The following is a 55,585-nucleotide window of genomic DNA, read 5'->3' on the forward strand; positions in this document are numbered from 1 at the left end:
GCTTGCTGACATCTATCGTATTGCAAAGTCCACCGGCCTGATCACTGCTGTCGTCTTTATTCTTGTAGCCGTGGGCACCGGCTTCTCCTGGATCATTTCCTTTGCCCAGATTCCCCAGGCCATTCTGGACGCAGTCGGAATTAGCGATATGGGCCCCGTTGGCGTGCTGATTACCATCTGTATCGCTTTCTTTATTGCCTGCATGTTCGTTGACCCGATCGTGGTGATTCTGGTGCTGACGCCGATCTTTGCACCGGCTATCGAAGCTTCTGGCATCGACCCGGTTCTGGTGGGCGTGCTGATTACCCTTCAGGTAGCCATCGGCTCGGCAACGCCACCGTTCGGCTGTGATATTTTCACCGCCATAGCGATATTCAAGCGCCCTTATCTCGAGGTTATTCGCGGCACGCCGCCATTCGTAATCATGCTGATATCCGCTGCCGGGTTACTGATTGCGTTCCCGCAAATTGCGTTGTTCCTGCGCGACCTGGCCTTCAGGTGATCTGATCATCCTGAAGAGTGAATACAAAGGAGTACGACATGTTCAAACGGATTCTGGTGGCGGTAGACGGCTCGATGACCTCGTTCGAGGCCTTGAGCAAGGCTATTGAGCTACAAGAACTGACTGATGCGGAGATCTACCTGCTGTGTGTGTACAAGCATCACAGCCTGTTTGAGGCATCTCTGTCGATCGGACGACCGGCTGAAATGGACATCCCGGATAAAGTGCTTTCGGAATATGCCAAGGATGTGGTCAATCACGCGAAACAACTGGCGGCGGAACGCGGCGGCAAAAATGTCCGCGGCTTCGTCAAAGCCGGTAAACCCTCAAAAGTCATTGTAGAGTTTGCCAAAGAAAAAGGTGCGGACCTGATCGTCATCGGCACCAAGGGTACGCACAGTGACAAAGATGGCCTGTTTCTGGGCAGTGTTTCACACCGGGTTGCATCTCACGCCAAATGCCCGGTTCTGGTGGTGTGACCGTTCAACCAGAGACTTCGACCCGATTACGACCGGCTGACTTGGCGCGATAGAGCGCCTTGTCTGCCAGGGTCAGAAGCTGCAACGGCTTCGCACAGCTGGTTTGCCTTGTCCCTGGCGGCTTCCGATGTTGCCCCCGGCATGACCACCACAAACTCCTCACCGCCATACCGGCAAACAATATCACTCTCCCGGAACTGGTTCTGGAGGATGCCTGCAACTATCTTCAGGGCGTTGTCCCCGGCTTCGTGGCCGTGGGTATCATTAAATCTCTTGAAGTGGTCAATATCGACAATCAGCAGGGATAACGGCAAGTCGTTGCGCTGGGCGACGGCGCTTTCGTGCTCGAAAAGCTGATCGAAGTAGCGGCGGTTCTTGAGCCCGGTGAGCGCATCCTCGTAGGAAAACTTCTGCAGCTCCTCCAGCAGGAGTACACCCTCTGTCAGGTTGCCCGCGCTGGCCCACTCCACGTTCACCCAGAAGCACAGAGTGGCGCTTTCGATGTTTCTATCGCCCCTTTCAGCACCAGCACCCAAATAACCACCACGGCCAAAGAGAACAGAAGCATGTCCCAACTGACCGGGACCCGGCGGCCAGGTAATCCCACATCAAAGGCTTGTACGCAATCAGCAGACTGGCCTGGCTTTCCGAGACCAGCATCGGGGCGGAAGCCAGGGTAAACAGCGAGATACCTGCAAAGGTTTTCTTTTCTGTTTGCGGCAGCGCAAAAATGATGGCCAGCAATGCGATCAACGTGGCAAAGCCTGCGATCACCAGAGCTTCGAGGGAATTCTTGAGGATGTATAACACCAGATCCGGGTGGTCCATGATGGAGACTTCACCCCACAGACCGATATCCGTCTAGTTGGAGAAGATCCGGAAGTACACCGGTTTGCCTTCGTAATTCTCGGGCAGCACGATTTCATGCCAGGGCCTGCCTTCGAAGCGGCCACGCCCGTCAGCGTTGAACTCTCCGTACTGGTAGATTTTTTCACCCTCGAGCCAGACCTGAACAATGAGATCGACACTGAAGATGTAGAGGACGGGCTCCTGCCACTCGCCGGTTGGCAGGGTGACCCGGAACCAGACGTTTTCACGTCCTTCACGGCCGGGTGGATTGGAGGGGAAACCAATGCTGTTCCATTTTTCGGGTGCATCCTGCAACACCCACTTCGGGATACCATCGTTGGTGAAAGGTGAGTCACCCCAGCGGTATTCCCAACCCTGAGTTTTGTAACGATTAGCCCAGATTATAGCCCAGTCCCTGCGAAATCCGGAGCCCTCTGTCAGGGCATCCGACCGGTGCGCTCAAGACGGTTCGTCACCATACGATGATAAAGCCGGCTGAGCAGGGGCCGGATCACCGGCAGGCTGATAATCCATGCCAGAGGTTTGAGCAACGGCACGCGCGACATCAGCAGGATGTAGGCATCCAGCTCACTGTGGATATGGCCGTTCTGGTCCTCCACGTGCAGCTCCTTGAGCGCCATATCCGGGTCGATACCCCGGGCTTTCAGTTCTTCATCCCGACCCGTAATATCCACCCACTCAACCTGATCGGCAGCCCGGCCCGCCAGGCGTTCGTACTGGCGCCGGTCCCGCCGACAGCTGGGGCAGGCTCCATCGTAGAAAACACGAAGGGTATTGCCGCTCTCTGTCATTGCGGCCTCACCACCCATTCCGGGTCCTCAAACTCACCAATGGGTTTGATATCCACAAACGGCGCAGCACTGCGAATGATAGCGGCCACCTCAGGGTTATGCTGCCCTTCCATGGCATCCCGCTGTTCCTTGCTCTCCCAGGAGGCGATGGCAATCAGGGTGTTGGGGTCGCCAATCTTGCGGTGCAGCTCTGTACCCCGGGCTCCGGGCGCCTGCTGGATAATTTCGCTCGCTCTTACCCAGGCATCCGCGTATTCCTCCGCCGTGTGGCCTTCCCGGATATGCACTTCGAAAATAAACTTCATGAGACCTCCCGGCGACTGCCAGTCCAATCCGGTCGCGTTATCCCGTGATTGCGGCGAACACCGTTAACGTGAGGAGCGGCCCATCACCAGCAGCGCCAATAGCGCAGAGCCCACCATCAGCAACAGTGCCACCGCATTGAGCACGGGCGTCGACCCTTCCCGAAGGCGATTGAACAGGGCCACCGTCAACGGTGTATCACTACCTGTCAGCATAACGGTGGTATTGAAGTTTTCAAATGACATCAGGAAGGCCATGGCGGCGGCTCCGAAAATAGACGGCAAAAGCCAGGGCAGAGTCACGGTAAACCAGGCCACCAAAGGCGTGGCGCCCAGATTCAGGGCGGCTTCTTCCAGCTGGGGGTCGAACTTGCGCAGGCGGGCGGGAATCACCAGCGGCAGCAGCATCAGCAGGTACAGGAATTCCTTGCCCCGGAACTGTACCCGTTCAAACAACACGGCATTAACACACCCCAGGGCACAACGATTTCGCGCAGCACCGTGCCGTGGCCGCCACCCAGGTCGTAGCCGGCTTCGACCAGGTTCTCATCCATGCCATCGAGGGTTGTCACCAGTGGCACCGCCATGAACAGAAGGCCGTTGTACACCAGGCCGATGATGACCGCAACGTCGTTGTGGAGCATTTCCACCGGACCATCGACCCAGCCCAGTGCCTGTAGCCAGGAACTGAACAGGCCGCTTTCACGCAGCAGAATCATCCAACCGTAAGTACGCACCAACTCACTGGCCCAGAACGGAATCAGGCAGGCCAGAAACAGAATGCCTTTCGAACAGCCTCTGGCAAGACGGGCAATGTACCAGGCAATGGTGTCCCAGCTTTCCCGGACCTGGAACGATACCCGGAGCATCTGGAGATGGGGCAAGATCACCAGCAATACGATCCAGAGCAGGAACGGAGTGAGCAGCAACCAGAGGGATAATCGACTGACCGACGACCTCACAGACTCTCGGCTCCAAAAACCCTGGCCAGGGCCGGATTCCAGGCCAGCCGGATTGAACTGTCGGCAGACAGCCTGGGTGCCGAGCCATCCTGAGGCAGGCGGGCGTATACCGGTTGCCCACAGTTCTCTGCCTCGACCCGGCTGTTGGCCCCATCGAACAGGGTGGTGCGCACTTTCGCCTGCATCGATGAGAAGCCGGCACTGAGCGCATCCCCAGACAGCACCAGGGATTCGGGCCGGATATACAGTTCGGCCCGATGGCCGGTTCGAAGATTGTCCGATGCCACCCTGCCCTGAACCAGCACACCATCATCCAGACGGATTTCGGCCAGATCAAACCCCGCCCCGACTGTGGCGGAGCTTGGAAATCATGTCTTCATTGTTGGAGAGGGTCACCTGTACATCGATGCCGGTCTCCTCCTCAAACTGGGCGACCACATCATCCGGGGCGTAGCCACCCGAGGTGATCAGGCGCAGATCTTCGGCCAGCGTGGTGCCGGAAAAACTGGCGGTGGCAAGGGCTGCAGACAGCAAAAAAAAGCACGGTTCCGTGTCGAACGAGAGGGCATGATCATAACGTGTCCTTACTGGTGGCAATTCCAGAAGTTTGCTAACCATTTGTTATCAGGAAGTTATAGACCATGTATTGCAGTTTTGTGAAACCCGGCGCAAAAAAACGGAGGCCGCAGCCTCCGTTTTCAGCGGTGCCATGAAGTATCGACGCGCTCAACGCCCGGACTTCAACATCTCCCAGTACTTGGCATAGACCTGCAGGGCGTCGTCACCGATGTCGGTCTGGAACTCGGCATTGATCATGTCGGTGGCGTTCGGATAGCTTGCCCGGTTATTCGCAACTTCGTCCGGCAACAGGTCCCTCGCCGCCAGATTTGGTGTCGCATAACCAATCTCCTCGCTGATCAGGGCGGAGATTTCAGGCTGCAGTACGAAACTGATGAACTGGTGGGCCGCTTCCGGATTCTTGGCGTTCTTCGGAATCACGAAGCTGTCCAGCCAGGCAATGATGCCTTCTTCCGGATACACGTATTCCAGCGACTCCATGGTGTCCTTGCCCATCACGGCTTCGCCGTTCCAGATCATGCCAACATCGGTCTCGCCCTCCAGATACGGCATGCGGGGCGCATCGGAATTGAAAGTACGAACCGAGGGCATCAGCTCGGAAAGCTTTTCATAGGCCGCCTCGATCTCCTCCGGGTCGGTACTGTTACCGGAGTAACCCAGTACCCGCAGACCAACATGGAAAACCTCCCGCATGTCGTTGGTGAGCATCACGCGCCCCTCGAAACGGTCTTCCCACAGGTCTTCCCAGGCGGTGACAGGCTCCCCTTCGATGTCTGCGGTGTCCACGGCCAGCCCTGTGGTACCCCAGAGGTAGGGCACGGAGAATTTGTTCGCCGGATCGATATCCAGGTTCACCAGCTCGGGATCCAGATTATCAAACCCTTCGATCTTGCTGCGATCGATCGGCATCAGCAGGTCTTCCTGGCGCATCTTGCTGACGTAGTAGGTAGACGGCACCGCAAGGTCATAGGCTGCGCTGTCATCCAGCAGCTTCAGACGGGCATACATGGCCTCGTTACTGTCGTAGGTCGTGTAGACCACCTGAATGCCCGTTTCCTCGGTAAAACGGTCGAGGACTTCCTGAGGCATGTATTCGGACCAGTTATAGAGGTTGAGAACCTGGGGCTCCTCGGAACTGCACCCCGTCAATCCCACTGCCAGCAAGCCGGCCAGTGCCAGTTTCTTCATCGTTTGCTCCTTATCAGAATCCATTGAGACAACATCAGCATAACCAGTGAAAACGCCAGCAACAGTGTGCCCAGGGCATTCACCTCGGGTTTCAGGCCCACACGCACCATGGAGTAGATGCGCAGAGGAAGAATTTCATAGCTCGGGCCACTCACAAAGGTGCTGACCACCACATCATCGAGAGACAGTGTAAACCCTAGCAGCCAGCCTGCCAGTAACGCCGGCATGATCACCGGGATCAGCACGGTGCGGGTCATCGTAAAATCAGAAGCGCCCAAATCCCGGGCGGCCTCGGGCAGGCTCTCGTCGAAACCACTCAACCGGGCCATGACCGTGATCACCACAAACGGGAGGCAGAAGGTGACGTGGGCCAGCAGCAGCGATACATAGCCGAGCTGCAATCCCACCAACAGGAACAGGGCCAGCAACGAAATAGCCAGGACAATCTCCGGCGACATCATCACCACAAACAGCATGCCGTTGAGCAGCTTCTTGCCCCGGAATCGGTACCGGTGCAGGGCCAGGGCCGTCAGGGCACCGATAACCGTGGACACCGTGGCGGCAGACAGCGCCAGCCAGAGGGAATTCCACATGGCATTGACCATGGCCCGGTTATTGAAAAGCGCCTCGTACCAGCGCAGGCTGAGCCCGCCCCAGGCATAGCCGGTTCGGGATTCATTGAACGAGAACACCACCAGCACCACGATGGGCACATAGAGAAGGATGTAGACCAGTGTGAGATAGGTTCGGGGCAGCCACCGTGTCATCAGGCACCCTCCTCGCCAATTCGCCGCTTACTCAGGCGATGGGCGAACATGAGGAACGCCATGGTCACGGTAAGCACGATGCTGGCGGCAGCCCCGAAGGGCCAGTTACGGGCATCGAGAAACTGGTTCTTGATTACGTTACCCACCAGCAGGTTTCTCGATCCACCCAGGATATCCGGAACAAAGAAAAGCCCCATGGCCGGCAGCAAGACCAGCATCACGCCGGCCAGAACACCCGGCAGGGTAAGCGGGACAATCACATGGATAAAGGTGGACAGCCGACCCGCGCCGAGATCGTGGGAAGCCAGCAGCAGTTCCTGCTTCAGATCCTCGAATACCGAATACAACGGCAGGATCATGAACGGCAGCAGCAGATACACCAGACCAATGATCACGGCGCCCTCGGTATAGAGCAACTGCAGGGGCTCATCGATCAGCCCGATCGACATCAGGGCGCTGTTCAGCAGACCGTTGGTGGCCAGAATCAGCTTCAGGGCGTAGGTGCGCACCAGGGAGTTGGTCCAGAAAGGCACGATCAGCAGGAAGATCAGTATCAGCTGACGCTGTTTGCCAACCTTGGAGAGCGCCCAGGCAAACGGATAGCCAATCAGCAGGCACACCAGTGTGGTCATGGCCGCCATGTACAGGGAGTGCAGGAAAACCTCCAGATACAGCGGGTCAAACAGCTGGCGATAGGCATCCAGATTCAGGGGCAGAGACAGGAACGAGACCGGGTCCCGGGTCATGACACTGGCACCGACCACCAACAGGTTCGGTGCCAGTACCAGGAACAGGAGCCAGCCCCAGACCAGAATCAGAACGGCAGTCTTGAACGGCTGCTGCATAACGCTATGCATCGGCCGACAGTTCCTCTTCGGATACCGCTTCGTCGGCTTCCCCGGGCAACAACCACTCCCAGCCGTCTACCCAACTGACCTTGACCGGTTCGCCCAGGCGGTAATCGAAGGCCGGATCGTCCTCATCAAAAAACTCGCTGGCCAGCACTTCGGTGCCATCATCCAGGTGAATCACCGAGTCCAGGGTACTGCCCTTGTAGTTACGCTCGACAATCTTGCCGGCGACACCGTGTTCGTCGTCAGGCTCCAGAACCCGGATATCTTCCGGCCGAAGCAAAACGTGCAGGCGCTGGCTTTCGCGAACCGGGAAATCCGGACGCCGCAGGGTTCGTTTGAGGCCGAAGACATCCACGGTAATGGAACCGTCCTGAGCCGAATCAACCATACCTGGGAAAAAGTTGGTCTCCCCGACAAACCGGGCGGTAAACAGGTTGGCCGGTCGCTCGTAGACTTCCCGGGGCGTGCCAAGCTGCTGCACCACGCCATCCTTGAGCACCACAACGCGATCCGACATCGACAGCGCCTCTTCCTGATCGTGGGTCACGAACACAAAGGTGATGCCGAGCTCCCGTTGCAGGCGCTTCAGCTCAACCTGCATGGTGCGGCGCAGCTTGTAGTCCAGGGCCGAGAGCGGTTCATCGAGCAGTAGCAGCCGAGGCCGCTTGACCACCGCCCGGGCGATGGCAACCCGCTGCTGCTGGCCGCCGGATAGCTGATGGGGCTTACGACGGGCGAAATCCTGCAACTGGACCATGGCCAGCGCTTCATCGACACGCTGGCGAATCTCGTCCTTCGGGCGCTTCTCCATTTTCAGGCCATAGGCCACGTTGTCGAACACCGACATATGGGGGAACAGCGCGTAATGCTGGAATACGGTATTGAGCGGACGGTTTTCCGGGGCAGTGTGGGTGAGATCGTCTCCCGCCAGGGTGATGGTGCCCCCGTCAGGATGCTCGAAACCGGCCATCAGCCGCAGCAAGGTGGTCTTACCGCAACCGGAGGGGCCCAACAGGGTAATGAACTCGCCATCGTAGATCTCAAGATCCAGACCGTCGAGCACCGTTTTGCCACCGAATTGCTTGGAAAGATTGCTCAGGGATAGCAGTGTCTGTTTCATCGGCGCTGCCCAAGGAATGAGCGGCCTATTTTTCCAGAAACCAACACAAACAAAAAGGGGGCGTCGGGGTAATTCAGCCCCGATGCCCCTTTGCCTGGCAGCGCTTTCCAGCCTTCTACAGGCTGGAACGCATCGTCAGGATTCAGTCTTCGGCCACACTGTTCAGGTAGGCCTTGTCTGAAATGTTGGTCCACTGACGAACCTGCTTAAGGTAGTCACGCTGGGACTCGATGATTTCTTTCGCCAGCGGATCGTCCTCGGCGGCCTCAGCCAGCAGCCGGTTGGTGGTGCTGCGCAGGGCATCAATGACTTCCGGCGGGAACACCTTGTGAGTCACGTCCGGGTAGTCTTCCTTCATGCGATCCCAGGCCACGCCACTTTGATGGGTGCTCTGGATGTACATGTCATAGGCGGCGGTGCGCATGGCGACCCGCAGGATCTCCTGAAGATCCTTTGGCAGCTCTTCCCAGGTCTCCTTGTTGATCAGGAACTGGACTTCCGCGCCCGGCTCCTGCCAGCCCGAATAGTAGTACTTGGCGATCTGGTGGAAACCCATCTGGAAATCCAGGGCAGGACCGACCCACTCAACGGCATCCACGGTGCCACGCTCGAGTGCGGTATACAGCTCACCCGGCGGCAGGTTGGTCACGGCAACCCCCAGCTCGGACATAACTTCGCCGGCAAAGCCCGGAGTACGCATCTTCAGGCCCTTCAGGTCTTCCAGCGAGTTGATTTCCTCGCGGAACCAGCCACCCATCTGGTTGCCGGTATTACCACCCGGGAAGGACAGCATGCCGTAGGGCTCATACACCTTCTGCATCAGCTCCATGCCTTCGCCGTGGTAGAACCAGGCGTACATTTCTGGCGCGATCAGCCCGAACGGGATGGTGGTGAAGTACATGGCGTTGGGGATGGTGCCCTTGTAGTAGTAGGACGCGGTATGCCCCATGTCGTACTGGCCGTTGCGCACCAGATCAAAAATCCCGAACGGCGCCTTGTGCTTGTTGGACGGATCAATGCGGATCTGCAGCCGGCCATCCGACATGGTTTCCGCCATGTCGGCCATATGCTGAACAGTCTCTCCCAGTACCGGAGAGTTGGGCCCCCAGGTTTGCGCAAGGCGCAAGGTGAAGTTTTCCTCGGCCACCGAGGACACGCTGAACACAGTGGCTGCAGCGGCCACGGCCGCAAGCAGTGTTTTCCGGATTATCATTGTGTTGGCTTCCATTATTGTTGGTATGAAAACAGCTATTTCTGTCGCGCCACCATCATAGCTTTCTCATGGTGTTCCGCCAATCGGCGGAACACCATGAATCGGTATCAGACCTTGAACTGACCGACCAGATCCCGAAGGCTCTCACCCAGGCGCGCCAGTTCGTGGCTGGCTTCGTTGGTCTGGGTGACGCCGGTATCACTGCGCTGGGCAGCATCAACGATCCGCACGACGTTCTGGTTGATCTCTTCGGCAACCTGGCTTTGTTGCTCCGAGGCTGTTGCAATCTGGGTTACCTGATCATGAATCTTACCAATCGAGGTCTCGATGGTTCGCAGCGCGCTGGTTGCATGATTGATCCTTTCGACCGTTTCCGTTGAACGGTTGCGTGATTTGTTCATCCGCTCCACCGATGCCTTGGATTCAGTCACAAAGCCGTCAATCATGGTACGAATCTGATCAGCGGACTCGGCGCTGCGTTTTGCAAGCTGGCGTACTTCATCAGCAACCACCGAGAACCCACGACCATGCTCGCCGGCCCGGGCTGCCTCAATCGCGGCATTGAGAGCCAGCAGGTTGGTCTGTTCAGTTACCGCATGGATGACATCCAGTACCTGCTGGATCTCATCGGATTTTTCCGCAAGGGCGTTGATACTGCGGGCCGTGTCCTCGATCTCCTCGGACAGCTTGTTCACCGCGCCCTGGGCACTGCTAATGGTTTCACCACCCTCACGGGCCATGCGGTCGGCGTCCGAGGCCGAGCTCTCAACCTCATTGGCATTGCCGGAAATCTGCTGGATGGTCGCGGCCATTTCATTGATCGCAGAGGCAATCTGGTCAGTCTCGGAGCCCTGTTCCTGAACCGAGGCCCGGGTTTCATTCGCGACCCGGCTGAGCTCTTCCGCCGCGGACGCCACCTGATCCGTGGTGGCGCCGACTTCTCGCATGGTGTCCTGGATCTTGACGACAAAGGCATTGAAACGACGACCGAGCTCGGCCAGCTCGTCGGTACCCTCATCCGGCAACCGCTGGCGGAGATCGCCCTCACCATCAGCAATTTCCTGCATCATGTTGCTGACGTTCTTCAGCGGCCGGGTCACGCTACGGCCAACGAATACGCCGATCACCAGAGCGATTACGACAACCACAACCGTCACCAGAAGGATAAAGCCCAGGGCCTCCGCCATGCCCGCTTCAATGTCCTCGCGAGCAGCAGCGACCTGCCGGTCAATATCGGTAATGTAGACACCAGCACCGATCATCCAGTCCCAGTCCGGGATAATGGTGGAATAGGACATCTTGGGTTCTTCATTGCCGGAGGCAGGGTTCATCCAGTCATAGCCGTAGAAGCCCTCACCGCGGGCAGCGACGAACAGATCGGCCACCAACCCCCTGACAACCGGATTCTTGGTCGGTCCTTCTTTGGAAGGGTCCGGGGCATAGGCCAGGTTGTATACATCCCTGGTATAGGCGAACACGTAGTTCGTCTCATCAAAACGGATCGAGCGCAGGCGCGCCGCTGCCGCCTCCTTCGCTTCCGCCTCCGTCATCGATGGGTCATTCTTGGCCTCCAGAACCACGGCCTCTGCGGCATCAATGAGATTCTGTAAACCAGCCTTCCGTGCTTCCAGGAGGCTGTTCTCAAGACGCTTGAGCTCATCTTCACCATTGGCCTGAATCTGACTGGCGGTGATCCACGCCAATGTTGCCGCCGTGACGAGTACCGGCACAAGTACTGCCACCAGCAAGCGCGAGCGTATTTTCACTTTACTCAAGACATTCATTTTTCCGAACTCTCCAGGGAATTTCCGTTGGTGAGGATTATCCACGGACCACTTGGCGTGATCTGTTCCAGTTTGTTAAGGCAGGTTTCAGCAGGCGCACTGATTCGCCGAGCCGCCTGCCATCGGACAAACCTTCCACCATTATTTTCAGCTAGGTACAGTAACGGCAGTAACCCGATTGTCTTGAGCGGGAATCAGACTAAAGGACCACTACGAAGGTAGGCCAATGAAGCACCTGTTTCTGGTACGCCACGCCAAGTCCAGCTGGGCCGACGAATCACTTTCTGACCGGGAACGCCCCCTCAATGCGCGGGGCATCAGCCAACTGGCCCCATTGGGAAATACCCTGAAATCTGTCGGCGCGTTCGAAGGCGATGTATACAGCAGCAACGCCAAGCGGGCCGTCGCGACACTGCAAGGCATACTGCCCGACACAGTTGCAGCCGAGCGCTGCCACACCCTGAGTGAGCTGTATACCTTTGACTATCGGCGACTACTCGCATGGCTCGAAGAGCAGGCAGAAGCTCCACAGATTACCCTGGTCGGCCACAACCCGGCGTTACTGGAACTTGCCCAGTCCCTCCTGAAGCAGCCCCCGGAACAGCTACCCACCGCCAGCGTTATTCACATCCGGCTTTCGATCAAACACTGGCGCCAGATTGGTCGCGGCAAGGGCAAACTGGTGACTCTGATAACGCCACAGGATTACAGCTACGCCCACTGCGAACGAAAGCTTAAAAAGACAGCCAGAACCGCGGGGGACGATCCTGCAAGGGACATTCCCAAGGCCCTTCACCATCAATTTGATCGGCTAAGGCAACTGGAACGGGGCGTCGCCCTTGGCCTGGATGACGAATTTCTGCACCAGTACCGGATTGCGATTCGACGCAGCCGGGCCATCGCCGAATCGGTTCAGGACGTGACTGGTGACAAGTCGCTGGCCAAGGGGGTTAAAACCCTGAAGCGCCATGCAAGGGCAACGGGCCCACTGCGCGACCTTCACGTGTTTCTTCAGGACCTGCCGGAACTTTGCGCAGATGACGCGGAAATTCGGGCAGCCTTGCAGATCTGGTTCGAGCGCGAAGCCGCCAGCCATCATAAAAAGCTGGCAAAGCGACTGAAAAGCAAGCGCTACCAGGACAGCCTGGAACACTGGCGCAATCTGATTGATTCGCGAAAGTTTCAGAAATTGGCCGCAACACTCCGGCCGAAAGACATCCGAAGGGCCGTGGAACGTCGTATCAAGGAGTTCAATAAACGCACTGCCGAGCTGATGCATACTTCACCGGATGAAGATACCCATCGGCTGCGCAAGCAACTCAAACGAATCCGTTACCTGATGGAACTGGATGCAAAAACCTGGAAGCGCAACCTGAAAACGTTAAAGGAGCGGCAAGAGCTCTATGGCCGGTTCCAGGATCTGCACGTTCAGATTTTGCTTCTCGACCAGTTCCGCCAGGCGGCGCCAGAGGTACTGCCAGCCGCGCTCAATGGAATCGTGGAAACGCTGGGAAACCACAAAGCGAACGCCCGGAAACAGATTCTGACCCTTGGAGGACTCGATGGAGCCCCGTTATGACACCCTGTTTTACGACGGACAATGCCCACTTTGCGCCAAAGAGATCCGCACCCTGCGCAAACTCCAGCGTGGCAATCTGATCTTTGCAGACATCCATGAACAGCGCGACGGCAGCGCCAACCTGCCAAGTCACGAAGCTCTGCTCAGACGCCTGCACCTGATGACCTGGACCGGCGAATGGGTCATCGGCCTGCCCGCAAATGTTCGCGCCTGGTCCCACACGCCCTTTGGTTTTCTGTTCAAACCCCTGCTGTGGCCAGGTATCTTCCAGATTGCCTCGCGCATCTACGGGAAATGGGCAGACAAACGCTATGAGCGCAAATACGCCTGCGCCATCGGAGATAACGAAACCGCTTAATCATGCATGTACGGGGTGTCGCCTGGCGCCCCAAACCCTTATCCTGAGGTATAACCTTATTCCATCAGTATGAGGAGCTTACCCATGAAAACTGCCCACGATCTGGTTGAAGCCGCCAGGAAAGAGATTCAGGAAGTACCTCTTGATCAGGCGGAAGACGCCATCAAGAACGCTGACTTACTCCTCGATGTGCGTGATGCGGATGAGTACCGGGCCGGCCACATACCCGGCGCGGTCAATATTTCCCGTGGTTTGCTGGAGTTCAAGTTCACCAATGATCCGGCGTTCGAGAGCCGCGACATGAACATTGTGTGTTACTGCAAAACGTCCGGGCGAGCGGCTCTCAGTGCAAAAGCCCTGAAAGAAATGGGCTACATGCACGTGCAGTCCATCGCCGGAGGATTTGATGCCTGGCAGGAAGCCAACAAACCGGTTGCCAAACCCGAACTGCCGTCCTTCGAGTAACGGGCGCTTACAGGCAGCAGGCCTTGTGCTTTCGGCCACTCCCGCAGGGGCAGGGTTCGTTGCGACCGGGCTTCAACTGGCCCTCGCTGGTATCACCTCGAAGGTAATACCAACGGCCCTGCTCCCGGACAAAATCGGAGTTTTCTTCGAGAAACCCCCAGCCCTTGCCCAGACGGTAGACCGCACGAAAAAGCACCGAGCCACGATCGCCGGACTGGTTGGTGTCCAGGATTTGCAAGGAGGTCCAGTCTGGTGAGTCTTCCAGGCTAAGCGTCTCTGGCCGTGAACTCTCGTGCCAGGTGGCCCGCAGATAATCCGGCAGCTTGAGAACGAAGGCCGCGTACCGGGATCGCATCAGCGCTTCCGGAGTAGACGCTACTTCGCCCTGATGGAGAGGCTGGCAGCATTCGCTGTAGGATTTACCGCTGCCGCAGGGGCAGTTTCGATTTTCAGTCTGTAGAATCATCGGGCTTCGATCGTTTCGGCTATGCTCGTAATCCGGCAGTGTATCAATATCAAACCGGCGTTGCTCCGGCCTACTCCCCTGACCTTTTTGGTGATTTCCTTTGACAGATGTGTCGCTGTTACAGATTCTTCTGGCCAACCTTGCCATTCTTGCCGGAGCTTGCCTGCAAGGCGTGGCCGGCTATGGCATTGGCACACTGGCCGCGCCATTGCTATTCCTGATAAGCCCTGTGTTAGTGCCCGGTCCCCTGATCCTGAATGCCACTCTGCTCACTGTATTCATGCTGATCCGCAATCGCGGCGCATTGCAGGTCAGGGAAGTGCGTTTTGCCATCGGTGGCGGCGTTGCCGGGGCAGTCCTGGCAGCACTGACGTTGCTGGTAATTTCGACCAAAGGCTTCGAACTGACCTTCGGCATTCTTATCCTTGCCGGCGTAGCGCTCAGTGTTGGCGGTCTCAAGCCGGCGCTCAACGCACGGAACAGCGTGCTGGCCGGAGCCGCTTCCACCTACATGGGCACGATTACCGCCGTGGGTGGACCGCCAATTGCGCTGATTTACCAGAATGAAAAGGGTCCGCTGGTCAGGGCCAACATGTCGGCCTTCTTCCTGGCTGCCAGCGTGCTGAGCCTGTCAGGCCTGCTCGCCTCCGGCTACCTGGGAACCCGAGAGCTTTTCCTGTTCGCAGTTACTTTCCCGGGAGTATTCCTGGGCTTCTGGCTGTCAGGCAAACTGGTTCACCGTATGCCCTTTGAGGGGCTTCGCCCGGTAATTCTAGGTATCGCTGCCATCGCCGGAATGGCGGCGCTGATTCGCGGGCTGATCTCACTCTAGGAATCGGACCAGAGGCGCACGCGGAATCGGTTTTTCTTCCACAATAAAGCCAGCCAGAGCGCGTGAGCATTGATCAGGAACGCCAGAATCCACTCGAATGCATCGTCCTTGCGGCTGTAGAACTCGGGCGCCACGCCATTCAGGATGACTGAGAGAATGCCTACCGCCAGAATAAGCTGGCAAAGATTCAGCAGCCTCATGCCCGTGTTCTTCCACAACGGATGGCTGCGCAATCCGGAACTGACCATCAGCTCACAGATGAACGTGAGCGAGAAATACAGAACCACGCCAATACGGCGGATCAGGTTGAAGCCGTCCCCGGCGTGTCCCAGAGCCAGGGTATAGGCGCCGAGCGAAACGCTGGCCACCAGGCCCAGCCAGGGGACCCAGGCCACACCGCTGGAATGAACGCCGAGCTGGCGCAGCCACCGACCGTTAAGCCACCAGAACAGAATGCCCAACAGAGCCGCCGGCAGCATGGTACCTTTGAAAATGAAGTAAGAGGTGCCGTGACGACCAGTCCGGCTGATGCTGGTGCAGCTGTCCCAGTAGGGATTGCATAGCTCCACATGCCCTTCCAGCACTGAAACTGTAAACGTGATATGGATGGTTAACAGCGGGATAAGAGCCGCAGCCAGTGCAAGCCACCAGAGATGGAAAAAGCGGTGATCCGACATGACGGACGATTCCCGTTCAAGTATCGAAAAGCGAATGTCGACTGTGCTTCAGGCGCTTGACCCGCGCATGATAAGCGAACACTATTTGACCAGATTTTGCAATTCAGCCTCCGCTTTTATGTTCTTCTTCCGTCAAAATGGCAGCAGCGGGTGATAGGATCTAGTCATGAATAAAAGCCATCAGGAAATTGTCGAAACCCAATTAGACGTCGCCGAACTTGCGATCGGCATGCATGTGGTTCGGCTGGACCGCCCTTGGGAGGAGACCGATTTTCTGATTCAGGGCTTTGTGATCAAAGACCAGTCAGACATTGAGGCGCTACGCGCTCAATGCGGGTTTGTTTTCATTGAGGGACGGGTTCAGAAAACGAATACCGTTCATGAGGGAACCAACCGCAATCAGAAACCATCAGGATTGCGCCGGCTTTTCAAGCGCAAATCAGCATCAGAACCGGCACCCCAAAAACCTTCCGTACCTCGTAAGCGAGTCACCTACATCAATAAGGTCGACGCTGGCACTGAGATGGCTACGGCCAGGATCCGATTCGAGGACGCGCAAGAGACCGCCAAAGCGATCATGTCAGGATTGCGGGTCGGTCGCACCCTGGACATCAACAATGCGCGCAAAGTCGTCAAAGGATGCGTTGAAAGCGTGCTTAGAAACGAGAACGCACTGATGCTACTTACCAAGATCAAGCATCAGGACGCGTATACGGCCGAGCACTGCATCAACGTCTCGATTCTTTGCGCAGCGTTTGGAAAACATCTCGGTTTGTTACAGGGCGAAATCGAGACCCTTGCGCTCCGCGGTCTGTTGCACGATGTTGGCAAAACAAAAATCCCGGACGAAATCCTGAACAAACCGGGCGCTCTGACTCCGAAAGAGTTTGAGTTGATGAGGCACCACACGACTCACGGCAGAACGATTCTCATGGGCACCAGCCATTCGCTCAACACCGCGGTCGATGTTGCGTTCAGTCATCATGAAAGAATGGATGGCTCAGGTTACCCCAGAGGCCTCGAAGCACATCAAATTCCCTACTTCGCCAAGATCGTGGGCCTTGTCGACACTTACGACGCCATTACCAGCGACCGTGTCTATGATAAAGGCAGGGCGTCCATGCAGGCGCTGGATATCATCCACAAACACCGGGGTACCCAGTTTGACGCTGAACTTGCGGATGAGTTTATCCAGCTCATCGGCATCTACCCGCCGGGCTCCATCGTGGAAATGATCAACGGAGAAGTTGGCATCGTTGTAGAGAGCAGGCCGGAGCACAAACTAAAGCCTTGCGTTTTGCTGGTCAGGGAATCTGACAAAAGCGTGATGACACCTTACCGAACGGTCGATCTGAAGGTCAGCTCGGAGGATGCCGCAGGCGAAATCTATCGAATCGCCCGCGAGGTTCCGGACGGTACCCACAACATCGTACTTCAGGAGTTTGTAGATCAGGGGCTGATCGTAACCAGACCAAGAGCGCCCGCCGAGCAGCCCTGAAACCCAACCAACCTCTCTCAGCCTGGCCGTTTTGTTACCGCCATGGTCAGCCGCGAAACACAGGTAGTTTTCCCCTCTTCGTTCTCCAGAAGGATTTCCCAGACCTGAGTCGCACTACCAATGTGAATAGGCCTGGCTGTGCCATACACCCAGCCCTTGGTAACCGGGCGGATGTGATTGGCGTTGATATCCAGTCCAACAGCGACAGTTTTCGGGTTTTTCAGGCAGCAATTGGCCGCCATACTGCCAAGGGTTTCCGCCAGCAGCACCGATGCGCCGCCATGCAGAATGCCAAAAGGCTGTACGGTGCGTTCATCAACAGGCATACGGCCTTTGACATAGTCGTCGCCAATTTCAAGGTACTCGATACCCATGTAGCTGACCGCGGTGTTTTCGCTGGATTTTGCCAGGTGTTCAAGGTTCGGGGTTCTGGTCCAGATTGCCATAGGGGACTGGTCTCGATGTTGTTTGAAACGGATTAGAAGCAAGGTACCAGTTTATACAGATAGGATGCGAACTACCAAGCCCTCCGCTTTCGATCACCGATTGCTTGCTCAATCAACTTCTCGAACTCCAGCGCTGGGAGCGGGCGGCTGAAATGGTAGCCCTGGAAACGGTTGCACCCCATGCCAACAAGGCGTTCCAGTTGCCCTTTGGTTTCCACACCTTCGGCCACTGCTGACAGTTTGAGCGCAGAGGCCAAGGCCAGGATGGTCTCTGCGATAGCCGCATCATTAGGATCATCCAGGATGTCTCGCACAAACCCCTGATCAATTTTCAACTCATCCAGAGATAGGCGCTTCAAGTAGCCGAGGGACGAGTAACCCGTGCCGAAATCATCGAGGGAGATCCGTATTCCCATGCTTCTCAGGGTTCGAAGTGTTTCCTCCACCAACTCGAGATCGTAGGCAAGAGCGCTTTCGGTGATTTCTACTTTCAGGTTTCTTGGGGAGGCACCGGTTTTTCTCAGCAGTGCCATCACCGTCGAGCAGAACGAAGGCAGGTGAAACTGCCTTGCACTCACGTTGATCGAGACCTGGAGCTGCGACAACGCACCGCCTCGCTTCTTCCAGCTGGCCACCCGGGAGAAAACATCCTCCAGCACCCAGTAGCCGACCGATTCAATGAGGCCGGTTTCCTCGGCCAGAGGAATGAACTCGGCGGGAGAAACCATACCGCGCCCCGGACAGTGCCAGCGAAGCAATGCCTCAGCACCAACAGGATCACCTTTTTCGTTAACCATGACCTGATAGTGGACTGCCAGCTGCTTCCTCCGTATCGCCATCCTGAGGTCCGACTCAAGAGCCAGCCGCTCAGATACTTTCTTCTGCATCATGGAGTCGTAGAAGCGGATGCAATTGCGGCCGTCCTCCTTGGCCCGAAACATGGCCATATCGGCCTGGCTCAGAAGCTCTTCAAGGGACGTTTCGTGATCGTAAAACAGTGTGATGCCGATGCTTGGAGTGCCCGTATATTCTATGCCGTTGAGATTATAGGGCTCGTTGAGGGCATCGCGGATTTTCTCGCAGACTTTCTCAACCTTGGCAGCAGCATCGGCCGGCTCGGCGGGAAATCCCTTCAGAATGAGAACAAACTCGTCCCCACCGAGCCGGGCAACGGTATCCCAGTCCCGGACCGTGTTTTTCAACCTCTCCCCCACCTGGACCAGAAGCTCATCGCCGGTCAGATGACCCGCGGAATCATTGATATTCTTGAAGTTGTCAAGATCAATAAATACCAGAGCACCATGATTATGATCCCGATTGCTCCCGGTTAACGCCTGCGCCAGGCGATCCCTGAGCAGGCGCCGGTTTGGCAGGCCGGTCAGTGGGTCGTAAAAGGCGAGCTTCTCGATTTCGGATTCCGATTGCTTACGGTCCGTAACATCGAAAAAATAGCCGTGCCAGGTCATGCTGTCGTCCGCTAATCGGGCTGGCACCGACCTGGCTTCCACCCAGGCCATCGTGCCATCGCATTTGTAGGCTCGAAAGTCGGTTTCAAAGGGGGTCATGCGCTGGCGAGACTCATTAACCTTTTCAAAAAAGGATGGCTTGTCTTCATCCTCGATCAGGTCGAGCAGAGGCTGGGCATCGACACCAAGCAGATCAGCCGCAAACCCGAAAAGATTTTCAACTTTCTCGCTGATGAAAGGAAAAGTTACATGTCCGTCGGGATACATCCTGAACTGGAAGATAACGCCCGGGAACTGGTCGGAATAACGATAAAGGCTATTCTCGAACCTGACGTTCCGGCCTGCCAGTATCTGTCTGTGAACAGATGCCCCCAAAACCTCACCAACCTGAAGCACGAACTCTTCTGTTTCTGAATCCAACACTCGAGACTGGTCAAGATAATCGAAACCCAGGATGCCCCGGACCTGACCTTCCAGCCTCAAACCAACCAGCACGAGACTGCGGATACTCTCCCGCTGGAACTCCAATTTCTCCTCTTCCGCATCAGGGGGCAGTTCTTGGACTTCGGGGATGACAAGCATCGATAGGGTTTGCAACTGATCCATTAGCCAGGGAAAACGGGCCATCGGTACGTTCTGAACTGCATCTCTCTGGGGTATAACGCCACTTCTGCAGGCTTCATGCGTGATGGAAATGGTCTGGGTAGCTTCGTCGAACATGATCAAATAGGAGCGATCAGCATCAAGCCGATCTCCAAGCTCAGCGATGAAGCTATGGATGCTGCCATCAAGCTCGTCGACAGTGGATCTCGACAGGCCAAGAGATAGCCTGTAAACGAACTCACGTTGATCTTGGGTCACTGCCTTCACCATCGCCATGGACTCCTTCCCAGCAATTCTTCCTGTTTGTTTTCTACCTGCTCGGAGTGTCTCTCTCAAGTTACGACAGGCGCCACATTAAAGTTCACGCCCATCTGAAAGAGACCTCCACTTAACCTGCTCCTGTGTAAAGGTCTTTATACCGCCGGATTAACTCATCGACCCGGCCAGTATTCACAAGCTCGTATAGGCTCTCCGCAATACGCTCCCTTAGCTCAAAGGAGTTACAAGGAGAGGCTTTGGAAAAAGTAAAGAACAGGCCCTCACGACTCACCGGGGGCGACAGGGAAACGAATTGATCAGCAATGCCCAGATATTCGAGTTTTACCCCGTCCTGCAACACTTCATAGAGGACATAATCCACCCGGTCAACCAGCGCCATCTGGAAGGATTGCTCAATCGACCTGACTCCCTCAATGAGGAGATTTTCTTCTGCATACCGGTCGAAATTCTGGCCAAAACTGTTGTTGATCAGTGTGCTGCCCCGCTTACCCATCAGGTCTGGCCAGTGGCGATAGACAAACTCCCGGCCTTTGGGGACCCAGACAGCGGTCGGCAGGTGCGTTATTGGCGGCAGCAAATAGTCCATATAGCCAATGCGTTCCGAGGTAATGAACGCGCCCGCCACCATGTCGATATCGCCCTGGCGTGCCATGCGCTGGACCCGGGCCCAAGAGCCTATGTCTTTCACTTCAACATTGACGCCCAATGGCTCCGTGATTTCCTTGAGCAAAGCAGGCACCGCGCCAATCAGATAGCCCGGGCGCTGCTGGTCGCGCCAGAGCAGGGGCGGATACTCCGGATTCCCGCTCACGATGAGCGTATTGCAGGAAGGGTCTGGCAATGCGTGAACCGGGGCCAGAAACACGGAAGCCACTGCGAATACAAGCGACCTACCGACAACAGAAGTAAATGACTTATTCAACTCTGACAAGACCCTCTTTGTGCCAGCCCAGACGGCCAGTTTCAACAACCTGGCGACGAATTCCCGGCACCGGCCGGATCATGAAAAGATCGCCGTTTCGGCCCACCATGGCACGGGGTACACCAGTTGCTTTGGCAATGTCAGCGTGCGCTTCCATGTGTTCAGCCTCACCATGGACCGGAATGGCAATGGCAGGCTTTACCCACTTATACATTAACTCCAGTTCTTCCTGCGCGGGATGACCTGAAGCATGAATTGGCAAATCAGCATCCTCGGCGGTGATTACCCTGACCCCCAACTCTTTCAATCTGGCCACCAGCGCCTCGATGGATTCCTCGTTGCCGGGGATGGCGCGAGCGCTGAAGATTACCGTGTCGCCCGCCTCCAGCTCAAAATCCGGATGGGTACCAGAGGCCAGTCTGCGCAGAGCCGTTCGCGGCTCGCCCTGACTGCCCGTGGCCACAGCCAGTACTTCGTCGCGCGGGAGGTACCCCAGATGTGCCGGATTGATCAAGTGGTCAGCCGAATCCCACAGCCCTGCAGCCCTGGCGGCGCCACTCATGTTGATCAAAGAGCGTCCCAATAAACCCATATAACGGCCGGTTTCCCTGGCGATTGAGGCCAGAGTATGTAATCGGGCGATATTACTGCCAAAACAGGTCACTACAACGCGGCCCTCGGCAGAGCGGATCGCCCTGAGCAATCCTTCATGCAAGGCCGCCTCGGACACCGAGTGACCCGAGACTGTGGCGTTGGTGGAGTCACATACCATGGCATTCACGCCCTCGTTTGCCAGATCGGTGAAGGTTTTTGGCGAATAGCCATGGCCTACCAGCGGCTGCTCATCCAGCTTCCAGTCACCGCTGTGGAAGATGTTACCTGCGGCGGTGCGAATCATCAGGGCGTTAGGGTCCGGGATGGAGTGAGTCAGCGCCAGCCACTGCACGGTGAATGGCCCGATCTGTTTGCTCTGGCCGGTCTCCACTTCGATGATCGGCACACGGTGCAGCAGGTCAAACTCCGACAGCTTGCGACGCAGAATTTCGGCCGTGAACCGACTGGTGTATATCGGACACTGCAGCAGCGGCCAAAGGTAGGGTACAGCTCCGACATGATCTTCGTGGGCGTGGGTAATTACCAGGCCCGCCAACCGGTCACGGCGGTCAGCGATGAACGCAGGATCCGCCATTTGAACTGGCGGCTCTCCACGATGATGCACCGTGCCATCAGCAGCAATGCGACCAGGCTTCGGAAAGGTAACACCACAATCCACCATCAACCAGGCACCATCGTGGCCATAGAGGTTGAGGTTCATACCAATTTCACCGGTTCCACCCAAAGGCAGAAACCAGAGATCAGACTGTTCGGGAATCATTCAGCAACTCGGTCCATGTACTTCAACACCAGGTCCTCGTGTATGCCTTCCAGTTCAATCAGTTTCAGCGCCGCCCGAATGTCATCGGCATACTTCAGCACGGGAGAGTTCTTCGCAACAGCAATGTAAGAGCGCTCTCCCGGCACAAAGAACGGTGAAACCTTAACATCCAGCCCCAACTCTTCGACCGTGTATAAACCCACGAGCTCTGGGGCGATCACGACATCTACCCGACCTTTCTGCATCATCAGCATCAGGTTTTCGTAACGGGGCGCAGGCTCCTTGAGAAGTCTGTCATCACTATCAAAACGGGAGAAATACGACGCCCCTTCCAAAGTGCCAATGGCTCGTCCATACAGATCAGCGTAGCGCTCAATGCGATTTTCTGCGTTAAGGTAAAAAAACAATCGCCGCTCCGGAGGAAATGCCGGCGCCACGAACTCCATGAGTTCGGTCCGTCCGGCGGTCTCCAGGGGCCCGAGCATGACATCTACCTCACCCTGCTGCACCATTCTCAAGACCCGCCGGAAAGGCGCCTCACGATAATGCACTTTCCAGCCCAGTCGATCAGAAATTTCCTGGAAGATATCTACATAGAGGCCCGTTGGCCTCCCACCCTGGATAATCCGATAGGGGGGCGCATGATTGGCCCCCACGGTTACGGTCAGCGCTTCGACGGTTTCTGTGCCCTGCTGGGCCGAAACAGGAAACACTAACGCCATCAGCACGGCGGTGAAGAGCACTCGCATTCCAGTCGTCCTTGCTTGTGAGGTTTTCAGATTCTTATGAGGTCTGGCCATCTGTCTCCAGTATAGACGGTTCAAGATCCGGGATCGTCGGATTTACGTACTGACGGTTGAATTCAGTCACTGATGGCACAACTTCATTATCACAGCAATCAAGAAGCGCCATTCATTCGTCAATGAAAAGGACGGACACCATGAAGATTCTGATGGTTCTTACATCCCATGACCAGATGGGCGACACCGGCCATAAGACCGGCTTCTGGCTCGAAGAGTTCACCGCGCCTTACTACGTTTTCCGGGATGCCGGCACAGACATCACCATTGCCTCACCGAAGGGTGGCCAGCCGCCAGTCGACCCCAACAGCGAGGCCGACGAAGCGCTGACCGAGACCACGCGTCGGTTCCAGCAGGATGCCCATGCCAAGGAATCCCTCGCCAGCACTAAAAAGCTGAGCGACGTGGACATGAACGAATACGACGCGATTTTCTATCCAGGTGGTCACGGCCCGCTCTGGGACCTGGTTAACGACGACAAGTCCATTGCCCTGATCAAGACAGCCTACGAGCAGGACAAGGTGATTGGTGCAGTTTGCCACGCACCAGCCGTGTTCAAAAACGTGGAAGTGAAACCGGGCCAGAACATCGTTGGCGGCCGGGAAGTAACAGGCTTCACCAACAGCGAGGAAGAAGCGGTTGGCCTTAGCGGCGTGGTGCCTTTCCTGCTGGAAGACATGCTGAAGGAAAACACCGCCACCTACACCCGCGGTGACGACTGGGCACCGCACATCGTGGTGGACGGCAAGCTGATTACCGGGCAAAACCCGGCCTCTTCCGAGGGGGCAGCGAAGGCCGTTGTGCAGGCTCTCCAAGAGGCCTGATCCGGCAGTAACTGCAGGATGAATCCAGGGCCAGATGAATTTCATCTGGCCTTCTTTTTTGCTTCCAGCCTACTCCCCTGCGTGACTGATCAACTCGCACGGAGCGCCCCGCTCCAGCAATTGACGAATGTGATCCGGTATCGCCACCTTGCCCATCACCGAAGGCTGAATCAGCACATAGGTGACGTCCGCATCGGCGATATATCCGTCATCCCCATACCGGAAAAACTCCAGATGCAGGGTAAATGAGGTGTTTCCGATTCGCCCGGCGCGAATGCGGGCTTCCAGAACATCGTCAAACTTCGCCGGGGCCTTCCAGTTCACCGTCAGGCTCACAACCTGGATATCCAGGTCCTGATCCAGCAGGTGCTGATAATCGCCAAACAGGGTGCGAATGTATTCGTTGACAGCAATATCAACGAAATCCGCATAACGTGCGTTGAACACCACGCCCTGGGCATCGCATTCACCATAGCGAACCCGGAAGCGAAAACGGAAAGGCAACTCACCAGCCATGACGCGCTCCGATTAAAGTTCAGTTACTGTCGCCAACAGCTTCTCATATCTGTGCTAACGTTTTGAGGAATATCTCAAAAAAGCTGGCCATCGCTATGAGCAACCCCAAGCACACCCTTTTCTGGATGACGCTGTTCCTCGGCGTGGTCGTCATCGTCGGCGCCCTGATCCACAAGCCCCTGATTTCGGCCTTTATGGCCAACTGGGTTTTCAATCTGCTGATTCTCGGGGTTCTGATCATCGGCATCGCCCTCACCTACAGGCAGGTGTTCGTGCTGTTTCCGGAACTGAAGTGGATCGCCCAGTTCAGAACCGGACACGCCGGCCTTTCGGTGGTTCAGGAGCCCAAGTTGCTGAAGCCGCTGGCAAGACAGCTCGGCGAGGACGCAACCAAGGACCGGTTCACACTGTCTACCCTTTCCCTTCGAACCGTGCTCGATGGTATCCACTCCCGCATGGACGAACAGCGGGAAATCACGCGCTATTTCATCAGCCTGCTGGTCTTCCTCGGCCTGCTGGGTACTTTCTGGGGCCTGCTGGGCACCATCAACTCGGTCGGCCAGGTCATCACCGGACTGGATATGAGCCAGGAAGACTTCGGCAAGGTGTTTGCGGAGCTTCAGGAAGGCCTGCTTACGCCGCTTGAGGGTATGGGCACCGCGTTCAGCTCCTCTCTGCTGGGATTGGGCGGCTCACTGATACTGGGCTTCCTGGATATCCAGGCTGGCCATGCCCAGAACCGCTTTTATGACGGCCTGGAGGAGTGGCTGACAGGTGTGACCAACCTCGTGGACCGGATAGACGACGAGAAAGACCTGTCATGATCGGTTCCAGGCGCCGAAGCCGAAGCACCACCAACGTCTGGCCGGGATATGTGGATGCCCTTTCGGCCTTGTTGATGCTGGTCATATTCATGCTGCTGGTCTACGTGGTCAGCCAGCTCTACCTGTCCCAGACACTCTCTGACCGGGATACCCAGCTCGCCCGACTCAATGCCCAGTTGAACGAGCTCTCGGAATTGCTCGGCCTGGAAGAAAACAGAAGCGAGGCACTGGAAAATCAGTTGACCAGCCTTCAGGAGCGGAACAACAGTCTGGTCGGTCAGCTGGAATCCACCCGTGAACAACTGATGCGGCAAACCGCCATGGCCGATGCGCAATCGGAGCGACTGGCCAGCATGGAAGAGTCGATTGACGAGAAAGACGATATATCGGCCAGCCAGCAGGCGATGATCCTGAGGCTGTCGAATCAGATAGCCTCCTTGCGAGAGCAACTCAGGCAGATTGCCTCGGCGCTGGAGCTCCAGGAACAGATGACCGCCGACAAGGAGCAGGAACTGGAACAGGTCAGCAGACGGCTGAACACCCTACTGGCCGAGCGCGTCAACCAACTCGAACAGTATCAGTCCGAGTTCTTTGCCCGGTTGCGGGATATTCTGGCAGGCAACGAGAATGTCCGGATCGTCGGCGACCGGTTCCTGCTGCCCTCCGAGCTGCTGTTTGCTTCCGCCTCGGCGGAACTGGGTGAGGAAGGCCGGCAGGAGCTCGACAAGCTAGCCAAACTACTGCTAGATGTATCCGCCAAGATTCCAGAGGACGTTGACTGGATCCTGAGGATTGATGGTCATACCGATGTCATACCTATCAATACCCCGAGATTCCCCTCGAACTGGGAGCTGTCCACCGCCCGTGCCGTGGCAGTCGTGCGCTACCTTGCAGCGCAGGGGGTACCGGAACGGCGCATGGCGGCGGCCGGATTTGGCGAGTTCTTCCCGGTGGCGGAAGGCACCTCGCCGGAAGCCCTCCAGAGAAACCGGAGGATTGAGCTGAAGCTTACAGATCGCTAACTCTGCGAGTGGGTTAACAGGGCGCTCACTGTCCTGGTGTATGGCGCCTCAATGCCCAGGCACTCGCAGCGTCTCAGGACCGCACCGGCGATACTGTCGAGTTCGAGGGGCCGTCCCTTTTCCTTGTCGACCAGCATGGACGTCTTGATGGCGTTGAAGTTGCTGATCAGGTCGAACATCTCGGCCAGATCCTCAGGCCCGAGGTTCACGTCATCGGCCTTAGACGCTGCTACGGTTTCCGCCATCATTCCATGGACAATCTTCCGGAACTCGGGGTGGTGAGTAAGGCTCCGGGTATCAAGGCCGGTCAGGGCCGAGAGCGGATTCACACCGTTGTTGATCACCAGCTTGCGCCAGAGCTCGTAACGGATGTTGTCAGAGACGGTTGTTGGAATGGCGGCCGCGGAAAAGTCCTTTTCCAGCCTGCCAAGCAAGGGAGCTCGGGGATCATCGGAGCGCTGCCGTGGCCATGCGCCCATGACAACCTGGGCAACGCCCTCAGCGAACACGTGACCGGGTTCCGTAATATGGCCACCAATACGTACAGCGAGACCACCCAAAACCCGGTCCTCACCAACCACTCGGGCAATCACCGGCTCGTTGTCGACCCCGTTCTGGAGCGACAGTATCGGCACAAACGCATTCTCCAGCCAATCGGAAAGCTCATCCATCACCGGCGCTGTCGCCGTGGACTTCAGGGCGATGACGATCAGATCAAAGTTATCGGGTTCATGCTTCTGAATCAGCTCTGTGTGGGAAAAGGCCGGCAGTGTCTGATGGAGAATCTCGCCCTCATAATCCACAGTCAGGCCATCGGTTTTTAGAGCCTTGAGATGATCACCACGCGCGGTCAGGACCAGCTCATGCCTCGCCTGGGCAAGTCTTGCCGCGTAATACCCACCGATGCCACCGGCACCAATCATTAAAATCTTCAGACCTGCCAAGGGAACCTCACCGCTCAGAAAATGCCCGCCGAATTTGACACCCAGAGGAAGCAGGCATGCCGTTAGTCTGCAGGTGCCAGGCCCATTATATCAGGACCTGTGCCGAGGCAGCGCTCAACGGCCTGACCGATTGCCAGAAGTCGCTCTTCCTGCCAGGGCCCCAACAACAACTGAAGCCCTACCGGCAAACCCATCGAATCGAAACCGACCGGCAAACTCAGCCCACAAAGGCCCAGATAATTCGCCACGGCTGTGTTGCGCAGAACCTGCATATTGGCCGCTACATAGGCATCAGGGTCGGCGAGACTGCTCACGGTTGGCGGAGTGAGCGTAACCGTCGGTGTCAGCAGAGCATCCACCGTTGATAGTTCTTCGGCCGCCTGAGCAGACAAACGATCAATCAGGGCACGGCGTTGAATGTACTCCCAAGCGGGTAATCCCTCGGCTTTGCGAAGCCGCGCCGCCACAACGGGATCAAGAGACGATCTGTAATCCGGTAACTCTTCCCTGATAAAAGCAGCCAGTTCCGGTGCAGCCACGCCACCCTTGAGGAACATTGAATGAACCGTTGCCAGACCGGACAACTCAAACTTCACCAGCCGGGCGCCGGCGGATTCAAGCTGTTTAAGGGATGCTTCTACGGTTTCCGCAATTCCGGGACTGCAATCTTCCCAAAAAAAGCTATCGGGAACACCCAGGGTCAAATCTGACAGGTTCGGGATATCAGGCATCCGGACTCCCCTCCGGCATATCATCGGGTCAAGCGCCGCGAATGCGAAGGCCAGATCCCCAGCACGACGGGCCAGCAAACCGGGTGTATCCAGCGTTTTCGAAAGTGGGACAATTCCTGAGGTAGGCCAGCGCCCGCCTGTGGTCTTGAGGCCGGCCACACCAGTCATCGCTGCAGGAACGCGCACAGAGCCTGCGGTATCAGTGCCTATAGCGAGCGCCGCGGTTCCCTTGATCAAAGATACACCCGCACCTGAACTCGACCCGCCAGGCACCCGATGTTCATTTTTGCACCAGGGGTTTTTGGGGGTTGGCCAATGGGCGTTTGTTCCCAGCCCCCCGAAGGCGAACTCCACGCAATGGGTTTTACCCACCACTGGAGCCAGCTGAGATTGCAAGGCGCGAACCAGGGGCCCTTCAGCCTCCCAGCTTTTCGGCAAGGCTCTCGCACAACCGGCGTAAGTGGGAAAGCCCGACACCCCGAACATGTCCTTTACCGATACGGGGATACCCATCAACGGCCCAGTGACGCCGCCGGCAGCCCTGACTTGGTCAGCGGCGCGGGCAAGCTCCAATGCCGGCTCCGGGCGCCAGCTGATGTAGGCTCGGTTATCACATTCTTTGCTGGCCTCGATCGAGGCTTCAACCAGAGACTCCGCTTTCACATTGCCGGAACGGAACCCTTCTGCAAGGGCTCTCATTGGCATCGATAGCAACATCCTCCCGGCTATGGCCACTACCTCATCCAGCCAAATCCGGACAGCATCTGGCCGGCATTATTCATACCGCTGCTAAACATCCGCTGTGGGAACTTACATCCGCCAAGCGTGAACGCGGCGTTCAGGAGGCACACGGTTGGATCTTCCAATTTACGGTGATGCCTGTTACCGGACTGGCCGCCCTTGAAGGAGATCGCAGCACCCCACTGCTGGTCCTGAACCCAGCCACTGATCATTTCCCGCAGGTGTCGGTCATGCAGCGATACCCGGCTTTCGCGCTTGTCGTCCAGGCAGATCACGAGAACTCCCTGCTCACGAATGGTTTCCAGACATTGCCCGACAAGGCGGTACTCTCCTTCACTCATGCCGGTATTAAGTCGGAGTTCACTGAGATCCGCCGGTTCTTCGGAAAGCAACGCCCGAAGAAAATTCTCTCTCCCCTCCGACGTTTCATTCTGAATAGCCGGTGCAAAGCCCCGGGCACTGAGCAGAGAAAAGACACGCTCCGAACGCTCATGGTCGCCTTTCAGGTGGGTGACCAACGGCGCCTGGAGACTTGTGTCCGTGCTTAACAGCAAAACACTCCTGACACTCTGCCCCCAGATCATCCGCGCTGGTCCGGAGCCAGCCTGTCGCTGAGCTTCCAGGCTTCGTGCATCACAAGAGACAAATAACACCGGCAGCTTGTCCACGATGTCCTCCAAAACTGGCCTATCGAGAGGCCGGGGCTTATTTCCCCAGCTTCTTTGCGGATTGACCACCGATACCGAAATGCTGCTTCGGCATTTCATTGATGATGATCCGGACACTCTCTACAGGCGCCCCTAGCGAACGGCAAAGTGCGTCGGTGACCTCCCTGATGAGCGCTTCCTTTTGCTCATCAGACCGGCCTTCCAGGATGTTGATCTGGGCGACAGGCATAAAAACTCCTTATTCGAATCGAGCGGATACCGTACCCAGGCCCTGATATCGGACCGTGATGTTATCACCGGGCTCAACCGTGATGGCTGCGGTAATACCGCCGGTCATGATGAAGGTGCCAGCCGGGATGTGTTCGCCTCGTTCAGCCAGCAGATTGGCCAGCATGGCGACACTGGAAGCCGGATGGCCCAGAACCGCGGCGCCGGCACCCACGTCCACCACTTCACCGTTCTTCTCGACCACAACACCCAGGGTTTTCAGGTCCACGTCGGCAACATCCGCCATCTGACCGCCGGTGATAAACCGGGTGGATGAGGCGTTGTCCGCCACCACGCTCACCAGGTCAAACTTGAAGTTCTCGTAACGGGAGTCGATCACCTCCACCGCGGGAATCACAAAATCCGTGGCGGCCAGAACCTGGCCGATGTGGCAGCCAGGGCCTTTCAACGGTTCCTTGGTCACAAAGGCGATCTCGGCCTCAATCTTCGGGTGGATCAGTTCTTTGGTGTTCACCACCCCACCATCCGGCACGCTGAAGTAATCGGCCAGGAATCCGTAGATCGGGGTCTCCACACCCATCTGGGCCATCTTGGCCCAGGAGGTAAGGCCCATTTTCATACCAACGACTTTGTTGCCACGGGCTTCCTTGCGACGGCGGATTTCCCACTGCACATCGTAGGCATCCTCGAAGGTCATATCCGGAAAGTCGTTGGTGACCTTGGTGATGTCATGGGCCTGCAGCTCGGCGTTTTCCACATGTTCTGCCAGGGCCAGGACCTGTTCACGGCTCAATGTCTTGCTCATGCGTTCTGCTCCTTCTGTGCCGCCAGCAGATCCAGCGCCACATCCACAATCATGTCTTCCTGGCCACCCACCATGCGGCGTTTGCCCAGTTCCACCAGAATATCCACGGTCTTCAGGCCGTATTTCTGCGCCGCCACTTCGGAGTGGCGCAGGAAGCTGGAATAGACACCGGCATAGCCCAGGGCCAGGGTCTCGCGGTCCACCCGCACCGGGCGGTCCTGCAAGGGGCGCACAATGTCATCGGCCGCGTCCATCAGGGCGTACACGTCCGTGCCATGCTCCCAGCCCATCTTGTCAAAGGCCGCAATGCACACTTCCAGCGGTGCGTTGCCGGCGCCAGCACCCATGCCGGCCAGGGAAGCATCGATCCGGTCACAACCTTCCTCAACGGCAACAATGGAATTGGCCACGCCCAGCGCGAGATTGTGATGAGCATGCATGCCCGTCTGGGTCTCCGGCTTGAGCACATCCTTGAGTGCCCGGAACCTGTCCCGGATGTCGTTCATGTTCATGGCGCCGCCGGAGTCGACGACGTACAGGCAGGTGGCGCCGTAGTCTTCCATCAGCTTGGCCTGCTCTGCCAACCCTTTTGGTGTCTGCATGTGGCTCATCATCAGAAAGCCGACGGTGTCCATGCCCAGCTTGCGGGCGTGTTCAATGTGCTGTTTCGAGACATCAGCTTCGGTGCAGTGGGTTGCCACACGCACAATCCGGGCACCGGCGTAGTAGGCGTTGTCCAGGTCATGGACGGTACCGATGCCGGGCAACAGCAGGGTGGCGATTTTGGCGTGCTCGATCACTTCCGCCACCGCCTCGATCCACTCCAGATCAGTGTGGGCGCCGAAGCCGTAATTGAAGCTTGAGCCCTGAAGGCCATCACCGTGGGCCACTTCAATACTGTCGACCTTCGCCTTGTCCAGTGCCCGTGCGATGTCCTGCACGTTCTTGATGGAGTACTGGTGGCGGATGGCGTGGCTGCCGTCGCGCAGGGTGACGTCGGAGATGTAGAGTTTTTTGCCGGGGTTGAATGTCATGGGAATATCCTCCTCAGTTGACCAGCGATTCGGCGATGCGCTCGGCGGTACCGAGAGCGGCGGAGGTCATGATGTCCAGATTGCCTGCATAGGCCGGCAGGTAGTGGGCCGCGCCCTCCACTTCCAGGAAGATGGAAGTCTTCAGGCCGCTGAAGCGACCCAGGCCTGGAACGTTCATGGGCTGGTCTTCGGGGATGTCATCAAACTGCACTTTCTGCTTCAGGCGGTAGCCTGGCACATAGCTGTTTACGGCCTGGACCATTTCTTCCACCGAGGCCTCCACTTCAGCCTTGTCTGCTGCGTCGGAGAGCACGTACACGGTATCGCGCATCAGGAGGGGCGGCTCGGCCGGGTTCAGGATGATGATGGCCTTGCCCTTCTGGGCACCGCCCACCACCTCAATGGCCCGGGACGTGGTTTCGGTAAACTCGTCGATATTGGCGCGGGTACCGGGGCCGGCGGACTTCGAGGAAATCGAGGCAACGATTTCGGCGTAGTGGGCCTTGGCCACTCGTGATACCGCCGCAACCATAGGAATGGTGGCCTGGCCGCCGCAGGTAACCATGTTGACGTTGCCTTCCTGAAGCTGCTGCTCAAGATTCACCACCGGCACGCAGTAGGGGCCGATCGCCGCAGGCGTCATATCAATAATCTTGATGCTCTCCTTGTGGCCGCGCAGAAAAACCTCGTTGTGCATGTGGGCCTTCGCGGAGGTTGCATCGAATACAATGTCGATGTCGGCGAATTCCGGCATCTTCACCAGTCCGTCCACGCCTTCGTGGGTGGTGGCCACGCCCATGCGGGCAGCTCGGGCCAGACCGTCCGATTCCGGATCGATACCGACCATGGCGCCCATTTCAATGTTCTTACCATTGCGCAGAATCTTGATCATCAGATCGGTGCCGATGTTGCCCGAGCCGATGATCGCTGCCTTGATTTTCTTGCTCATAGCCTTTTCCTCATTGTTCTTTTCGGTCATGCGAAGCGCACGGATGCGCTACCGATGCCGCCGATGTCGACCCGCATGTAATCACCGGCCTTGACCGGCTCAAGGGGTACCAGCGAGCCGGACAGAATGACTTCGCCGGCCTTAAGGGAAATACCGAACTCACCCAGCGTGTTCGCCAGCCAGGTAACACAATTCACTGGCGAGCCCAGGGCCGCTGCCCCGGCGCCCGCACTGATCACGCTGCCGTTCTTCTCGACGACCATGCCGCAGGTAACCAGATCCACCTTGCGAGGCGATACCGCCTGGTCCCCGAGCACAAACAGGCCGCAGGAAGCGTTGTCGGCAATGGTGTCCTGAATGGCGATCTTCCAGTCCTGGATGCGGGAATCGACAATCTCGAAACAGGGCATCACGCATTCCGTAGCCGCCAGAACGTCGGCGTTGGTCACGCCCGGACCGGTCAGGTCTTTTTTCAGGATGAAGGCAATTTCGCCCTCTGCGCGCGGCGCGATCAGCCGGTCGCTGATGGGCATGACCTCACCGCTGTTGAACACCATGTCGTCGGTGAGATAGCCAAAATCCGGCTGATGGACGTTGAGCATGTTCTGTACGGCTTTGCTGGTAACGCCAATCTTCTTGCCAATAATCGAGGCGCCATCCGCCAGACGACGTTCCAGCATGCGCAGGGAAATGTGGTAGGCATCGTTAATTCTGATGTCTTCACCACGGCTGGTGAGCGGGGACACGGCCTCCCGCTTGATCATGGCTTCGTAGAGTTCGTCACCGAACGCCTGGATCTTTGCCTGTTCCATTACTTACCTCCGGCAGCGGCTTGATCCGCTTCGTTCAGGAAATCATCGACCAGACGGGCAAACCGGCTGGCGTGTTCAATTTGGGTCCAGTGGCCGCAGCGGCCAAACACATGCAGCTGGGCGCGATCAATCAGTTCGGCCAACTTGAGTGACGCTTCCAGAGGAATCACTTCGTCTTCGCGGCCGTGAATGATCAGGGTCTCGTTGGGCAGTTTACGAATGGCTTCTTCAGGGCTGGCCAGATTGTCCACCCAGCGCTGACGCGGGGCCGGGAACATGGCCGCAAAAGACTCCTGAAAGCCCGGTCGAATGCTGGCCCGGTAACGCATTTCTGCCAGTTCTTCGGTCAGCAGGCCTTTGTTGAAGGCAAACACATCCATCAAATTGCGCATGGCATCCAGAGAAGGCTGGTAACCCCAGACTTCGTCCAGACCCTGGGTGATCGGAAAGCTGACCCCGGCAGAGCCCATCAGTACCAAACGGCGAACCCGCTCCGGATGCTCGATGGCCAACGACAATGCCAGACCACCACCAAAGGAGTTACCGACCAGATCGACCTGTTCGAGCCCCAGCTCGTCCATAACACCGATGGCGTGCTTCACCCAGCGCTCCCGGTTATAAACCTGGTCTTCCGGGCGTTCGCTGTAGCCAAAGCCGAGCATGTCTGGCGCAACCACCCGGCGGTGTTTGGCCAGCTCGGGGATCACCAGGCGCCAGTTGGCCCAGGCGGTTACCCCTGGGCCGGAACCGTGGATCATCATCAGCGGGAAGCCACCTTCGCCGTGATCGTGTACATTGGTCCGGTAGCCGGCCGCGGTGATTTCACGCCCGATTTCAGGGCTGTCTACAGATGCGTTCATGGCTACCTCACAATTTGATGCAGATGTTTTTGGTTTCAGTGTAAAACTCCAGACCGTGTACTCCGCCCTCACGACCAAGCCCGGATTGTTTGGCGCCGCCGAAGGATGTGCGCAGATCACGCAGGAACCAGGAGTTCACCCAAGCCAGACCAACTTCCATCTGTTCCGCCACGCGGAGAGCACGGGCAGAATTTTCTGTCCAGATGGCACAGGCAAGACCGTAGTTGGTGTCATTAGCCAATTCGATGGCTTCTTCTTCGGTGTCAAACGGACGGATGTGACAGCACGGACCAAAAATCTCCTCGCGGATAACACGGGCGTCTTCAGGCAGGCCGGTCCAGATAGTCGGTTCAATCCAGGCCCCATCATTCAGTTCTGCGCCCATATCGGGAACGCCTCCGCCAATTTCGACGGTTGCACCCTCTTCGCGAGCCAGATCGTAATAGCTTTTAACTTTGTCACGATGCTCCAAGCTGACCAGCGGTCCGAAATTCGCATCGGGATCTTCTGGTCGGCCCAGTTTCAGCTTGGCCACCTCTTCTTTCATACGGGCGAGGAACTGGTCAAATATTGAGCGCTCTACATAGACCCGCTCTGTGCCCAGGCAAACCTGACCACAGTTGACAAACGCAGAGCGCATCGTGCCCTCCACGGCTTTTTCCAGGTCGCAGTCGGCGAACACAAGGCCAGGGTTTTTCCCGCCGCACTCCATGGAAACATTACGCAGACCAACTGCGGCGGCTTTCATGATGATTTCACCGGTGCGGGTTTCACCGGTGAAGGTGATCGCATCAACGAGTGGGTGATTGGTCAAAAATGCTCCGGCCGAATTTGGGCCAAAACCGTGCACCACGTTAAAGACACCCGCCGGTACGCCACATTCATTCATGACTTCGCCCAACAGCGTAGCCGTGGCCGGTGTTTCTTCTGACGGCTTCACAACGACCGTGTTGCCACAAGCCAATGCCGGACCGACTTTAAAGGTCATCAGCAGCAGTGGCAGGTTCCATGGAGAGATCACGGCAACAACGCCCTTGGGTGTCCGGTGGCCTACGTTTACTGCACCCTTGGCATCGGGCGTTTCCATGCGAAATCCCTCAGTGGGATGACTCATGGAATCCGCAAATTCCTTGAAGTTAGCTGCACCGCGGGGAATATCGATGTGGCTGGCCATTGAACGTGGCTTGCCGGTATCGAGACACTCTGCGGCCAGGAATTCGTCGAAACGCTCATTAATGCGGTCCGCGATCTTGTTTAGCATGGCGGCACGCTGCTTTTGGGTCAGCTTACTCCAAGGGCCCTTAAGCGCGGCTTTAGCGGCACGAACGGCAGCATCGACTTCCGCCTCCCCGGCCTCGTGAACCTGGCCAATCAGGCTATTGTCCACCGGTGAGCGATTTTCGAATGTTTTGCCGCTGGCCGAGGCCACGTATTCGCCGTTGATAAAGTGCTTGAATTCTTTCATGGCTGCCTAGTCCTGTTAAATTGAATCCCGGTCGGCCTGTTCCTAATCAGGTCAACACGGTCAGGAAGCGTTCGTTCAGTACGCGATCGTGGTAGAAAATCGCCTTACCGAGGTCTTCTGCTTTCCAGGTAATGGGTTTGTGGTCGGGGTAGTGATAGTCACCTCCGCAGAACACTTCGTTGCGGTTGCCAGACGGGTCAAAGAAATAGATGGTCTGGCCATGGGTCAGGCCGTGACGGGTCGGGCCGATATCGATGGAGGTATCGGTCATCGAGATCAGATCCGCCGCCCGCAGTACGGCTTCCCAGGTATCCAGGAAGAAAGAGGCGTGATGGAACTTGCCTTTCTCTTCGTGGTGGATGAAGGCCACGTCGTGCTCCTTCATGGAGACAGTCAGAAACTGCGCTACACGAGTGCCTTCGGGGTCCAGTACCTGCTCGGCCAGATGGAAGCCCAGTACGTTCACGAAGATGTCGTACACGGCAGCCAATTCCGGGCCGTAGAACAAAGCGTGGTCAAAACGCACGGCTTTCATGCCCTGCAGGCCACGGGGCCAGGCTTCCGGGTTAACGCTGGATACGCCCCACTTACCGGTGTACTTCTTGTCAGCATAGAGTTCAAAGGCATGACCGGAAGGCACGGTAAAGCGAACGCGGCGACCGCAGTCTTTCAGCTCTTCTGCCGGTACCTGCTCAACCTCAACACCGTAATCAACCAGGTCTTTTTCGAGCTGGTTCAGGGCGGCTTCGTCCACCACCTTGAAGCCCATGAAATCGCAGCCCGGCTCATCGGCTTCAACCAATACCACAGAGAATTTGTCCACTTCGGTCCAGGCTTTCAGATACACGCGGCCCTGGTCGTCGCGGTCGGTTTCGATCAGCCCCATCAGGTCTGTGTAGTGTTTGACGGCTGCTTCCAGATCAAGAACTCGAATCTGAACGTGGCCGGGACGCATCACACCTTTTTTCATGACAATTACCTCTATGCTTTTGTTGTTGTCTGCTCTTCAAATGCCGCCTCAGGCTGAGGCACGCACTCTATGATCAAGTTCGTCAACGGGTAGATTCTGCAGGCCAGAACCTCGCCCTTATCGATGGCCTCGGGCGGTACGTGGGCTTTGCTCATTTTTCCGCACTCGAAATCACCCTCTACAATCCGAATCTTGCAGAAACCGCAGCCACCGCCACGGCACCCGACCGGGACACACTTCTTACCTGCAAGCTCCATTGCCTTGAGGACACTCTGGCCCTCCTGGCAGCTGAAGTGATCGCCGGTTGTCCGGTTGCTTACCTGGAATCCGGCCATGGCCCACCTCCCGGTCAGATCTTCTTGAACAGGGCTGAACGCTGAGTTTCTTCCGCACCGTCGGCCGCTGTCAGGAATTTCTCCATGAAGATGTCCCGCTCGAACAGCCGGCCTTGCATCAATGCGGTAATGGCGGCATCAATCATCGGTGGCGGGCCACACAGGTAGGCTTTGTTGCCGGCAAATCGGCCATCAAAGTGTTCCTTGGCGGCTTCGTGCACATAGCCCTGGTATCCGCTCCAGTCGGCATCATCCTCGGTCTGGCTCAGCGCCGGCACATAGGTGAAGTTGTCATGGTCACGATCGAGGGCTTCAAACAATTCCCGGTTGTAAAGCTCAGCCTGGTTACGTGCACCCTGGAACAGTACGATCTTGCGTTCGTCGTTCTGCTCCAGCAGATCCATAATCATCGATTGCGGGCTGGACAGCCCTGAGCCACCGGCGATGAATATCAGGTCGCCCGGCTGGGAGCTGCGCACGAAGAACTGGCCGTAGGGACCAGACAACTTCAGTTCATCGCCGGCTTTCAGCTGCTCGTGAATGTAAGTGGTGGCCGCGCCGCCCTCGACCAGGCGAACGTGCAGTTCCACTTCGTCGGCCTTGCTGGGCTGATTGGCCAAAGAGAAGGCCCGCGCGCCGTCGACGCCTGGCAGCTCAATGTTGATGTACTGACCGGCCTGGAAAGTCATGGGCCGGTCCAGCTTCAGGTGCAGACCCTTGATGGTCGGCGACAAGTCCACGATGTCGGTGACGGTGGCGGCGTAATCCTCGACAGGATGGCCTTCAAAATCCGGATCAACATCAATGTCGGCTTCGATGGTGACGTCGCTCTCGACCGTCGCGCAGCACGCCAGAACTTTGCCTTCATCCCGCTCGACATCCATCAGAGCAAACGGTGAGGCGTCACCGATCTCGACGTCGCCCTCAAGCACTTGCACCTTGCAGGTAGCGCAGGTGCCGTGACCGCAGGCAAACGGCAACCAGACTCCCTGGCGGAGCGCCGCCGCGAGGATGGTTTGACCTTCCTCCACTTCGATCTGCTCGCCAATGGGTTCGATAGTTACGGTGTGGCTCATAGCTCTACCCTCAGTATCCGACGCCAGCCATGCCTTTGAGGTCAGGTGTTGTGACCGTCAGCATGCTTTTGTGATCAATGCCGTTGTCGGTCAGGCTGGCCTCGGCATTCGGTGTAAAAGGCTCGTCATTCAGCAGCCATTGCGCGTTCAGAAAATCCGCCTTGGCAGAATCCGGGTGCGACGCAGTGGCGGGTTTGATGATCTCGTCCACCAAGGCGCGGAAGGTCATGTCCGGCTGCACCAGCAACGCGAAGGGTGCGCAAAACATCAGGTGGTCGGGCCAGTAGACATACAGCAGCTGCATGCCGTGGAAGTTCTCAACCTTGTCTTTGGCATCAAACTTGTAGTCGTATAAAGCGTTAACAGTCATAGTGGTCACCTTGTTGTTTTTGTGGGCCAATCGCCCGGCGCCAACGGCAGCCGGACGATTCCCGAATCAATATCAGGCTGCGTTTTTCTCCTCGTCGGCCGGTTTCAGACCCTTGATAGACAACCAGCGTTTGTGGTCCGGAGAACCCAGGTACTCGAAATTGTCCTCGCCGATGTTGATGTGGTAGTACTTCTGCACCACTGTCTCCACGTCTGCACCTTCACAGTTACCCTGGTAGATCTGGTGCACCGGCAGCCATGCCTGGATGTACTTCTCCGGCTCAAACTCGAAAATTTCACAGCAAGCTTCAGAGCAGAAGTGGTAACGCTCGCCTTCGTACTTCAACTGACGGTGACTGAGTTTGGTGGGCGCACCCATCTCGGTGAACAGAGTCGGCACCTGACACACCTGGCACAGTTGCGGCAGGGTGTTGTTGTAGAACCGGCGACCAGCAGCGGCTTCTTTCGCCAAATGCTCGTAACGCGGGCGGTAGTACTTGTCGAAAGTGTCGGGGTACTTCTCCGACATCCAGTCCATCTCTTCCTTCTCTGGGATCCAGGTATGGAAGTTGGTGGCCTGGCTGTACTGGTAGAAGGTGGTCCACAACTGGTGGCTCAGGTGGTGCTTGGCATCGTTGGCGACGTCCTGGTACTTGGGCGGACGAATACCGTAACGCTCGAGATCCTTGAACAGGGCACCCCCGTTCTGCTCGTAGTACACCTCCCAGGCCTCAGACCAGGACATGACTTTGTTCGGCAGCATGTAGTCCATCATCATGCTGACCAGGCTGAGCAGGCGGAAACCACGCCAGAACCACTTGTCGATCCAACGCTGAACGATGGGCACGTTGTCTTCGTGCTGCTCGAGGATGAACTTGATCACCTCCAGGCCCAAGGTCATGTGTCGTGCTTCGTCTGACTGGGCAGAGAAACCGAAGGTGACGGTGGCCATGTCACCGTTGTAGGCCGCACCCGACATGAACGGTACAAACAGCAGGTTAGTCAGCACATACTCAAACGAGAACGAAATGGCGGTCAGGAACTCGAACGGGCCAGCAGAACGGGCATCGTCAAAGAACGACTTGGGCACCGACAGGAACCACACCCGGTCGTGCATGTGTGCGGCATCGTGCAGGCCGTTAAAGTGCTTGTTGTAGTGGCTCATGGCGTGTTGCTGAGTCTGGGAATGACGCAACTCGTCAATCGCCTGCATCTGGCAGGCCACCCGCGCACCGGTACCACTGAATTGACGACCTGTTTTGGCATAACCCTGGAAGGCCGCATGTTCCAGCGGCGACACACCGGTGAGGAACAGTTTCAGAGCGTTGACGTAGCGAGCATCTGAAATGTTCTGGTGGCCGTTGTTCTGGGCAAACGCATCGAAAATGGCGTACAGCTTCTTCTCTTTTTCCGCCTGGTACTTCCAGTAAGAATCCATGGTCAGACGGAACGGGTCTTCCCACTGGGACCAGTCGGTGATCTTGATACCTTCAAAGTCCTCGTCCGGAAAAATGTCCTTCTTTTTCTGGTAGGTCGGTTCCCAGCCCATGTCGCGAGTCAGATACTGGTATTTGTCTTTGAGATTCAATTTCTTGTTTTGAACTGCCATGATGGTTCTCCCAATTATTTCCACTCAAGAATGAAGTGGTCATCGTCTTCATCGACATTGCCGCCAATGCTGATGACATTTATGAGCATTTCCTGAACGTCCCAATCGCGCCCGAGCTTTTCTTCCATGGTTTCCCGGTTCATCACCAGGCGCTTCTCCGCCTGGATCCGAATCATCGCCGGCTGATGCTGCAGTTCCGCATGAGGGTTATCGTCCATAACCGCTTCGGCGAGATAGCGAGAGTCGTCGTTGTCCTGAAACACAATAAATACAAGTTGGCTCATGCTGAGACTCCCCGACTCTGCAGTCCGAATTTCTTCAGGCGGGTAGAAAGCTCCGCCCGAGCTTCATCTAGGGCGTCAATACCGACGGAGGCTTCGGCCAGTGGCTTGAGGGCGCTGTAGGCCTGGGGTTCCCAGTTGTCGATCCACTGCTGGAGCAGTTCGCGGTTGGCTTCACTCTCACCCGACACGGCCTTGATCATGGCGTTGGTCCAGCGCAGTGACTCTTTGTACCAGTCCCGCATGAACTCGGTGAGCATGGACACGTCTTCCGCGCCCTGGCTCTCGAACCAGGCGTCCATCTTGTCGTAAATCAAGGTATACATGAGCCCGTCGAGCAAAATGTTCTGTACCAGAGTCAGCTCAAACCAGTCGTCAACCACCAGGGTGTCTTCCACCAGTTTGCGCATGGGCTGCCACAGCTCGTCATCCATCCAATAGCCTTTGGACTCGTCCAGTGCCTTACCGGTACTGCCGTCGATCATCAGAGCAATGCGAGACAGATACTGGCCAATACCCAGACGGTCCATCGCGGTGTAGATGTGCATCTGTGAAACGGTGGTGGCTACCGCATCACCCGCAATCTTGCTGTTGTTCATGTTGGCGCCCAGCTCAACATGGCGCAGTGGCACTAGCAGGCGCAGCAGTTGTTTCTGGGTTTCTTCCGGGAGCCGGGTCAGCAGGTTGCGCTTGTCGCAAAAACCGAAGCTGGTCTCGGCTGCTTCCTGCATTTTTGCTCGGTTACCCACGTACGCGCCGTAGTAGAACTGGCGGGGATCAGACACCGCGTACCAGTCTTCCATGCGGATGGCGGTACGGCGATCATCATTGAGCTCGTACCGGGAATCCCACTGGGGGCGGTAATGGAAGTTGGTTTTCGCCTCCAGATCGTAGCTTGCTTCCTGATAGCGCGTCGCCGGCTTGTCACCGAAACGGCGAGCAATGTGGCTGTAGGTGTGACGAATGGGCTCCACCGAAGTGGTTTTGATTTCAATACTCATATCAACCTTTCCGTTTTGTTTTTGTGGATCAGAGTGATGTGGGTTTTGCGCTGCCGTTCAGTAACGCTCTCCGCGTTCACCGAACCGCCACTTGACCATGTCTTCATCAATCTGGCGGATCATGTCGGAGTCCATATGGACCACGTTGTTGTGCTTGCAGAAAATTTCGAAAGCGTCCCTGGGAAGAACCAGTTCAACGAACAGCTCCGGGTGACCGATGGCAAAATCGAATTCCACGAACTTGTCGCCCGGCTCGCTGCGGACCCGGATATAGCGGGTCATCTCGTCAAAGGATTTGGCTTGTGTCTCGCTGGTCATGATTTGCACCACTGGGTTTGTTGTTGTCTGGGAGGGGAACAGCAACGCGTGTGCCAAACCCGTCCAAAAGTCGAACGCCAATCTCCATCCAACTGTTTTTAATAAAGTTATCAGTTATTAGAAATGAATCAGCGTGAATAGAACTTGGAGAGTGCCTGCTGCTTTCGCGGCTATCTTTTTACTAAATGATCAATTTTTGCCGCCCGAATAACCAAATGCTGAGACGCTCTGATCTCGCCCCGCTGCAAGCAGTTTTTTATCATTTGGTTGATTTGTGACATCGATCAGGTATTAACTATTTAAGCGAAATGCCAACAGGCTCTCCGAAAAGAGCAGTCCCCGCCGACAACAACAAAAGGGGTAACCACCATGGCTGTAAGCTACAAGCCACAGCTGAGTTATTCAGACTTCAGGGATCTCAAGGACCAGATCCAGTTTCAATCCACGGAGGGCAAAATCTGGTTTGGCGAACAGCGTATGCTGTTGATGAATCTCAGTTCATTGGCAGCATTCCGTCGCGAGATCGTTAATAGCATGGGCATTGAGAGAGCCAAGGGATTCTTCCTGAGGCTTGGCTATCTCTCTGGGCTCAAGGATGCTGAGCTGGCCCGCAAGCTGAGGCCTCATTGCAGTGAGCTGGATATTTTTTTGGCCGGTCCGCAACTTCACTCACTGAAGGGTATGGTAAAAGTCGTTCCCCTGGAGATCGATCTGGACCAGGAAACCGGAGATTTTTACGGACGCTTCGAATGGATCGACTCCTGGGAAGTGGAGATCTGCAAGACCGAGCTGGGTCTTATGAAAGAACCGGCCTGCTGGGTACTGCTGGGGTATGCCTGCGCCTATACCTCATCGTTCATGGGCCGGGAGATCATCTTCCGGGAAGTCAGCTGCCGGGGCTGTGGCGATGAGAAGTGCATGATTGAGGGTAAACCTGCCGAGCAATGGAAGGACGGGAAAGAGTTTTCCCGCTACTTCAAAGCCGATCCGATCATCGAAGAGCTTTACGATCTCCAGGAACAATTGAACTCCCTGCGAAGCTCCTTTCAACGGCAAGAAGGCCAGTATTACGGCATTGGCCAGTCCGCATCTTATAACAAGGTGTGCCGGATGATTGACAAGGCCGCACAGGGAAAGGTGTCGGTACTTCTACTCGGCGAGACCGGCGTCGGCAAGGAAGTAATAGCCCGCAGTGTCCATTTGCGGAGCGCAAGAGCTGATGGCCCCTTCATCGCCGTGAATTGCGCGGCCATTCCGCCTGACTTGATCGAGGCGGAACTCTTCGGCGTTGAAAAAGGCGCCTATACAGGTGCAAATCAGTCGAGAGAAGGGCGTTTCGAGCGCGCCAACGGTGGAACAATCTTTCTGGACGAGGTTGTGGAGCTCACCCCCAGAGCCCAGGCCACTCTGCTCAGAGTATTACAGGAAAGTGAACTTGAAAGGGTGGGCGACAATCGCACCCGAAAGGTCAACGTTCGAGTGATAGCCGCCACCAACGAGAGTCTTGAACAGGCAGTCGAAGACGGCCGTTTCAGAGCCGACCTGTTTTATCGCCTGAACGTTTTCCCGGTAAAAATCCCACCGTTGCGGGAACGACTTGAAGATTTGCCTTTGCTGGCTGGCCACTTCCTGGAAAAGTTCCACGCCCAGTATGAAAAACGCACTCTGGGTTTATCGGACAAAGCCCTCGCCCTCTGCATGGCCTATCAGTGGCCGGGCAATATACGGGAGCTTGAGAATGTCATCGAGCGCGGTGTCATCCTGACCGACAACAACGAATCCATCAGTCAGGATGCCCTGTTCGTCTCGCCTCCTCCATCGGAGCCGGTGTCCATAGAACGAATCGATGCAGACGGTAATGTCTGCGTCGACCAGTCTGCCTGCGAGGAGGTAAGCTGGTCTAATCATATCATCAACAGCGGAATCAGCCTGGAAGAAGTGGAAGAAACGCTGATGCGGCAGGCCATGGAACAGGCAAACCAGAATGTCTCAGGGGCTGCTCGAATTCTAGGCCTGACCCGTCCCGCTCTCGCCTATCGCCTTAAAAAGACTGGCATTCTCGCGGAAAGCTGATTCTTCAAAGAGTATCTGCGACATGGAAGTTGCACCTCCTTCACACCGACTATGACGAAATGGACAACCCCGCCCACCGCTTGATCATTTGATAAAAATCAACGCTGTGATCCCACGTCATCGAAAGTGAAAACCTGCCAAGCAAAAAGCATTTTTAATAGTATTTTCATTAGCTTAGATCGTTTAAATCCGTTCTGGCACAGCCGTTGCTGAACCACCGTCAGTCGCTTTTCCACAAAAACAAAGACGGTGACATAACATGCCATACCCCATGGAATGCCCACGCGGCAAAGTTCCAACCCCGTTGATCCTTGCCGGACTGTCCGCACTGCTGCTAACCGGTTGCGAGGCGCCGCTGAATCTTGAAGCGGTAAGGCAGCAGTCCCAGCAAGCCATTCAGCGAACCGACTTTTTCCAATCTGTAGCCCAGAACGACCAAATCGTCGCCATCGCCGGCAATAACGGAGCGCTTCTGGTGAGCGAGAACAGCGGTGCGGACTGGCAACGTGTCCCGGTGCAAACCACCGAGAGTTTTCTTTCCCTCGATACCTGCCCGGACGGCAGTTTCATCGCCCTGACTTTCAATAATCAACTCTGGCACGGGAACCCTGCCGGTACCCAATGGACCGCCCATGAGCTTCCCAGCCAGGAGCAGATGATGACCGCCGATTGCGCGCCCGACGGCACCTGGTGGGTTGGCGGCAGTTTCACCACGCTGCAGAGTTCATCGGATCAGGGGGCGACCTGGCAGGAAACCTCCCTGAATGAGGACGCCATTCTCACCAACCTCCAGTTCCTTGATCCGGAAACGGCACTTGCGACCGGTGAATACGGCCTGGTTCTGAAAACCCTGGATGGTGGTGAGACCTGGGATTACGCCGGCTATCTACCGGAAGAATTCTATCCCCATGCAGCTTACTTCGCATCAGCAGACGAAGGCTGGGTTGGCGGTTTGAACGGTTTCATCTACCACACCACCGACGGCGGAGAAACCTGGGACCGCCAGCCTACCGACACCAGCATGCCGGTGTTCGGCTTCGTCAAGGCGGGCAATGCCCTGTTTGCCCTGGGAGACAACGCGACCGTTCTCGCGCTGTCCGGAGGCAGCTGGACAGGCCTTGAGACCCCCAAGCAGCCCCTTTACCTGCGCGACGGCGTGGTTCTGGCCAACAACCAGCTGCTGGCAGCCGGCGGCCGGGGTCTGCTTCTTCAACTCGACATTCCCGTGGCCTCAGTGGCCAGCAACAACCGAGGTAACTGATCATGGCCGGACTGCACAGATTCACGCATTTCCTGCATCAGCTGGAACTCTGGATTTTCAGAAACCCCCGAAAGGTCCTGTCGCTGATCGCCATCCTGACGCTGGTTTTCGCGCTGCGGATTCCGGGGCTGAAAATCTTCACGGACTTCGCCGATCTGTTACCGCAGCAGCACCCCTACATTGAGCTGCACAACAGTATCAAGGACGACTTTGGCGGCGCCAACGTTCTGGTGGTCGGTGTTGAATTCGCCGAAGGCGACATATTTTCAAATGAGAACCTGGCAACCATCGACCGGGTAACCCAGGCGGTCGACAGCCTCCCCGGCGTAAACCACAACCTGGTCACCAGCGTCACCCACCGGAATTCCCGCGAAATCTGGCTCACGGAAGTCGGCAGTATCAACTCAGAGCCCTACTACGACTCCACCCGCGGCGAGTACTCGTCGCAAGCCCTGGCGGAGATGAGAGCAGCCGTCGCCGCCAACCCCCGCGTTTACGGCCCCCTGGTGTCCCCCGACTTCAAGATGGCACTGGTCAAAGCCCAGCTGATTGAGGGCAAACTCGACTATGAGCAGACCTTTGCCCAGCTTCAGGAACTACGGGAAGCAGAAGCGGGCAGCGGCATCACCATCTACGCCACCGGACAGCCGGTGCTGGTGGGCTGGGCTTACACCTACATGGACCAGATCCTGCAGATCTTCATCTTCACCGTTCTGGCCATGCTGGCACTGCTGGTGTTCCATTTCCGCAAGGCCTATGGGGTGCTGATTCCCCTGGGCGGCGTTCTGATCTCCACGATCTGGGGCCTTGGGATCATCAGCCTGCTCGGGTACAACCTTGACCCGCTCGGGCTGGTCATCCCCTTTTTGATTGCGGCCCGGGCCATGAGCCACGGTGTTCAACTGGTAGAACGGTATTACTCAGAAACCCGCGAGCTGGGCGAGGGACCGAAGGCGGCCAAAGCTACCTTTGACAGCCTGTTCCGCCCCGGCTCCCTGGGCGTTGTGTCCGATGCCATCGGCCTGTCACTGATCGCCATTGGCTCGATTCCCCTGAACACCCACCTGGGGATCTATGCCTCTCTCTGGGCAATCACCGTCGTATTTACGGTTCTGATCGGTGTGCCCCTGCTGCTTTCGATCCTGCCCACACCGAAAAACGCCGAGATGCGCGAAACGGCCCTGCGTTATATCGGCAGCAGCTGCTCACGCACCGTCACCCGCCCAGGACGGGCAAAAGTTGTACTGGCGGCTGCGGCTGTTGTGATGGGTGCCGGTGTTCTTGCGGCATCCAACGTCCAGATCGGGGACTCGGAGCCCGGGTCTCCAATTCTCTATCCGGACCACGATTACAACATTTCATCCCGCGTCGTGAATGACCGCTTCCCCGGCTCCGAGGAACTGTATGTCATCGCCGAAACCGACGAGAAAGGCGGCCTCAAGCGGCCGGAAGTCCTCAAGGCACTGTCAGATTTCCAGGCCCACATGCTCACCGATCCCGGTGTTGGCGGATCCAAGGGTCTGCCCGACCTGGTAAAGCAGGTAAACCGGCTGATGCATAACGACGATCCACGCTGGTATCAGATTCCCCACGATCAGCGCTATGTGGGCGGCCTGATGTTTACCTACATGGCCTCAAGCCCGATTCCCGGCGCCCTGGATGAGTTCAATGACACCGACGACCGTGTCGCCAATCTGGTGTTCTTCTACAAGGACCGCCAGGGCGAAACCATCCGCCGGGCCATTCACATGGCCAAGGAATGGATCGCCGAAAACGGTGACAGCGTCGAGGGACTGACCATCCGGCTGGCCGGCGGAACCCTCGGCGTTGCCGCAGCCATGAACGAGTCGGCATTCGACACCAACATGATCGTTCTGCCCCTGGTCTTCCTGCTGATCTTCGCCTTCGTGATGCTGTTCTACACGTCCTGGCATGCCGGGCTGATGATGCTGCTGGCCATGTTGTTCGCCACCACCCTGACCTACGCCTACATGGGCCTTTACGGACTGAGCATCGATATCAATACCGTACCCGTGATCGCCGTGGGTATCGGCGTCGGCATTGATTACTCCATCTACATGATGGATCGCATACGCGAGGAGATGGCCAAGTGTGGCGAGCTGCGCGAAGCGGTACGCCGGGCCATCGCCACTACCGGCATGGCCATCAGTTTCACCGCGCTCACCCTGATGGCCGGCATCATCATGTGGGTAATTTTCTCTGACCTGCGCTTCCAGTCCGACGCCGCCATGCTGCTGTGCGTGATGATCGTGATCAACGGCATCGCCGCCATGCTGCTGGTGCCCTCCTGGGTGCTGGTGTTCAAACCCCGCTTCATTACCAACGTCTACGCGGACGAGGACGGCATTCTCCACGCCGACAGTCAACGTCCCGAACCAACTCCCTCACCAACCGACAACAGCCGGGAAAGTGATGGATACGTAGCCGGAGCCGCGTCCCGGGCGTGACCCGGGGCCAGGCTCCAGAACAACCCAAACGAGGATCTGCCATGCAAACAAGAATAAAAGGCCTGAGTCTCTGGTGCGCCGCTTTCTATGGCACCACTGCGCTCACCCTGGCTGCGCTGCCCGGCACTGTTGCCGCGGAGGATACCAGGATCAATGGCTTCTATGAGAACGCAACCTACGCACGTGACGGAGTGGGGCTCTCCAAATTCCGGAACACCATTCAGCTCGAGGGGGAAAAACGGATAGGGAACGTGGGCATTTTCAGCAATGTCTCCGTAAACGGCACGCTTCGCGGTACTTACGACGGTGTCTACGACCTCAATGATGACGAATACGGCAGTGAAGCCGGCGGGCCGATTCAGCTCCAGGACATTGCCCAGGGCTCGGTTCCTCACGGAGGCGGTATTGCGCCCACACCGCTCTTCGGTTTCGACATCAATGAGAACCCCAACGACGGCATGGTAGTTCTCGGCGAGCACCTGCATGATCAGGACAACGGCGTTGCTTTTGGCGTACCCGTACGTCCCTGTGACGTCGACAGCCGCGGCTGTATCGATGACTACCTCGACAAGGACGAAGATGAGCTGCGTTTCCAGGAGTTCAATGACCGTCTGGATTTCATCCGGGAACTCTATGTTGATTTCGATCTGAACTTCGACAGTGGCAACGTACTCAGCACCCGTCTGGGTAAACAGCAGGTCATCTGGGGCCGCACCGATCTGTTCCGGGTCCTGGATGTGATCAACCCGGTGGACTATTCCCGCAACAACATCTACGACGAGCTGGAAGATATCCGGATTCCCATGTGGATCCTGAAAACGGACTACCGTATGGGCCCGACGGAAGTGTTCGAAGGCTTTGCCTTTGACGACCTGAACTTCCAGGTGGTGTGGAACTTCGACGAGTTCCGTCCCCACGACATCGGCCAGTGCGGCCAGCCCAACGTGATCCTCGACGCCGGCTGTTTCTTCCGGGGCATGAACAACCTCTGGGAAAATGGCGGCACCGTGGCCAACTTTGCAGGCGCGACACCTGATGGTGGTCTGGCAACCGACTTCGGCCCCGGGCAGATCGGTATCCGCCGCGCCAATATGCCGAGCTGGAAGCTGTCCAACACCCAGCTGGGGCTTAAACTGGAAGGTGTCTATGGCGACCTGGGTTTCTCCCTGAATGCACTGACCTATCGCTCCCAGTTACCCTCGCTTCGCGGTGGCATTCCCGCCCAGAACCCGTTTGACGGTACGACAGACGTTTATCCGTCCCTGATCGCCTTCGACATCCACTTCCCGCGGGTCAACCTGGTGGGTGGCTCTCTAGACTACTACTCCCAGGGCATCGATACCGTATTCCGGTTCGAGACTGCCTACACCTCGGGCGAGGAATTCGCCAATACCCTGCGCGAGAGGCTCTATTCCGAGTCTGACGTGGCACGTTACGTTATTGGCGCAGACAAGAACGTGTTTATTCCTTTCCTGAACGAAAACCAGTCGTTCCTGTTCTCCGGCCAGATCTTCGGCCAGCACATTCTCGATCATGAGCGTGAGCAGAGAACCTATGGTGAAGCCGGCATTCCGGACTGGGAGCACAACTGGATTGGCACCCTGCTGATTCAGGGCTTCTACATGAACAACCGTCTGATCCCGAAACTGATCACTGCCCACGACTTCCGCGCCCAGGCCACCACGCTTGCGCCCAGCGTCGACTGGATCGTGACTGACCGGTTCAAGGTTACCGCCGGCGCGAACGTGAAAGTCGGGGACGGTGCCCGCAAATTCGACGACTGCCGATCCTGTAACCCTTGGGATCCGTTCACCCAAACACCGGGTGTGGTCAATCACCAACCCGGCGAGTCCGCAGGTCTGGGCGGCTATGAACCCCTCGGTCGCTTCAAGTCCGGTCCGATCGGCATGGCCCAGGAAGAAGACGAAGTTCAGCTGACCGTTCGCTACAGCTTCTGATCACGAGGTAACACCATGAGACAACAAACAATGAAACACTTTACGCGCACTCTGATCGCTGGCTGCGCCGCCAGCCTGATGGCCACGGCCGCTCTGGCGGACGAAGCAGTCATCACCGAATCCTTCTATCCCTACAAAACCGAGACGCCGCAGCACGAGGGTCTTGAGCCCGGAATGGTGATCGACCAGTCCAACGTCGCCCAGTTCAAGGACATCATCGATCCGGCCTTCTACGGTTTCATTGAGCAGGGCTGGACCACAATGGTCGTGGGTGAAACCACGTCCTTTGATCTTCACCCGAGCTACGTTGAAGCGACCCGCCTCGGCATGGATCAGGTCACCCTCGGTGGTCAGGTGGGCGAAATCAACGGTTGGCAGGCAGGCCGCCCGTTCCCGGAAGAGCCCAGCGCCGATGATCCCCGCGCCGGTGAGAAGCTGGCCTGGAACTACAAGTACGGCTACAACTGGGGCGACAGCGCCGCCATCTCGCCGTTCTACTGGAAGTACCGCGACATGAACTCCGGTGACGTTGAGCGCACCATCAAGTTCAACTTCCACTTCCTGAACTACAAGGGCCGGGTGAACCAGGAACCAACCCCTGAAATCACACCGAACCCGTCTGACCTGTTCCGCGCCATTTACCTGCAGGTACTGGATCCGGCGGATGTGCGCGATACCCAGTTGCTGATCCACCGGGCCGCGGATGACCTCAAGCGCGACAACTCCTGGCTGTACCTCGGCTTCCAGCGTCGGGTCCGTCGTCTGGCTACCGGCCAGGTCACCGATGCGTTCCTCGGTTCCGACCTGATGATTGAAGACTTTGAAGGCTATAACGGCCGGATTTCCGACATGAACTGGACCTACAAGGGTACCCGTTACATGCTGATGCCGTTCTACAACCACAATGAGCTCAAGCTCGACACTGAAACCCACAGTGACAGCGACGGCTACCAGGTGGTTGCCTTCAGCGGACAGGGCGGATGCTTCCCGGATATCACCTGGCAGCTTCGCAAGGTCTATGAGGTTGAGTCGGTGCCGGTCGATGAGAGCCATCCGCTGTCCAAGCGCGTGCACTTCATGGACGCGCAGACCTTCACCATTCCCCGCACCGTGTCCTATGACCGTAAAGGCAGCCTTTGGAAGACCTTCACCATTGGCCAGGCGCATCCGGACCATCACCTAGCCAAGAACAAGGGCACCGGTGTTTCCATTGACGACAGTTTCAGCATGATCGACGTGCAGGCCAGCCACTGCACCACCGGCCAGTTCAAGGGCCAGGTGGATCCTGAAATGTCGCCGCCCAACATGTTCAACGTTCAGTACCTGCGCGCCACGGGCAGTTAACCGGGCATCATTGTTGCTCCTCTTTCGGGCCCGCTTCGGCGGGCCCCTTTTTTGGACTATAGAGGATATCGAACATGACCGATAACCAGTCTGCCATTGGCGAACAGGATTCAACGGCGCCCCTTACCGTAGTTGTTTCGCGGAGGGTCAGGAAGGGCCAGCAAGAAGCGTTTGAAGCGTTAAGTAGCCAGATGACCGAGCGGGCGTCCCGTTTTCCCGGTTACCTGGGCACGGCCATGTTCCGGCCAGCTTCTCCCGACGATCCCGAGTACCGGATTGTCTTCAAATTCCGGGACCGGGAAACCCTGACCGCCTGGGAGGAATCGGAAGAACGCGCCGAGCTGCTGGAACAGATTGAAAGCCTGCTGGTGCAGCCCAGCGAACGAGAAGTCACCTCCGGCATCGTGACCTGGTTCACTCTGCCCGGCCAGAACCCGGTGCAACCACCACCCAAATGGAAGATGACTATTGTCAGTTGGCTGGCACTCTATCCAGCGGTGACGCTAGTATTCGTGGTATTCGGAGACTGGTTGGCGCAGGTGCCACTGCTGCTGCGCACGATGATGGTAACGGTCGTGGTGATGGGGTTAATGAGCTATGTATTAATGCCCAGAATGACAAGATGGTTCGCCTTCTGGTTGTTTCCCCGACAGAAGGGCACCTCCCGTTGAGCGAACGACTGCTGGATGTCTGAGAAGAGAAAAGTCAGGGAGCAAGCCAGACCGCGCTGACTCACTCCCGACCCAATCAGAAATGAATAACCGTCCGAATGCTCTTGCCCTCATGCATCAAATCAAACGCCTTGTTGATGTCTTCCAGCGGCATTTCATGGGTAATGAACACATCCAGCGGAATCTCGCCCTTCTCGGCTTTCTCCACGTAGCCCGGCAGCTCGGTGCGGCCTTTTACGCCGCCAAAGGCTGAACCACGCCAGACGCGACCGGTGACCAGCTGGAACGGACGGGTGCTGATTTCCTCGCCGGCACCGGCAACACCGATGATGGTGGATTCGCCCCAACCTTTGTGACAGGCCTCGAGCGCCGCACGCATCAGCTTCACATTACCAACGCACTCGAAGGTGTAGTCGGCGCCACCATCGGTCATCTCGACAATCACTTCCTGGATCGGCTTGTCATAGTCATTGGGATTGACCACATCGGTGGCACCCAGCTGTTTGGCAATGTCGAATTTACCGGGGTTGATGTCGACACCGATAATCCGGCCGGCCTTGGCCATTTTGGCGCCGATGATCGCCGCCAGGCCGATACCGCCGAGGCCGAAGATGGCCACGGTTGCGCCTTCCTCGACCTTGGCGGTGTTCAGCACCGCACCGATGCCGGTGGTCACGCCGCAGCCGAGCAGGCAAACCTTGTCCAGGGGCGCTTCCTTGGGGATCTTGGCCAGGGAGATTTCCGGCAGTACGGTGTATTCGGAAAAGGTGGAGCAACCCATGTAATGATAGAGTGGCTGACCGTTGTAGGAGAAACGGGAGGTACCGTCGGGCATTACGCCCTTGCCCTGGGTCGCACGCACGGCACCACACAGATTGGTCTTGCCAGAGGTGCAGAACTTGCACTCGCCGCATTCGGCCGTGTAGAGCGGAATCACGTGGTCACCCACTTCCAGGTTTTTGACGCCGGGTCCGACCGCCTCGACAATACCGCCACCTTCGTGGCCCAGAATGGTCGGGAACAGGCCTTCAGGGTCAGCACCAGACAGGGTGTAGGCGTCGGTATGACAAACACCGGTGGCAACGATGCGCACCAGAACCTCGCCCTCCTGGGGCGGCGCCACATCGACTTCGACAATTTCTAGCGGCTTGTTGGCCTCAAAAGCCACCGCTGCACGGGATTTAATCACTGTCGGACTCCTGTTGAATTCGGATCTGTGTTTTGGATTTCACGCCACGATGTGCCGGCTGTTCGTTCATTCTAGACGAAGTGCGCAACCAGATGGGCGGCGAAATCTTTTTCGGAACTGGCTCGTATCTTCTCACAGCTGACAGATACCGAGAGAGGAGCTCTTACGTTGCGCACGCTTTACTGGTTTACGCGGGATCTTCGCCTGCACGACAACGCTTCGTTGCTGGCGGCCTCGAAGTCCGACATGCTGCTCTGCCTCTATGTGGTCGATCCGCGCTGGTTTGCGCCCGGTCCCCTGCAGAGCAAGGCCATGGGGGATCATCGGTGGCGCTTTCTTTGGCAGAGCCTGATGGCGTTGGAACGCAGCCTTCGACCACTGGGCCAGCGGCTCCACATCGCCTTTGGTGAGCCGGAAACGGTCATTCCCCAACTTGCGCACGCCCACAGCATTGAACGGATTGTCCGCTCCCGGCTTCCGGGCACCCAGGAGGCTGGTCAGTGGCAAGCCATCAAGGACAGGCTGCCCAAGGCAGTATTCCAGCAATTCGAGACTCTGAGCCTGTTCACCGAGGGTTCCCTGCCGATGGCGCTCGGGGAGTTGCCGGATACCTTCTCCCAGTTCCGCAAGCAAGTTGAGAAAACCGGAGATCGCTGTTCAGAGCGCTTGCGAATCCGCACCCTGACGGCCCTGCCGCCACCGCCGGGATTCCCGGAGGACAATCGCGGCGACTGCCCGCCGATACCGGAACCGGTTCATCCGTTACAGTTTATGGGTGGTGAAGCCGCCGGCCTGGCGCGGCTGCAGGAATTCCTCTATGGCAACCACAGCATTGACCGCTACAAGGAAACCCGGAACGCCCTGGACACCTGGGATGCCTCCTCCAAGTTCTCACCCTGGCTGGCCAACGGCTGTCTCTCGGTCCGGGAAGTAGCAGAAACCATCACCGAATACGAAGCCAGCGAGACTAAAAACGAATCCACCTACTGGCTCTGGTTCGAGCTCCTCTGGCGCGAATACTTCTACTGGTACGCCCTGAAACATGGCGCTAACCTGTTCCGCCGGGACGGCGTCCAGCGCAAACGCCGGCATGGCACCTTCTACGGCCATCGTTTCAAGGCCTGGTGCCAGGGCAACACCGAATATCCGATCGTGAACGCCGCAATGAACCAGCTGCGGGAAACCGGTTACATGAGCAACCGGGCCAGACAACTGGTCGCCAGTTGCTTCATCAACGAACTCGGGTTGGACTGGCGCTACGGAGCGGCATGGTTTGAGGAGCAGTTGATCGACTATGATGTAGGGAGCAACTACGGCAATTGGCAGTACCTGGCTGGCGTAGGGGCGGACCCGAGAGGCCTGCGGCAGTTCAACCTCGAAAAACAGACGCAGCAGTACGATCCCACCGGCACCTTTATTGACCGCTGGGGCGGGCATGCAGATCAGCCCGTAGGCTTACACACAGTGGATGCGGCAGACTGGCCCCTGTAGTAAAAGGCGAATCGCCATGGCGGAAATGACGGACAACAGCAACTCGGATGAAGCACGGGAGACACTGGCCCGCATCATCGAAACCAGCTCACCGGCAACCCTGCTGAGTTGCGGCAGCCTCGCAACCGAAATATCGCGGATGTGGCAGAAGCACCAGGATGGCGTCGATGTTCGAACTCTCGACACCATCGACCCCAATGCCAGGCTGCACATCGACCGGGTTGCAGATCTGGCGCTGATAACCGGCACCCTGGAACACCTGCCTCATGATGAAGGCGCCTTGCTGCTGGGCCAGCTAAGAAACTATGGCACACATCAGATCGCGGTGCTGGTTGGCGAAGCGCCAGGCTGGGCCTTTACTGATTTCATCGGCCTTGGCTTCCGTCGCCATGCCGAACTGGAAAATGATAACGGCGCACTCACGCTGTACACCTACAATCTGAATACTTACAACCACAAACGGGCCTGGAACAATCCAGAGAACTGGGCCAATCCGGAAATGTGGGGCAAGGCATGGTGGTAAAAAGCACTGAAGTGAACAGTCCGTCTTCTCAGAAACTGAAGCCCAGTACGATCAGGATCGGTACCCGTTACCGGGCCAGTCGCCTGAAAGGCCCCTACGACGCCATCGTAATTGGCTCAGGCATCGGCGGCCTGACCACCGCAGCCTGCCTGGCCAAGGCGGGCAAGAAAGTCCTCGTGCTTGAGCAGCATTACACGGCCGGCGGCTACACCCACAGTTACGCTCGCAACGGCTACGAATGGGACGTAGGCGTCCATTACATCGGCGACATGGGCTCTCCCCACACCCTGGGCCGCAGGCTGTTCGATTACATCACCGACGGCAAGCTGGAATGGGCCCCCATGGACGAGAACTACGACCGCTTCTTCCTGGGCGAAAAGGTCGTGAATCTGCGCGCCGGCAAGGAAGGGCTGCGTCTCTCCCTGCTCGATGCCTTTCCCGATGAACAAGAAGCCATCGACCAGTATGTAAAGCTGCTGGGCAAGGTGGCAGACGGCATGCAGTGGTACACACTCTCCAAGCTCGCCCCCGGCATATTGAGCCCGGTTATCAACAGAGGGCTGGATGTTGCCCTGCCTGACTGTTTCAACAAGACCACGTGGGAGGTGCTGAGCGAGCTCACCGACAATCAGGAACTGATCGGCGCTATCACCGGCCAATGGGGCGACTGCGGCGTCACGCCGATGCAATCCAGCTTTATGGTCCATGCGCTGATTGCCAAACATTACCTCTACGGTGGCTTTTACCCCGTCGGCGGCGCGTCGGAAATTGCCAAAACCATTATTCCTGTTATCCAGCAGCCCGGCGGTGAAGTCTTTACCTACGCCGACGTCACCGACATTCTGGTGGAGAAAGGCAGGGCAACCGGCGTTCGCATGGCCGATGGCGAGGAAATCCGGGCACCGCTGGTCATCAGCAACGCCGGAGTTATCAACACTTTCGAAAAACTGCTGCCCGCCGAGTCCGCGGAGAAGATCGGCTACAAAAGCAAACGCCAGCACATCATTCCCTCAATGCCCCACATCGGCCTCTACATTGGCCTGAAGGG

General features: G+C 57.1%; 61 protein-coding genes (2 of these 61 cut by a window edge). 19 read left to right on the forward strand and 42 right to left on the reverse strand.

The window, feature by feature from the left end:
• Both BM035_RS08695 and BM035_RS08700 read left to right on the forward strand, forming a co-directional pair.
• Positions 1-502, forward strand: partial view of a TRAP transporter large permease gene (locus BM035_RS08695; RefSeq protein WP_053113803.1) — the final stretch only. It extends 782 nt beyond the left edge of the window; only the last 502 of its 1,284 coding nucleotides appear in the window; its start codon lies off the left edge, out of view; it ends in the stop codon at positions 500-502.
• A gap of 38 nt (positions 503-540) precedes the next feature.
• Positions 541-981 carry a universal stress protein gene (locus BM035_RS08700; RefSeq protein ID WP_053113801.1) on the forward strand — a complete coding sequence of 147 codons (441 nt, stop codon included), beginning with the start codon at positions 541-543 and terminating at the stop codon, positions 979-981.
• 26 nt (positions 982-1,007) lie between these two features.
• Here BM035_RS08700 and BM035_RS22935 read toward each other — a convergent pair whose 3' ends face one another.
• The 15 genes from BM035_RS22935 to BM035_RS08760 all read right to left on the reverse strand — a co-directional run bounded on the left by BM035_RS22935 (position 1,008) and on the right by BM035_RS08760 (position 11,411).
• On the reverse strand, positions 1,008-1,517 hold the full coding sequence (locus BM035_RS22935) for a GGDEF domain-containing protein (RefSeq protein WP_241956194.1): 510 nt from the start codon (positions 1,515-1,517) through the stop codon (positions 1,008-1,010).
• A complete protein-coding gene (locus tag BM035_RS22940; RefSeq protein WP_241956193.1) occupies positions 1,501-1,809 on the reverse strand; it encodes a hypothetical protein in 309 nt (102 codons plus the stop codon). Before BM035_RS22940 ends, BM035_RS22935 begins: the two co-directional genes overlap by 17 nt.
• Positions 1,810-1,842: 33 nt before the next feature.
• Positions 1,843-2,145 (reverse strand): hypothetical protein, encoded by a 303-nt coding sequence (locus BM035_RS22945; RefSeq protein ID WP_053113798.1) that lies wholly within the window; start codon positions 2,143-2,145, stop codon positions 1,843-1,845.
• Between the two features lie 122 nt (positions 2,146-2,267).
• Entirely contained in the window at positions 2,268-2,660 is a 393-nt protein-coding gene (locus BM035_RS08710; protein ID WP_227507868.1) for a thiol-disulfide oxidoreductase DCC family protein, read from the reverse strand.
• Positions 2,639-2,947, reverse strand: a complete 309-nt coding sequence (locus BM035_RS08715) for an antibiotic biosynthesis monooxygenase family protein (protein WP_053113794.1) — start codon at positions 2,945-2,947, stop codon at positions 2,639-2,641. The genes BM035_RS08710 and BM035_RS08715 overlap by 22 nt, the downstream gene beginning before the upstream one ends.
• A gap of 63 nt (positions 2,948-3,010) precedes the next feature.
• The gene (locus BM035_RS08720; RefSeq protein WP_254775440.1) at positions 3,011-3,400 is read right to left on the reverse strand and encodes an ABC transporter permease; all 390 of its coding nucleotides are present in this window, start codon (positions 3,398-3,400) and stop codon (positions 3,011-3,013) included.
• Positions 3,352-3,906, reverse strand: a complete 555-nt coding sequence (locus tag BM035_RS08725; RefSeq protein ID WP_254775441.1) for an ABC transporter permease — start codon at positions 3,904-3,906, stop codon at positions 3,352-3,354. Before BM035_RS08725 ends, BM035_RS08720 begins: the two co-directional genes overlap by 49 nt.
• Positions 3,903-4,211, reverse strand: a complete 309-nt coding sequence (locus tag BM035_RS08730) for a TOBE domain-containing protein (RefSeq protein ID WP_254775442.1) — start codon at positions 4,209-4,211, stop codon at positions 3,903-3,905. Before BM035_RS08730 ends, BM035_RS08725 begins: the two co-directional genes overlap by 4 nt.
• 28 nt (positions 4,212-4,239) lie before the next feature.
• Positions 4,240-4,524, reverse strand: a complete 285-nt coding sequence (locus tag BM035_RS22630; protein ID WP_254775443.1) for a hypothetical protein — start codon at positions 4,522-4,524, stop codon at positions 4,240-4,242.
• Between the two features lie 108 nt (positions 4,525-4,632).
• Positions 4,633-5,673, reverse strand: coding sequence for an extracellular solute-binding protein (locus BM035_RS08735; protein ID WP_092031179.1), 1,041 nt, complete (start codon positions 5,671-5,673; stop codon positions 4,633-4,635).
• Positions 5,670-6,440 (reverse strand): spermidine/putrescine ABC transporter permease PotC, encoded by a 771-nt coding sequence (potC, locus tag BM035_RS08740; protein WP_092031181.1) that lies wholly within the window; start codon positions 6,438-6,440, stop codon positions 5,670-5,672. Before potC ends, BM035_RS08735 begins: the two co-directional genes overlap by 4 nt.
• Positions 6,440-7,297 carry a spermidine/putrescine ABC transporter permease PotB gene (gene potB, locus BM035_RS08745; protein WP_092031182.1) on the reverse strand — a complete coding sequence of 286 codons (858 nt, stop codon included), beginning with the start codon at positions 7,295-7,297 and terminating at the stop codon, positions 6,440-6,442. Before potB ends, potC begins: the two co-directional genes overlap by 1 nt.
• Positions 7,290-8,414, reverse strand: coding sequence for a spermidine/putrescine ABC transporter ATP-binding protein PotA (potA, locus tag BM035_RS08750; RefSeq protein WP_092031184.1), 1,125 nt, complete (start codon positions 8,412-8,414; stop codon positions 7,290-7,292). The genes potB and potA overlap by 8 nt, the downstream gene beginning before the upstream one ends.
• A gap of 142 nt (positions 8,415-8,556) precedes the next feature.
• Positions 8,557-9,627, reverse strand: a complete 1,071-nt coding sequence (locus tag BM035_RS08755; protein WP_175497369.1) for a TRAP transporter substrate-binding protein — start codon at positions 9,625-9,627, stop codon at positions 8,557-8,559.
• Between the two features lie 107 nt (positions 9,628-9,734).
• Complete coding sequence (locus BM035_RS08760; RefSeq protein WP_092031186.1) at positions 9,735-11,411, reverse strand: methyl-accepting chemotaxis protein; 1,677 nt, start codon at positions 11,409-11,411, stop codon at positions 9,735-9,737.
• 226 nt (positions 11,412-11,637) lie between these two features.
• Between BM035_RS08760 and BM035_RS08765 the strand changes: the two genes are divergently transcribed.
• The 3 genes from BM035_RS08765 (at position 11,638) to BM035_RS08775 (ending at position 13,813) form a co-directional block, all read left to right on the forward strand.
• On the forward strand, positions 11,638-12,990 hold the full coding sequence (locus tag BM035_RS08765) for a CHAD domain-containing protein (RefSeq protein WP_092031188.1): 1,353 nt from the start codon (positions 11,638-11,640) through the stop codon (positions 12,988-12,990).
• Positions 12,974-13,348, forward strand: coding sequence for a thiol-disulfide oxidoreductase DCC family protein (locus BM035_RS08770; protein ID WP_008177187.1), 375 nt, complete (start codon positions 12,974-12,976; stop codon positions 13,346-13,348). The genes BM035_RS08765 and BM035_RS08770 overlap by 17 nt, the downstream gene beginning before the upstream one ends.
• An 84-nt stretch (positions 13,349-13,432) precedes the next feature.
• On the forward strand, positions 13,433-13,813 hold the full coding sequence (locus BM035_RS08775) for a rhodanese-like domain-containing protein (RefSeq protein WP_008177185.1): 381 nt from the start codon (positions 13,433-13,435) through the stop codon (positions 13,811-13,813).
• A 7-nt stretch (positions 13,814-13,820) separates the two neighbouring features.
• On the opposite strand, the gene BM035_RS08780 is transcribed toward BM035_RS08775, so the two are convergent.
• Entirely contained in the window at positions 13,821-14,426 is a 606-nt protein-coding gene (locus tag BM035_RS08780) for a YchJ family protein (protein ID WP_339621409.1), read from the reverse strand.
• Here BM035_RS08780 and BM035_RS08785 point away from each other — a divergent pair.
• On the forward strand, positions 14,389-15,111 hold the full coding sequence (locus BM035_RS08785; protein ID WP_227497899.1) for a sulfite exporter TauE/SafE family protein: 723 nt from the start codon (positions 14,389-14,391) through the stop codon (positions 15,109-15,111). The genes BM035_RS08780 and BM035_RS08785 overlap by 38 nt on opposite strands.
• Here the strand turns inward: BM035_RS08785 and BM035_RS08790 are convergent.
• Positions 15,108-15,788, reverse strand: coding sequence for a hypothetical protein (locus BM035_RS08790; RefSeq protein ID WP_008177181.1), 681 nt, complete (start codon positions 15,786-15,788; stop codon positions 15,108-15,110). The two genes, BM035_RS08785 and BM035_RS08790, sit on opposite strands and share 4 nt — an antisense overlap.
• A 166-nt stretch (positions 15,789-15,954) precedes the next feature.
• Here BM035_RS08790 and BM035_RS08795 point away from each other — a divergent pair, with 166 nt between their 5' ends.
• Positions 15,955-17,286 (forward strand): HD-GYP domain-containing protein, encoded by a 1,332-nt coding sequence (locus BM035_RS08795; protein WP_092031190.1) that lies wholly within the window; start codon positions 15,955-15,957, stop codon positions 17,284-17,286.
• A gap of 17 nt (positions 17,287-17,303) precedes the next feature.
• Here BM035_RS08795 and BM035_RS08800 read toward each other — a convergent pair whose 3' ends face one another.
• From BM035_RS08800 to BM035_RS08820, 5 genes are all read right to left on the reverse strand, one after another.
• Entirely contained in the window at positions 17,304-17,732 is a 429-nt protein-coding gene (locus BM035_RS08800; protein ID WP_008177177.1) for a hotdog fold thioesterase, read from the reverse strand.
• Between the two features lie 71 nt (positions 17,733-17,803).
• Positions 17,804-20,077 (reverse strand): putative bifunctional diguanylate cyclase/phosphodiesterase, encoded by a 2,274-nt coding sequence (locus BM035_RS08805; RefSeq protein ID WP_227497893.1) that lies wholly within the window; start codon positions 20,075-20,077, stop codon positions 17,804-17,806.
• Between the two features lie 112 nt (positions 20,078-20,189).
• Positions 20,190-20,945 carry a substrate-binding periplasmic protein gene (locus tag BM035_RS08810; protein WP_092031192.1) on the reverse strand — a complete coding sequence of 252 codons (756 nt, stop codon included), beginning with the start codon at positions 20,943-20,945 and terminating at the stop codon, positions 20,190-20,192.
• A gap of 49 nt (positions 20,946-20,994) precedes the next feature.
• Positions 20,995-22,377, reverse strand: coding sequence for a ribonuclease J (locus tag BM035_RS08815; RefSeq protein ID WP_092031194.1), 1,383 nt, complete (start codon positions 22,375-22,377; stop codon positions 20,995-20,997).
• Positions 22,374-23,126, reverse strand: coding sequence for a substrate-binding periplasmic protein (locus tag BM035_RS08820; RefSeq protein ID WP_053113761.1), 753 nt, complete (start codon positions 23,124-23,126; stop codon positions 22,374-22,376). Before BM035_RS08820 ends, BM035_RS08815 begins: the two co-directional genes overlap by 4 nt.
• A gap of 191 nt (positions 23,127-23,317) precedes the next feature.
• Here BM035_RS08820 and BM035_RS08825 point away from each other — a divergent pair, with 191 nt between their 5' ends.
• On the forward strand, positions 23,318-24,001 hold the full coding sequence (locus BM035_RS08825; RefSeq protein WP_008177166.1) for a type 1 glutamine amidotransferase domain-containing protein: 684 nt from the start codon (positions 23,318-23,320) through the stop codon (positions 23,999-24,001).
• 69 nt (positions 24,002-24,070) lie between these two features.
• On the opposite strand, the gene BM035_RS08830 is transcribed toward BM035_RS08825, so the two are convergent.
• Complete coding sequence (locus tag BM035_RS08830; RefSeq protein ID WP_008177165.1) at positions 24,071-24,517, reverse strand: acyl-CoA thioesterase; 447 nt, start codon at positions 24,515-24,517, stop codon at positions 24,071-24,073.
• Between the two features lie 95 nt (positions 24,518-24,612).
• Between BM035_RS08830 and BM035_RS08835 the strand changes: the two genes are divergently transcribed.
• Together BM035_RS08835 and BM035_RS08840 are read left to right on the forward strand one after the other, a co-directional pair.
• Entirely contained in the window at positions 24,613-25,341 is a 729-nt protein-coding gene (locus tag BM035_RS08835) for a MotA/TolQ/ExbB proton channel family protein (protein WP_014579156.1), read from the forward strand.
• Positions 25,338-26,363, forward strand: a complete 1,026-nt coding sequence (locus tag BM035_RS08840; protein ID WP_008177163.1) for a peptidoglycan -binding protein — start codon at positions 25,338-25,340, stop codon at positions 26,361-26,363. Before BM035_RS08835 ends, BM035_RS08840 begins: the two co-directional genes overlap by 4 nt.
• On the opposite strand, the gene BM035_RS08845 is transcribed toward BM035_RS08840, so the two are convergent.
• From BM035_RS08845 to BM035_RS08930, 18 genes are all read right to left on the reverse strand, one after another.
• Positions 26,360-27,307: a ketopantoate reductase family protein gene (locus BM035_RS08845; protein WP_254775444.1), complete on the reverse strand. Its 948-nt coding sequence runs from the start codon at positions 27,305-27,307 to the stop codon at positions 26,360-26,362. The two genes, BM035_RS08840 and BM035_RS08845, sit on opposite strands and share 4 nt — an antisense overlap.
• A gap of 62 nt (positions 27,308-27,369) precedes the next feature.
• A complete protein-coding gene (locus tag BM035_RS08850; RefSeq protein WP_217646336.1) occupies positions 27,370-28,743 on the reverse strand; it encodes an amidase in 1,374 nt (457 codons plus the stop codon).
• Between the two features lie 29 nt (positions 28,744-28,772).
• Positions 28,773-29,333: a hypothetical protein gene (locus tag BM035_RS08855; RefSeq protein WP_175497371.1), complete on the reverse strand. Its 561-nt coding sequence runs from the start codon at positions 29,331-29,333 to the stop codon at positions 28,773-28,775.
• 151 nt (positions 29,334-29,484) lie between these two features.
• Complete coding sequence (locus BM035_RS08860; protein WP_092031201.1) at positions 29,485-29,676, reverse strand: 2-hydroxymuconate tautomerase; 192 nt, start codon at positions 29,674-29,676, stop codon at positions 29,485-29,487.
• A 9-nt stretch (positions 29,677-29,685) separates the two neighbouring features.
• Positions 29,686-30,480, reverse strand: coding sequence for a 2-oxo-3-hexenedioate decarboxylase (gene dmpH / locus BM035_RS08865; protein WP_069182675.1), 795 nt, complete (start codon positions 30,478-30,480; stop codon positions 29,686-29,688).
• Entirely contained in the window at positions 30,477-31,514 is a 1,038-nt protein-coding gene (dmpG, locus tag BM035_RS08870; RefSeq protein ID WP_092031202.1) for a 4-hydroxy-2-oxovalerate aldolase, read from the reverse strand. The genes dmpH and dmpG overlap by 4 nt, the downstream gene beginning before the upstream one ends.
• Before the next feature lie 13 nt (positions 31,515-31,527).
• A complete protein-coding gene (locus BM035_RS08875) occupies positions 31,528-32,463 on the reverse strand; it encodes an acetaldehyde dehydrogenase (acetylating) (RefSeq protein WP_062783127.1) in 936 nt (311 codons plus the stop codon).
• A gap of 26 nt (positions 32,464-32,489) precedes the next feature.
• A complete protein-coding gene (gene dmpE / locus BM035_RS08880; protein ID WP_092031204.1) occupies positions 32,490-33,275 on the reverse strand; it encodes a 2-oxopent-4-enoate hydratase in 786 nt (261 codons plus the stop codon).
• A complete protein-coding gene (locus BM035_RS08885) occupies positions 33,275-34,135 on the reverse strand; it encodes an alpha/beta fold hydrolase (RefSeq protein ID WP_092031205.1) in 861 nt (286 codons plus the stop codon). Before BM035_RS08885 ends, dmpE begins: the two co-directional genes overlap by 1 nt.
• Before the next feature lie 7 nt (positions 34,136-34,142).
• Positions 34,143-35,600 (reverse strand): 2-hydroxymuconic semialdehyde dehydrogenase, encoded by a 1,458-nt coding sequence (locus BM035_RS08890; protein ID WP_092031207.1) that lies wholly within the window; start codon positions 35,598-35,600, stop codon positions 34,143-34,145.
• A 46-nt stretch (positions 35,601-35,646) separates the two neighbouring features.
• A complete protein-coding gene (locus BM035_RS08895) occupies positions 35,647-36,570 on the reverse strand; it encodes a catechol 2,3-dioxygenase (protein WP_092031209.1) in 924 nt (307 codons plus the stop codon).
• Between the two features lie 11 nt (positions 36,571-36,581).
• On the reverse strand, positions 36,582-36,905 hold the full coding sequence (locus tag BM035_RS08900; RefSeq protein ID WP_092031210.1) for a 2Fe-2S iron-sulfur cluster-binding protein: 324 nt from the start codon (positions 36,903-36,905) through the stop codon (positions 36,582-36,584).
• Positions 36,906-36,919: 14 nt separating this feature from the next.
• The gene (locus BM035_RS08905; protein ID WP_092031212.1) at positions 36,920-37,981 is read right to left on the reverse strand and encodes an NADH:ubiquinone reductase (Na(+)-transporting) subunit F; all 1,062 of its coding nucleotides are present in this window, start codon (positions 37,979-37,981) and stop codon (positions 36,920-36,922) included.
• A 10-nt stretch (positions 37,982-37,991) separates the two neighbouring features.
• Positions 37,992-38,351: a phenol hydroxylase subunit P4 gene (locus tag BM035_RS08910; RefSeq protein ID WP_092031214.1), complete on the reverse strand. Its 360-nt coding sequence runs from the start codon at positions 38,349-38,351 to the stop codon at positions 37,992-37,994.
• 72 nt (positions 38,352-38,423) lie between these two features.
• Complete coding sequence (locus BM035_RS08915) at positions 38,424-39,959, reverse strand: aromatic/alkene/methane monooxygenase hydroxylase/oxygenase subunit alpha (RefSeq protein ID WP_092031216.1); 1,536 nt, start codon at positions 39,957-39,959, stop codon at positions 38,424-38,426.
• Positions 39,960-39,973: 14 nt separating this feature from the next.
• Positions 39,974-40,243 carry an MmoB/DmpM family protein gene (locus BM035_RS08920; RefSeq protein WP_092031217.1) on the reverse strand — a complete coding sequence of 90 codons (270 nt, stop codon included), beginning with the start codon at positions 40,241-40,243 and terminating at the stop codon, positions 39,974-39,976.
• The gene (locus BM035_RS08925) at positions 40,240-41,241 is read right to left on the reverse strand and encodes an aromatic/alkene monooxygenase hydroxylase subunit beta (RefSeq protein ID WP_092031219.1); all 1,002 of its coding nucleotides are present in this window, start codon (positions 41,239-41,241) and stop codon (positions 40,240-40,242) included. The genes BM035_RS08920 and BM035_RS08925 overlap by 4 nt, the downstream gene beginning before the upstream one ends.
• 57 nt (positions 41,242-41,298) lie before the next feature.
• The gene (locus BM035_RS08930; protein ID WP_092031221.1) at positions 41,299-41,559 is read right to left on the reverse strand and encodes a phenol hydroxylase subunit; all 261 of its coding nucleotides are present in this window, start codon (positions 41,557-41,559) and stop codon (positions 41,299-41,301) included.
• Positions 41,560-41,928: 369 nt separating this feature from the next.
• Between BM035_RS08930 and BM035_RS08935 the strand changes: the two genes are divergently transcribed.
• The 6 genes from BM035_RS08935 (at position 41,929) to BM035_RS08960 (ending at position 51,334) form a co-directional block, all read left to right on the forward strand.
• A complete protein-coding gene (locus tag BM035_RS08935) occupies positions 41,929-43,632 on the forward strand; it encodes a sigma-54-dependent Fis family transcriptional regulator (protein WP_092031222.1) in 1,704 nt (567 codons plus the stop codon).
• Positions 43,633-43,891: 259 nt separating this feature from the next.
• Positions 43,892-44,893 (forward strand): WD40/YVTN/BNR-like repeat-containing protein, encoded by a 1,002-nt coding sequence (locus BM035_RS08940; protein ID WP_092031224.1) that lies wholly within the window; start codon positions 43,892-43,894, stop codon positions 44,891-44,893.
• A 2-nt stretch (positions 44,894-44,895) separates the two neighbouring features.
• Positions 44,896-47,361 carry an efflux RND transporter permease subunit gene (locus BM035_RS08945; RefSeq protein WP_092031225.1) on the forward strand — a complete coding sequence of 822 codons (2,466 nt, stop codon included), beginning with the start codon at positions 44,896-44,898 and terminating at the stop codon, positions 47,359-47,361.
• A 41-nt stretch (positions 47,362-47,402) separates the two neighbouring features.
• The gene (locus BM035_RS08950) at positions 47,403-49,319 is read left to right on the forward strand and encodes a DUF1302 family protein (protein WP_092031227.1); all 1,917 of its coding nucleotides are present in this window, start codon (positions 47,403-47,405) and stop codon (positions 49,317-49,319) included.
• Positions 49,320-49,334: 15 nt separating this feature from the next.
• Positions 49,335-50,663 carry a DUF1329 domain-containing protein gene (locus BM035_RS08955; protein ID WP_254775445.1) on the forward strand — a complete coding sequence of 443 codons (1,329 nt, stop codon included), beginning with the start codon at positions 49,335-49,337 and terminating at the stop codon, positions 50,661-50,663.
• A gap of 74 nt (positions 50,664-50,737) precedes the next feature.
• Positions 50,738-51,334, forward strand: coding sequence for an antibiotic biosynthesis monooxygenase (locus BM035_RS08960; RefSeq protein ID WP_092031230.1), 597 nt, complete (start codon positions 50,738-50,740; stop codon positions 51,332-51,334).
• A 76-nt stretch (positions 51,335-51,410) separates the two neighbouring features.
• Here BM035_RS08960 and BM035_RS08965 read toward each other — a convergent pair whose 3' ends face one another.
• The gene (locus BM035_RS08965) at positions 51,411-52,523 is read right to left on the reverse strand and encodes an S-(hydroxymethyl)glutathione dehydrogenase/class III alcohol dehydrogenase (RefSeq protein ID WP_088558386.1); all 1,113 of its coding nucleotides are present in this window, start codon (positions 52,521-52,523) and stop codon (positions 51,411-51,413) included.
• Positions 52,524-52,691: 168 nt separating this feature from the next.
• Here BM035_RS08965 and BM035_RS08970 point away from each other — a divergent pair, with 168 nt between their 5' ends.
• The 3 genes in view from BM035_RS08970 to BM035_RS08980 are tightly spaced (at most 16 nt apart) and all read left to right on the forward strand, a layout consistent with a single transcriptional unit that may run on beyond the window.
• Positions 52,692-54,014 carry a DASH family cryptochrome gene (locus tag BM035_RS08970; protein WP_092031231.1) on the forward strand — a complete coding sequence of 441 codons (1,323 nt, stop codon included), beginning with the start codon at positions 52,692-52,694 and terminating at the stop codon, positions 54,012-54,014.
• A 16-nt stretch (positions 54,015-54,030) separates the two neighbouring features.
• On the forward strand, positions 54,031-54,537 hold the full coding sequence (locus tag BM035_RS08975; protein WP_092031233.1) for a DUF6231 family protein: 507 nt from the start codon (positions 54,031-54,033) through the stop codon (positions 54,535-54,537).
• On the forward strand, positions 54,528-55,585 hold the 5' portion of the coding sequence (locus tag BM035_RS08980) for a phytoene desaturase family protein (protein WP_092031235.1). It continues 604 nt past the right edge of the window; the window shows 1,058 of its 1,662 coding nt (coding positions 1-1,058); the start codon lies at positions 54,528-54,530; the stop codon falls past the right edge of the window. The genes BM035_RS08975 and BM035_RS08980 overlap by 10 nt, the downstream gene beginning before the upstream one ends.

Origin of the sequence: Marinobacter sp. DSM 26671 (genome assembly GCF_900112835.1) — a bacterium.
Taxonomy (GTDB): Bacteria; Pseudomonadota; Gammaproteobacteria; order Pseudomonadales; family Oleiphilaceae; genus Marinobacter; species Marinobacter flavimaris.

Excerpts from the sequence above, each read along its gene's own strand:
- BM035_RS08830 (WP_008177165.1), bottom strand. The coding sequence starts at position 24,517 with ATGGCTGGTGAGTTGCCTTTCCGTTTTCGCTTCCGGGTTCGCTATGGT.
- BM035_RS08840 (WP_008177163.1), top strand. The coding sequence starts at position 25,338 with ATGATCGGTTCCAGGCGCCGAAGCCGAAGCACCACCAACGTCTGGCCG.
- BM035_RS08760 (WP_092031186.1), bottom strand. The coding sequence starts at position 11,411 with ATGAATGTCTTGAGTAAAGTGAAAATACGCTCGCGCTTGCTGGTGGCA.
- BM035_RS08930 (WP_092031221.1), bottom strand. The coding sequence starts at position 41,559 with ATGACCAGCGAGACACAAGCCAAATCCTTTGACGAGATGACCCGCTAT.
- BM035_RS22940 (WP_241956193.1), bottom strand. The coding sequence starts at position 1,809 with ATGGACCACCCGGATCTGGTGTTATACATCCTCAAGAATTCCCTCGAA.
- BM035_RS08790 (WP_008177181.1), bottom strand. The coding sequence starts at position 15,788 with ATGTCGGATCACCGCTTTTTCCATCTCTGGTGGCTTGCACTGGCTGCG.
- BM035_RS08835 (WP_014579156.1), top strand. The coding sequence starts at position 24,613 with ATGAGCAACCCCAAGCACACCCTTTTCTGGATGACGCTGTTCCTCGGC.
- BM035_RS08935 (WP_092031222.1), top strand. The coding sequence starts at position 41,929 with ATGGCTGTAAGCTACAAGCCACAGCTGAGTTATTCAGACTTCAGGGAT.
- BM035_RS08895 (WP_092031209.1), bottom strand. The coding sequence starts at position 36,570 with ATGAAAAAAGGTGTGATGCGTCCCGGCCACGTTCAGATTCGAGTTCTT.
- BM035_RS08975 (WP_092031233.1), top strand. The coding sequence starts at position 54,031 with ATGGCGGAAATGACGGACAACAGCAACTCGGATGAAGCACGGGAGACA.
- dmpG (WP_092031202.1), bottom strand. The coding sequence starts at position 31,514 with ATGACATTCAACCCCGGCAAAAAACTCTACATCTCCGACGTCACCCTG.
- BM035_RS08945 (WP_092031225.1), top strand. The coding sequence starts at position 44,896 with ATGGCCGGACTGCACAGATTCACGCATTTCCTGCATCAGCTGGAACTC.
- BM035_RS08910 (WP_092031214.1), bottom strand. The coding sequence starts at position 38,351 with ATGACTGTTAACGCTTTATACGACTACAAGTTTGATGCCAAAGACAAG.
- BM035_RS08905 (WP_092031212.1), bottom strand. The coding sequence starts at position 37,981 with ATGAGCCACACCGTAACTATCGAACCCATTGGCGAGCAGATCGAAGTG.
- BM035_RS08715 (WP_053113794.1), bottom strand. The coding sequence starts at position 2,947 with ATGAAGTTTATTTTCGAAGTGCATATCCGGGAAGGCCACACGGCGGAG.
- BM035_RS08710 (WP_227507868.1), bottom strand. The coding sequence starts at position 2,660 with ATGGGTGGTGAGGCCGCAATGACAGAGAGCGGCAATACCCTTCGTGTT.
- BM035_RS08860 (WP_092031201.1), bottom strand. The coding sequence starts at position 29,676 with ATGCCTGTCGCCCAGATCAACATCCTGGAAGGCCGGTCTGATGAGCAA.
- BM035_RS08820 (WP_053113761.1), bottom strand. The coding sequence starts at position 23,126 with ATGCGAGTGCTCTTCACCGCCGTGCTGATGGCGTTAGTGTTTCCTGTT.
- BM035_RS08915 (WP_092031216.1), bottom strand. The coding sequence starts at position 39,959 with ATGGCAGTTCAAAACAAGAAATTGAATCTCAAAGACAAATACCAGTAT.
- BM035_RS08735 (WP_092031179.1), bottom strand. The coding sequence starts at position 5,673 with ATGAAGAAACTGGCACTGGCCGGCTTGCTGGCAGTGGGATTGACGGGG.
- BM035_RS08950 (WP_092031227.1), top strand. The coding sequence starts at position 47,403 with ATGCAAACAAGAATAAAAGGCCTGAGTCTCTGGTGCGCCGCTTTCTAT.
- dmpH (WP_069182675.1), bottom strand. The coding sequence starts at position 30,480 with ATGAGCAAGACATTGAGCCGTGAACAGGTCCTGGCCCTGGCAGAACAT.
- BM035_RS08815 (WP_092031194.1), bottom strand. The coding sequence starts at position 22,377 with ATGATTCCCGAACAGTCTGATCTCTGGTTTCTGCCTTTGGGTGGAACC.
- BM035_RS08770 (WP_008177187.1), top strand. The coding sequence starts at position 12,974 with ATGGAGCCCCGTTATGACACCCTGTTTTACGACGGACAATGCCCACTT.
- potA (WP_092031184.1), bottom strand. The coding sequence starts at position 8,414 with ATGAAACAGACACTGCTATCCCTGAGCAATCTTTCCAAGCAATTCGGT.
- BM035_RS08900 (WP_092031210.1), bottom strand. The coding sequence starts at position 36,905 with ATGGCCGGATTCCAGGTAAGCAACCGGACAACCGGCGATCACTTCAGC.
- BM035_RS08890 (WP_092031207.1), bottom strand. The coding sequence starts at position 35,600 with ATGAAAGAATTCAAGCACTTTATCAACGGCGAATACGTGGCCTCGGCC.
- BM035_RS08885 (WP_092031205.1), bottom strand. The coding sequence starts at position 34,135 with ATGAACGCATCTGTAGACAGCCCTGAAATCGGGCGTGAAATCACCGCG.
- BM035_RS08925 (WP_092031219.1), bottom strand. The coding sequence starts at position 41,241 with ATGAGTATTGAAATCAAAACCACTTCGGTGGAGCCCATTCGTCACACC.
- BM035_RS08755 (WP_175497369.1), bottom strand. The coding sequence starts at position 9,627 with ATGATAATCCGGAAAACACTGCTTGCGGCCGTGGCCGCTGCAGCCACT.
- potB (WP_092031182.1), bottom strand. The coding sequence starts at position 7,297 with ATGCATAGCGTTATGCAGCAGCCGTTCAAGACTGCCGTTCTGATTCTG.
- BM035_RS08800 (WP_008177177.1), bottom strand. The coding sequence starts at position 17,732 with ATGGCAATCTGGACCAGAACCCCGAACCTTGAACACCTGGCAAAATCC.
- BM035_RS08795 (WP_092031190.1), top strand. The coding sequence starts at position 15,955 with ATGAATAAAAGCCATCAGGAAATTGTCGAAACCCAATTAGACGTCGCC.
- BM035_RS08850 (WP_217646336.1), bottom strand. The coding sequence starts at position 28,743 with ATGCCAATGAGAGCCCTTGCAGAAGGGTTCCGTTCCGGCAATGTGAAA.
- BM035_RS08780 (WP_339621409.1), bottom strand. The coding sequence starts at position 14,426 with ATGGCAAGGTTGGCCAGAAGAATCTGTAACAGCGACACATCTGTCAAA.
- BM035_RS08940 (WP_092031224.1), top strand. The coding sequence starts at position 43,892 with ATGCCATACCCCATGGAATGCCCACGCGGCAAAGTTCCAACCCCGTTG.
- BM035_RS08875 (WP_062783127.1), bottom strand. The coding sequence starts at position 32,463 with ATGAGCAAGAAAATCAAGGCAGCGATCATCGGCTCGGGCAACATCGGC.
- potC (WP_092031181.1), bottom strand. The coding sequence starts at position 6,440 with ATGACACGGTGGCTGCCCCGAACCTATCTCACACTGGTCTACATCCTT.
- BM035_RS08960 (WP_092031230.1), top strand. The coding sequence starts at position 50,738 with ATGACCGATAACCAGTCTGCCATTGGCGAACAGGATTCAACGGCGCCC.
- BM035_RS08765 (WP_092031188.1), top strand. The coding sequence starts at position 11,638 with ATGAAGCACCTGTTTCTGGTACGCCACGCCAAGTCCAGCTGGGCCGAC.
- BM035_RS08825 (WP_008177166.1), top strand. The coding sequence starts at position 23,318 with ATGAAGATTCTGATGGTTCTTACATCCCATGACCAGATGGGCGACACC.
- BM035_RS08920 (WP_092031217.1), bottom strand. The coding sequence starts at position 40,243 with ATGAGCCAACTTGTATTTATTGTGTTTCAGGACAACGACGACTCTCGC.
- BM035_RS08805 (WP_227497893.1), bottom strand. The coding sequence starts at position 20,077 with ATGGCGATGGTGAAGGCAGTGACCCAAGATCAACGTGAGTTCGTTTAC.
- BM035_RS08700 (WP_053113801.1), top strand. The coding sequence starts at position 541 with ATGTTCAAACGGATTCTGGTGGCGGTAGACGGCTCGATGACCTCGTTC.
- dmpE (WP_092031204.1), bottom strand. The coding sequence starts at position 33,275 with ATGGAACAGGCAAAGATCCAGGCGTTCGGTGACGAACTCTACGAAGCC.
- BM035_RS08775 (WP_008177185.1), top strand. The coding sequence starts at position 13,433 with ATGAAAACTGCCCACGATCTGGTTGAAGCCGCCAGGAAAGAGATTCAG.
- BM035_RS22630 (WP_254775443.1), bottom strand. The coding sequence starts at position 4,524 with ATGGTTAGCAAACTTCTGGAATTGCCACCAGTAAGGACACGTTATGAT.
- BM035_RS08955 (WP_254775445.1), top strand. The coding sequence starts at position 49,335 with ATGAGACAACAAACAATGAAACACTTTACGCGCACTCTGATCGCTGGC.